This window comes from Rhodococcus sp. MS13 (genome assembly GCF_013277835.1).
Classification (GTDB): Bacteria; Actinomycetota; Actinomycetes; order Mycobacteriales; family Mycobacteriaceae; genus Rhodococcus_F; species Rhodococcus_F erythropolis.
This window is the reverse complement of record NZ_VBTL01000011.1, coordinates 226,687-282,719: the sequence shown is the minus strand read 5'-3', so window position 1 is coordinate 282,719 and position 56,033 is coordinate 226,687. Positions and strand designations below refer to the sequence as shown.

The 56,033-nt window shown below is 62.5% G+C and carries 60 protein-coding genes and 2 riboswitches (2 of these 62 only partly in view); of the genes, 23 read left to right on the top strand and 37 right to left on the bottom strand.

Features of this window, described 5'->3' with window-relative positions:
• The 3 genes in view from FEZ59_RS23030 to FEZ59_RS23020 are tightly spaced (each overlapping or abutting the next) and all read right to left on the bottom strand, a layout consistent with a single transcriptional unit that may run on beyond the window.
• Nucleotides 1–233, bottom strand: partial view of a DUF202 domain-containing protein gene (locus FEZ59_RS23030; protein ID WP_019749510.1) — the 5' portion only. The gene continues 115 nt to the left of window position 1, outside the view; the window shows 233 of its 348 coding nt (coding positions 1–233); it begins with the start codon at nt 231–233; its stop codon lies off the left edge, out of view.
• A complete protein-coding gene (locus FEZ59_RS23025) occupies nt 230–703 on the bottom strand; it encodes an RDD family protein (RefSeq protein WP_019749509.1) in 474 nt (157 codons plus the stop codon). The genes FEZ59_RS23030 and FEZ59_RS23025 overlap by 4 nt, the downstream gene beginning before the upstream one ends.
• Nucleotides 703–1,410 (bottom strand): hypothetical protein, encoded by a 708-nt coding sequence (locus FEZ59_RS23020; RefSeq protein ID WP_020968844.1) that lies wholly within the window; start codon nt 1,408–1,410, stop codon nt 703–705. The genes FEZ59_RS23025 and FEZ59_RS23020 overlap by 1 nt, the downstream gene beginning before the upstream one ends.
• Nucleotides 1,411–1,525: 115 nt before the next feature.
• On the opposite strand from FEZ59_RS23020, the gene FEZ59_RS23015 reads away from it, so the two are divergent.
• A complete protein-coding gene (locus FEZ59_RS23015) occupies nt 1,526–2,467 on the top strand; it encodes an alpha/beta hydrolase family protein (protein WP_134998277.1) in 942 nt (313 codons plus the stop codon).
• Between the two features lie 30 nt (nt 2,468–2,497).
• Here the strand turns inward: FEZ59_RS23015 and FEZ59_RS23010 are convergent, their stop codons facing one another.
• From FEZ59_RS23010 to FEZ59_RS22945, 15 genes are all read right to left on the bottom strand, one after another.
• Nucleotides 2,498–2,995: a deaminase gene (locus tag FEZ59_RS23010; RefSeq protein ID WP_167343319.1), complete on the bottom strand. Its 498-nt coding sequence runs from the start codon at nt 2,993–2,995 to the stop codon at nt 2,498–2,500.
• A gap of 28 nt (nt 2,996–3,023) precedes the next feature.
• Entirely contained in the window at nt 3,024–4,166 is a 1,143-nt protein-coding gene (locus FEZ59_RS23005; protein WP_047888733.1) for an LLM class flavin-dependent oxidoreductase, read from the bottom strand.
• Entirely contained in the window at nt 4,163–4,987 is an 825-nt protein-coding gene (locus FEZ59_RS23000; protein WP_172933266.1) for a DUF1684 domain-containing protein, read from the bottom strand. Before FEZ59_RS23000 ends, FEZ59_RS23005 begins: the two co-directional genes overlap by 4 nt.
• The gene (locus FEZ59_RS22995) at nt 4,984–6,354 is read right to left on the bottom strand and encodes an NtaA/DmoA family FMN-dependent monooxygenase (RefSeq protein WP_092765801.1); all 1,371 of its coding nucleotides are present in this window, start codon (nt 6,352–6,354) and stop codon (nt 4,984–4,986) included. Before FEZ59_RS22995 ends, FEZ59_RS23000 begins: the two co-directional genes overlap by 4 nt.
• Nucleotides 6,355–6,378: 24 nt before the next feature.
• Nucleotides 6,379–7,497, bottom strand: a complete 1,119-nt coding sequence (locus FEZ59_RS22990) for an LLM class flavin-dependent oxidoreductase (RefSeq protein WP_019749502.1) — start codon at nt 7,495–7,497, stop codon at nt 6,379–6,381.
• Nucleotides 7,484–9,106, bottom strand: coding sequence for an ABC transporter ATP-binding protein (locus FEZ59_RS22985; RefSeq protein WP_092765802.1), 1,623 nt, complete (start codon nt 9,104–9,106; stop codon nt 7,484–7,486). The genes FEZ59_RS22990 and FEZ59_RS22985 overlap by 14 nt, the downstream gene beginning before the upstream one ends.
• Nucleotides 9,103–9,993 carry an ABC transporter permease gene (locus tag FEZ59_RS22980; protein ID WP_007726838.1) on the bottom strand — a complete coding sequence of 297 codons (891 nt, stop codon included), beginning with the start codon at nt 9,991–9,993 and terminating at the stop codon, nt 9,103–9,105. The genes FEZ59_RS22985 and FEZ59_RS22980 overlap by 4 nt, the downstream gene beginning before the upstream one ends.
• Nucleotides 9,986–10,984: an ABC transporter permease gene (locus FEZ59_RS22975; RefSeq protein ID WP_070386603.1), complete on the bottom strand. Its 999-nt coding sequence runs from the start codon at nt 10,982–10,984 to the stop codon at nt 9,986–9,988. Before FEZ59_RS22975 ends, FEZ59_RS22980 begins: the two co-directional genes overlap by 8 nt.
• Nucleotides 10,985–10,986: 2 nt before the next feature.
• Nucleotides 10,987–12,624, bottom strand: a complete 1,638-nt coding sequence (locus tag FEZ59_RS22970; RefSeq protein WP_019749499.1) for an ABC transporter substrate-binding protein — start codon at nt 12,622–12,624, stop codon at nt 10,987–10,989.
• Between the two features lie 137 nt (nt 12,625–12,761).
• A complete protein-coding gene (locus tag FEZ59_RS30470) occupies nt 12,762–12,851 on the bottom strand; it encodes a putative leader peptide (RefSeq protein WP_310504006.1) in 90 nt (29 codons plus the stop codon).
• Between the two features lie 8 nt (nt 12,852–12,859).
• Nucleotides 12,860–12,954, bottom strand: a riboswitch (SAM riboswitch).
• A gap of 17 nt (nt 12,955–12,971) precedes the next feature.
• Complete coding sequence (locus FEZ59_RS22965; protein ID WP_019749497.1) at nt 12,972–13,562, bottom strand: GNAT family N-acetyltransferase; 591 nt, start codon at nt 13,560–13,562, stop codon at nt 12,972–12,974.
• An 8-nt stretch (nt 13,563–13,570) separates the two neighbouring features.
• Nucleotides 13,571–14,680: an FAD-dependent oxidoreductase gene (locus FEZ59_RS22960; RefSeq protein ID WP_172933265.1), complete on the bottom strand. Its 1,110-nt coding sequence runs from the start codon at nt 14,678–14,680 to the stop codon at nt 13,571–13,573.
• Between the two features lie 10 nt (nt 14,681–14,690).
• The gene (locus FEZ59_RS22955; RefSeq protein ID WP_172933264.1) at nt 14,691–15,662 is read right to left on the bottom strand and encodes an ABC transporter substrate-binding protein; all 972 of its coding nucleotides are present in this window, start codon (nt 15,660–15,662) and stop codon (nt 14,691–14,693) included.
• Nucleotides 15,663–15,696: 34 nt separating this feature from the next.
• On the bottom strand, nt 15,697–16,455 hold the full coding sequence (locus FEZ59_RS22950) for an amino acid ABC transporter ATP-binding protein (RefSeq protein WP_269456395.1): 759 nt from the start codon (nt 16,453–16,455) through the stop codon (nt 15,697–15,699).
• 23 nt (nt 16,456–16,478) lie between these two features.
• Entirely contained in the window at nt 16,479–17,360 is an 882-nt protein-coding gene (locus FEZ59_RS22945) for an amino acid ABC transporter permease (protein ID WP_153210940.1), read from the bottom strand.
• Between the two features lie 284 nt (nt 17,361–17,644).
• A riboswitch (SAM riboswitch) is annotated at nt 17,645–17,739 on the bottom strand.
• A 199-nt stretch (nt 17,740–17,938) separates the two neighbouring features.
• Here FEZ59_RS22945 and FEZ59_RS22940 point away from each other — a divergent pair.
• The 8 genes from FEZ59_RS22940 (at nt 17,939) to FEZ59_RS22905 (ending at nt 24,390) form a co-directional block, all read left to right on the top strand.
• Nucleotides 17,939–18,706: a sulfite exporter TauE/SafE family protein gene (locus FEZ59_RS22940; RefSeq protein ID WP_003944404.1), complete on the top strand. Its 768-nt coding sequence runs from the start codon at nt 17,939–17,941 to the stop codon at nt 18,704–18,706.
• A gap of 37 nt (nt 18,707–18,743) precedes the next feature.
• Complete coding sequence (locus tag FEZ59_RS22935; protein ID WP_029254768.1) at nt 18,744–19,559, top strand: HAD-IIA family hydrolase; 816 nt, start codon at nt 18,744–18,746, stop codon at nt 19,557–19,559.
• A 287-nt stretch (nt 19,560–19,846) separates the two neighbouring features.
• Nucleotides 19,847–20,404, top strand: a complete 558-nt coding sequence (locus FEZ59_RS22930) for an alternate-type signal peptide domain-containing protein (protein ID WP_020906667.1) — start codon at nt 19,847–19,849, stop codon at nt 20,402–20,404.
• A 4-nt stretch (nt 20,405–20,408) separates the two neighbouring features.
• Nucleotides 20,409–20,975, top strand: a complete 567-nt coding sequence (locus tag FEZ59_RS22925) for a hypothetical protein (protein WP_020906666.1) — start codon at nt 20,409–20,411, stop codon at nt 20,973–20,975.
• On the top strand, nt 20,972–21,616 hold the full coding sequence (locus tag FEZ59_RS22920; RefSeq protein WP_172933262.1) for a signal peptidase I: 645 nt from the start codon (nt 20,972–20,974) through the stop codon (nt 21,614–21,616). The genes FEZ59_RS22925 and FEZ59_RS22920 overlap by 4 nt, the downstream gene beginning before the upstream one ends.
• Complete coding sequence (locus tag FEZ59_RS22915; RefSeq protein WP_133728344.1) at nt 21,600–22,202, top strand: SipW-dependent-type signal peptide-containing protein; 603 nt, start codon at nt 21,600–21,602, stop codon at nt 22,200–22,202. Before FEZ59_RS22920 ends, FEZ59_RS22915 begins: the two co-directional genes overlap by 17 nt.
• A 5-nt stretch (nt 22,203–22,207) precedes the next feature.
• Nucleotides 22,208–23,794 (top strand): signal peptidase I, encoded by a 1,587-nt coding sequence (locus FEZ59_RS22910; protein WP_172933261.1) that lies wholly within the window; start codon nt 22,208–22,210, stop codon nt 23,792–23,794.
• Nucleotides 23,794–24,390 carry an alternate-type signal peptide domain-containing protein gene (locus tag FEZ59_RS22905; protein ID WP_113682312.1) on the top strand — a complete coding sequence of 199 codons (597 nt, stop codon included), beginning with the start codon at nt 23,794–23,796 and terminating at the stop codon, nt 24,388–24,390. The genes FEZ59_RS22910 and FEZ59_RS22905 overlap by 1 nt, the downstream gene beginning before the upstream one ends.
• Before the next feature lie 44 nt (nt 24,391–24,434).
• Here FEZ59_RS22905 and FEZ59_RS22900 read toward each other — a convergent pair whose 3' ends face one another.
• From FEZ59_RS22900 to FEZ59_RS22890, 3 genes are read right to left on the bottom strand one after another with little or no spacing between them, the layout of a single operon-like run.
• The gene (locus tag FEZ59_RS22900) at nt 24,435–25,658 is read right to left on the bottom strand and encodes an O-succinylhomoserine sulfhydrylase (protein WP_029538600.1); all 1,224 of its coding nucleotides are present in this window, start codon (nt 25,656–25,658) and stop codon (nt 24,435–24,437) included.
• The gene (locus FEZ59_RS22895) at nt 25,655–26,083 is read right to left on the bottom strand and encodes a rhodanese-like domain-containing protein (RefSeq protein ID WP_007726822.1); all 429 of its coding nucleotides are present in this window, start codon (nt 26,081–26,083) and stop codon (nt 25,655–25,657) included. Before FEZ59_RS22895 ends, FEZ59_RS22900 begins: the two co-directional genes overlap by 4 nt.
• Before the next feature lie 46 nt (nt 26,084–26,129).
• Nucleotides 26,130–26,555, bottom strand: a complete 426-nt coding sequence (locus tag FEZ59_RS22890) for a hypothetical protein (protein ID WP_019749485.1) — start codon at nt 26,553–26,555, stop codon at nt 26,130–26,132.
• A gap of 230 nt (nt 26,556–26,785) precedes the next feature.
• Here FEZ59_RS22890 and FEZ59_RS22885 point away from each other — a divergent pair, with 230 nt between their 5' ends.
• Both FEZ59_RS22885 and FEZ59_RS22880 read left to right on the top strand, forming a co-directional pair.
• Entirely contained in the window at nt 26,786–28,183 is a 1,398-nt protein-coding gene (locus FEZ59_RS22885; protein ID WP_172933260.1) for an FAD-dependent oxidoreductase, read from the top strand.
• Nucleotides 28,184–28,292: 109 nt separating this feature from the next.
• On the top strand, nt 28,293–29,132 hold the full coding sequence (locus FEZ59_RS22880) for an amidohydrolase family protein (RefSeq protein ID WP_024487914.1): 840 nt from the start codon (nt 28,293–28,295) through the stop codon (nt 29,130–29,132).
• On the opposite strand, the gene FEZ59_RS22875 is transcribed toward FEZ59_RS22880, so the two are convergent.
• The 6 genes from FEZ59_RS22875 to FEZ59_RS30310 all read right to left on the bottom strand — a co-directional run bounded on the left by FEZ59_RS22875 (nt 29,036) and on the right by FEZ59_RS30310 (nt 33,501).
• Nucleotides 29,036–29,518 carry a DUF456 domain-containing protein gene (locus tag FEZ59_RS22875; protein WP_172933259.1) on the bottom strand — a complete coding sequence of 161 codons (483 nt, stop codon included), beginning with the start codon at nt 29,516–29,518 and terminating at the stop codon, nt 29,036–29,038. The two genes, FEZ59_RS22880 and FEZ59_RS22875, sit on opposite strands and share 97 nt — an antisense overlap.
• Nucleotides 29,515–30,750 (bottom strand): formate-dependent phosphoribosylglycinamide formyltransferase, encoded by a 1,236-nt coding sequence (gene purT / locus FEZ59_RS22870; RefSeq protein ID WP_021343268.1) that lies wholly within the window; start codon nt 30,748–30,750, stop codon nt 29,515–29,517. Before purT ends, FEZ59_RS22875 begins: the two co-directional genes overlap by 4 nt.
• 40 nt (nt 30,751–30,790) lie before the next feature.
• Complete coding sequence (locus FEZ59_RS22865) at nt 30,791–32,296, bottom strand: GGDEF domain-containing protein (RefSeq protein WP_202023089.1); 1,506 nt, start codon at nt 32,294–32,296, stop codon at nt 30,791–30,793.
• Nucleotides 32,297–32,536: 240 nt separating this feature from the next.
• Entirely contained in the window at nt 32,537–32,683 is a 147-nt protein-coding gene (locus FEZ59_RS22860; RefSeq protein ID WP_003944356.1) for a hypothetical protein, read from the bottom strand.
• A gap of 362 nt (nt 32,684–33,045) precedes the next feature.
• Nucleotides 33,046–33,168 (bottom strand): hypothetical protein, encoded by a 123-nt coding sequence (locus FEZ59_RS30315; RefSeq protein ID WP_019749478.1) that lies wholly within the window; start codon nt 33,166–33,168, stop codon nt 33,046–33,048.
• Nucleotides 33,169–33,378: 210 nt separating this feature from the next.
• A complete protein-coding gene (locus tag FEZ59_RS30310; protein ID WP_003944443.1) occupies nt 33,379–33,501 on the bottom strand; it encodes a hypothetical protein in 123 nt (40 codons plus the stop codon).
• 320 nt (nt 33,502–33,821) lie between these two features.
• Here FEZ59_RS30310 and FEZ59_RS22855 point away from each other — a divergent pair, with 320 nt between their 5' ends.
• The 3 genes from FEZ59_RS22855 to FEZ59_RS22845 all read left to right on the top strand — a co-directional run bounded on the left by FEZ59_RS22855 (nt 33,822) and on the right by FEZ59_RS22845 (nt 38,826).
• Nucleotides 33,822–35,555: an ABC transporter transmembrane domain-containing protein gene (locus FEZ59_RS22855; RefSeq protein ID WP_172933258.1), complete on the top strand. Its 1,734-nt coding sequence runs from the start codon at nt 33,822–33,824 to the stop codon at nt 35,553–35,555.
• Nucleotides 35,552–37,618, top strand: a complete 2,067-nt coding sequence (locus FEZ59_RS22850) for an ABC transporter ATP-binding protein (protein WP_019749474.1) — start codon at nt 35,552–35,554, stop codon at nt 37,616–37,618. The genes FEZ59_RS22855 and FEZ59_RS22850 overlap by 4 nt, the downstream gene beginning before the upstream one ends.
• Nucleotides 37,619–37,725: 107 nt before the next feature.
• Nucleotides 37,726–38,826, top strand: coding sequence for a CaiB/BaiF CoA-transferase family protein (locus FEZ59_RS22845; RefSeq protein WP_020968820.1), 1,101 nt, complete (start codon nt 37,726–37,728; stop codon nt 38,824–38,826).
• A 59-nt stretch (nt 38,827–38,885) separates the two neighbouring features.
• Here FEZ59_RS22845 and FEZ59_RS22840 read toward each other — a convergent pair whose 3' ends face one another.
• Both FEZ59_RS22840 and FEZ59_RS22835 read right to left on the bottom strand, forming a co-directional pair.
• Complete coding sequence (locus FEZ59_RS22840; RefSeq protein WP_133728349.1) at nt 38,886–39,989, bottom strand: class I SAM-dependent methyltransferase; 1,104 nt, start codon at nt 39,987–39,989, stop codon at nt 38,886–38,888.
• 47 nt (nt 39,990–40,036) lie between these two features.
• Complete coding sequence (locus tag FEZ59_RS22835) at nt 40,037–41,512, bottom strand: PLP-dependent aminotransferase family protein (RefSeq protein WP_019749471.1); 1,476 nt, start codon at nt 41,510–41,512, stop codon at nt 40,037–40,039.
• A 61-nt stretch (nt 41,513–41,573) separates the two neighbouring features.
• Between FEZ59_RS22835 and FEZ59_RS22830 the strand changes: the two genes are divergently transcribed.
• Together FEZ59_RS22830 and FEZ59_RS22825 are read left to right on the top strand one after the other, a co-directional pair.
• Nucleotides 41,574–41,804, top strand: a complete 231-nt coding sequence (locus tag FEZ59_RS22830) for a hypothetical protein (RefSeq protein WP_172933257.1) — start codon at nt 41,574–41,576, stop codon at nt 41,802–41,804.
• A 45-nt stretch (nt 41,805–41,849) separates the two neighbouring features.
• Nucleotides 41,850–42,320: a 5'-3'-deoxyribonucleotidase gene (locus FEZ59_RS22825; protein WP_030535984.1), complete on the top strand. Its 471-nt coding sequence runs from the start codon at nt 41,850–41,852 to the stop codon at nt 42,318–42,320.
• Between the two features lie 52 nt (nt 42,321–42,372).
• Here FEZ59_RS22825 and FEZ59_RS22820 read toward each other — a convergent pair whose 3' ends face one another.
• On the bottom strand, nt 42,373–43,662 hold the full coding sequence (locus tag FEZ59_RS22820) for an adenylosuccinate synthase (RefSeq protein WP_003944351.1): 1,290 nt from the start codon (nt 43,660–43,662) through the stop codon (nt 42,373–42,375).
• A 283-nt stretch (nt 43,663–43,945) separates the two neighbouring features.
• On the opposite strand from FEZ59_RS22820, the gene FEZ59_RS22815 reads away from it, so the two are divergent.
• From FEZ59_RS22815 to FEZ59_RS22805, 3 genes are all read left to right on the top strand, one after another.
• Nucleotides 43,946–44,620 (top strand): hypothetical protein, encoded by a 675-nt coding sequence (locus tag FEZ59_RS22815; protein WP_095972425.1) that lies wholly within the window; start codon nt 43,946–43,948, stop codon nt 44,618–44,620.
• Complete coding sequence (locus FEZ59_RS22810) at nt 44,617–45,387, top strand: site-2 protease family protein (RefSeq protein WP_019749468.1); 771 nt, start codon at nt 44,617–44,619, stop codon at nt 45,385–45,387. The genes FEZ59_RS22815 and FEZ59_RS22810 overlap by 4 nt, the downstream gene beginning before the upstream one ends.
• A 70-nt stretch (nt 45,388–45,457) precedes the next feature.
• Complete coding sequence (locus FEZ59_RS22805) at nt 45,458–45,946, top strand: GNAT family N-acetyltransferase (protein WP_007726792.1); 489 nt, start codon at nt 45,458–45,460, stop codon at nt 45,944–45,946.
• A 97-nt stretch (nt 45,947–46,043) separates the two neighbouring features.
• Here the strand turns inward: FEZ59_RS22805 and FEZ59_RS22800 are convergent, their stop codons facing one another.
• On the bottom strand, nt 46,044–47,282 hold the full coding sequence (locus FEZ59_RS22800; protein WP_172933256.1) for an HNH endonuclease signature motif containing protein: 1,239 nt from the start codon (nt 47,280–47,282) through the stop codon (nt 46,044–46,046).
• A gap of 92 nt (nt 47,283–47,374) precedes the next feature.
• Nucleotides 47,375–47,872, bottom strand: a complete 498-nt coding sequence (locus FEZ59_RS22795) for a helix-turn-helix domain-containing protein (RefSeq protein ID WP_003944415.1) — start codon at nt 47,870–47,872, stop codon at nt 47,375–47,377.
• A gap of 58 nt (nt 47,873–47,930) precedes the next feature.
• Between FEZ59_RS22795 and FEZ59_RS22790 the strand changes: the two genes are divergently transcribed.
• Nucleotides 47,931–49,346 (top strand): MFS transporter, encoded by a 1,416-nt coding sequence (locus tag FEZ59_RS22790; RefSeq protein ID WP_080910195.1) that lies wholly within the window; start codon nt 47,931–47,933, stop codon nt 49,344–49,346.
• Nucleotides 49,343–50,512, top strand: a complete 1,170-nt coding sequence (locus tag FEZ59_RS22785) for a thiolase family protein (RefSeq protein WP_172933255.1) — start codon at nt 49,343–49,345, stop codon at nt 50,510–50,512. Before FEZ59_RS22790 ends, FEZ59_RS22785 begins: the two co-directional genes overlap by 4 nt.
• A gap of 28 nt (nt 50,513–50,540) precedes the next feature.
• Here the strand turns inward: FEZ59_RS22785 and FEZ59_RS22780 are convergent, their stop codons facing one another.
• Nucleotides 50,541–51,197, bottom strand: coding sequence for a methyltransferase domain-containing protein (locus tag FEZ59_RS22780; protein ID WP_003944335.1), 657 nt, complete (start codon nt 51,195–51,197; stop codon nt 50,541–50,543).
• A 240-nt stretch (nt 51,198–51,437) separates the two neighbouring features.
• Here FEZ59_RS22780 and FEZ59_RS22775 point away from each other — a divergent pair, with 240 nt between their 5' ends.
• Entirely contained in the window at nt 51,438–52,379 is a 942-nt protein-coding gene (locus FEZ59_RS22775; protein ID WP_020968812.1) for a DUF808 domain-containing protein, read from the top strand.
• Here the strand turns inward: FEZ59_RS22775 and FEZ59_RS22770 are convergent, their stop codons facing one another.
• The gene (locus FEZ59_RS22770; protein ID WP_020968811.1) at nt 52,380–53,330 is read right to left on the bottom strand and encodes a WYL domain-containing protein; all 951 of its coding nucleotides are present in this window, start codon (nt 53,328–53,330) and stop codon (nt 52,380–52,382) included.
• 64 nt (nt 53,331–53,394) lie between these two features.
• Here FEZ59_RS22770 and FEZ59_RS22765 point away from each other — a divergent pair, with 64 nt between their 5' ends.
• Nucleotides 53,395–53,859 carry a pyridoxamine 5'-phosphate oxidase family protein gene (locus tag FEZ59_RS22765; protein WP_029254754.1) on the top strand — a complete coding sequence of 155 codons (465 nt, stop codon included), beginning with the start codon at nt 53,395–53,397 and terminating at the stop codon, nt 53,857–53,859.
• Here FEZ59_RS22765 and FEZ59_RS22760 read toward each other — a convergent pair.
• The 3 genes from FEZ59_RS22760 to FEZ59_RS22750 all read right to left on the bottom strand — a co-directional run.
• Nucleotides 53,849–54,778 (bottom strand): cation diffusion facilitator family transporter, encoded by a 930-nt coding sequence (locus FEZ59_RS22760; RefSeq protein ID WP_019749454.1) that lies wholly within the window; start codon nt 54,776–54,778, stop codon nt 53,849–53,851. The genes FEZ59_RS22765 and FEZ59_RS22760 overlap by 11 nt on opposite strands.
• Before the next feature lie 91 nt (nt 54,779–54,869).
• The gene (locus FEZ59_RS22755; protein ID WP_099697970.1) at nt 54,870–56,015 is read right to left on the bottom strand and encodes an FUSC family protein; all 1,146 of its coding nucleotides are present in this window, start codon (nt 56,013–56,015) and stop codon (nt 54,870–54,872) included.
• On the bottom strand, nt 56,002–56,033 hold the end of the coding sequence (locus tag FEZ59_RS22750; RefSeq protein WP_003944361.1) for a DUF3151 domain-containing protein. Its footprint extends 385 nt past the window's final position; 32 of the gene's 417 nt are visible here — the last part of the coding sequence; the start codon falls outside the window, past its right edge; its stop codon occupies nt 56,002–56,004. The genes FEZ59_RS22755 and FEZ59_RS22750 overlap by 14 nt, the downstream gene beginning before the upstream one ends.

The following is a 56,033-nucleotide window of genomic DNA, read 5'->3' as shown; positions in this document are numbered from 1 at the left end:
AGCGCCTTCTTCACCTGTAGCCAGCGTCGCATACCGACGAGGGCGGCTGCTGCCGAGAGTGCGATCAACGTCAGGCCGAGCGCCGTGCGAACCCACCCTGTACTCCACTCGGGGACCAACTGGACGACGGCGATGCCGCCCGCCAGCAGGGCAAGCGAGCTACGCATCCACGCGAGGAAGGTGCGCTCGCTGGCAAGGGTGAATCGCTCGTCCGGGCGGTTCGGTTCACTCATGCGTGCTCGCCTCCGTGGGGTGCCACCAGATCCGGGTCCTGACGCCAGTCGTAGACGACCTCGGTGCGCAGAACGATGTCCTGCAACGATCGTCGCCGTCGATCGACCGCCGACCACAGCAATCCGAAGGCGAAGAGCACACAGAGCACCGCACGGATGAAGGCGAGCGGCCAACGGACCAACCGGTGACCCGACGTGATCACCCGCAACCCCATCACGAGGGAACCGACAGTTCGGCCGGTGGTCGCCCAGCAGGCAGTCAGGTAGGCCACCGAGACGCCGAGAAATGCCGTCGTGGACAGGAAGATTCCCGGTTCCGAGAACGTGAAACTCTGCGGCGAGAAGAGCAATCGAACAAAGGCCAAGGCCACGTACACGGAACCCATCAGGATCAGCACGACGCCCAGGTCGATCAGTCCGGCGAGGCCGCGGGTGACGATTCCGGCCGGGCCGGAATTCTCCTGGGCCACTAGCGTTCACCTGCGTTCGTGTCCGGATGCGGCTCGTGTGAGGGTGGTGCGTTGTCGCGGCCGAACAATCGTCCGACGAACCCGGCGACAGCGTCGTCCGCCTGCATCCCCTGCACGCGCGCCCCGTGCACGGCTTCGGTGGAGAGTGAACCGGTCGATTCACGAATCATCTGTGGGAGGTCGACACCCTCGATGACCTGGTCGGCGATCTTGAGGAGGTCGACGCGGTCGATCTGGCGCTCGAGGTCGACGCTGTCGACGATGCCGTCGAGGTCGAGGCGATCGATCACTGCTTTGACGTCGAGTCGGCTTGCGATCGCATCGATGTCGACGCGATCGATGATCGGTTCGAGCGAGACCCGTTCGGCAATCTTGTCCACGTCGATGTTCTCGGCGATCTTGTCGATGTCCACGTGGTCCACGACGATCTTCGTGATGTCGACTTCGGCAAGAGCAGCGTCGACGACAGCTTTGATCACCGTTCTCAACGTGGAATCGGCAAACTCCGCTGTCGAGCGAATCGCTTCCGTGCCGCGGGTGGCGACCTGGGTGATCGCATCGTCGAGTGCGTCACCGACAACGGGGATCCGCTGCACCGAATCAATGGCGAGACCAGCGGTTCTGCGCGCCGCACCAGCCGTGATCGCGGCCAGCCCGAAGGCCAGCCGAATCACGTCGGATTCGGGGTGATGCGACTGCGATCCCACGCAATTGTCTCCATCTTCTTACCGGACTGTTATCCGGACATTCGTCACTCTCCTTCGCATTGTGCCACTGTTGGTAGGCACAAATACGCTGTCCGGCTTGCGCCAGGGGGAAATAATGAAGGCACGTCGATTCACGGTCCGATTGACGATGGCGGTGGCCATGGTTGCCGGCTTTCTCGGCCTCAGCGCGCCGACCGCGAGCGCGGATTCAGTGGTCAGCCGCATCGATGTCTACTCCCCCTCCATGGACCGCTGGATCGCCAACGACGTGATTTCCCCGGCCGGCGATGGCCCCGCCCCGACCTTCTACCTTTTGACCGGCGTCGGCGGCGGTGAGGACGGGATCTCTTGGTTCAACAACACCGGAGTTCGTGACTTCTTCGACGACAAGCACGTCAACGTGGTCATGCCGGTCGGCGGCAAGTTCAGCATGTACACCGACTGGAACGCCGACGATCCGGTGCTCGGCCGCAACAAATGGCAGACGTACCTCACCAAGGAACTACCGGCAGCGGTCAACGCTCGATACAACACGACCGGCGTAAACGCACTCGGCGGCGTGTCGATGGCCGGTGGACCGGTTCTGGACCTCGCGATCCAGTCGCCTGGCACCTACCGCGCCGTCGGCTCGTACAGCGGCTGCCCGCGCGCCGGCGACCCGCTCGGCCAGGCTGCGGTGCGCTCGATGGTCGAGATACTCGGCGGAGGAAACGCGGCCAACATGTGGGGGCCGTGGGGTAGCCCGCAGTGGGCTGCTCACGACCCGCTGATCAATGCCGAGAAACTGCGCGGCACAGCGCTGTTCATCTCCACCGGCAACGGCCTTCCCGGTCCGGTGGACGGAATCAACTCATTGGCGATGGCTGCCGGCGTCGTTCCCGGTGCTGTCCTCGAAGGCATCACCAACATGTGCACCGCTGCCCTACAGGGTCGATTCGGTCAGCTCGGCATTCCCGCGACGTTCAGCTTCCGACCTGAAGGCACCCATACCTGGGGACTCTTCGAAGCCGACATGCGTGCGTCGTGGCCGATGATCGCGGGCGCGATCGGGGCGTAAGCCTCACGGCCCGCCTTTCAAGCCATGGCGTCAGGTGAGACTGCGCGCCCAGTCCCGCATCCCGGCGGGTCCAGTGCCAGTGGCGTATTCAGCGAACAGATTTCGCGATTCGTCACGGCGAATGCCGCCGAGGACTTCACGCGGCTTACGGAAAAACGGAAGTTCCTCAGGCGGCGCCCACAGCTGCACGAGTTCCCTTGCACCGTCGTTCGGGGATTCGAGAGCGAACCACACCCGGGACACACCGAGTGTGATCGCGGCACCCATGCACATCAGGCATGGTTCGAGATTGACCGCCAATGTCAATTCTCCTGACGCTCGAGTGAACCCGAGAGCCTCGTCGGCCTGCAAGAGCGCTTGAAGGTCCGCATGCACTACCCGTCGGCCGAGTGCCCGTTCTTGCGTATACGCCCGCCCGAGCACACGGTCGTCGTCGAACACGACTGCCCCGATCGGCATCTCCCCGAGTTCCATGCCCTCACGCGCTACGTCAAGAGCAAGCGAAAGCGCATCTCGGGGCGAAAACATCACTCGACACTAATGGACAAAGGCAAGCTCATGCTGCCAGTAGTGCGGGTAGTCCCCATTCCTTGGCAAGCAGCTCGTACGAGCGCAGGCGATCCTCGTGCCGATGGGTCACCCCGGTGATCACCAATTCGTCCGCTCCGGTGAGCTTCTGCAAACTGTCGAGCCTGTCGGCGACGGTGGTGGGTGAACCGACGAACTGCGTGATCAGCCGATCCTCCACTACTGCTTTGTCGGCATCGGAAAGTGGGAGCGCTGTGGCCGGATCGGGGTACGGGATGGCGCCGTGCCCGCTGCGAATGCTGTGCGTCCAGTGCGCGAACGTCGACGCCAACTCTCTCGCCGTCGCATCGTCCTCTGCGGCAACAACATCCGCGGAGACGACGACATACGGCTCCGACAGAACTGCCGACGGCCGGAATGCTGCACGGTATGCCTCGACGGCATCAAGCGTACTCGAGGGCGCCACATGGTAATTCGCGCCGAACGGCAATCCGAGTCGTCCGGCGAGTTCGGCACTGGGGCCTGCGCTGCTTCCGAAAACCCACAATTCGACGTCGGCGTCCTCACCGGGACTGGCGTGCAATTCGATGCCGTCGCGGGTGCGGTGGGTGCCGTTCAGGAGCGAGAGTATGTCGTCGACCTGCTGCTCGAAATCGGGCGCCTGTGCGCCCGGAAACGCCAATGCCTCGAACGACGCCTGCAATCTCGGTGACGTGAGAAGACCGGTTGGATCGAAGGGCGCCGGGATCACGACGCCGTCGCGTACGACGGTCTCCCGCTTCGATTCTGCCGGGGCAGGCGTTCCGGCAGCGACGGCACGAAGTGCCTCCACCCGACGCTGCCCGCTGCGCCCGATACCGAGATCGATACGACCCGGATACAACGCTTCGACGGTACCGAAGGCCTCGACCACCTGAGCTGCCGTGTTGTTGCCCAGCAGCACTGCGGCCGAGCCGACGCGAATGGTGTTGGTCGCGGCCGCAATCAGTCCGACCAGAACGGCCGGTGACGAGCTGGCTACGCCGACGAAGTGGTGTTCGGCGACCCAGTACCTCTTGTATCCCCACGCTTCGGCAGAACGAGCGAGGTCCAGCGAGTTCCGCAAGGCCTGGCGGGCCGTTTCACCCTCACTGATCGGCGAGAGGTCGAGTACGGACAGGGGCGCGCTCACCTCGGTGCGCTTCCGTCGCGGGTATTCGGGGTCTTCTCGCCGGCTTCCACCGCGAACGGCAAACGATTCTCGGCGGGGGCGACGGGGCACGTCGCGTAATCGGTGAAGGCGCAGGGCAGGTTCGACGCCCGATTGAAATCGAGGACTACCGCGCCACCGGGCTCCGGTGCACTAACGTGCAGCGAGCGTGCGGCCGGGTACGTGGACACACCACTGGTCGCGTCGGTGAACAGGATGTGAAAGCCGTTGTCCTTGCCCGCGAACGCAATCAGAGTCTGGGTTTCTCCGTCGTGTTCGAAGCTGATGGTTCCGCGGGCGTCGTGATGATGCTCGAGGCGCTCGACGACCGCACCCGTCGTCACCGTGCGAGCCTCCTCGAAAGCGGTGAAAACACCGTCGATGCGCCACTGCGGGTTCGGCTCGAAGGTCGGGATACCACTGAACTGCGCCAATGCCGGGGCCGACGAATCGTGGATCCGCAGAGCTACCTCGCCGGTGCGGCGGATGACCTCCACCAACCGCGCGCCCTGCTTGACGATCAGTCCCGGCGCCCCCTCGATCGGATTCAGAGTGAGTGAACCGTCCACTGCGACGCCGTCGATCGAGAGGTCGTCGGCCGGCGTCGCTGTGACGACAACGGCATTCGCGTCGGCGCGCCACGCACCGGGCAGGTCTGTGAAGGTGGAATCGGTGTCAACCAGCCAATGCAACGCAGTCAGGCTCAGCCAGCCGAGTGGTTCACTGAAGGTGGCGTCGCGCGAGGCATGCCAAGCATTCCACTCGCCGGTGAAGGTGCTGGTGGAAGTGTCGGTAACGGTCATGATGCGCGGACTCCTTCAGCCTGCTCGTACGGGTGGCGCAGCCCGAGATGGCTGCGCAGGGTGGTTCCTGAGTATTCGGTCCGGAAACTGCCGCGGTCCTGTAGTTCTGGTACGACGGTATCGATGAACTCGTCGAGGCCCGCGGGGGTGATGTGGGGAACGAGGATGAATCCGTCGCTCGCGTCGCCCTGGACGTAGGTGTCGATCTCGGCAGCCACCTCCGCTGCACTACCCACGAACTGTTGGCGGGCAGTCACTTCGATGATGAGTTCACGGATGCTGAGGTTTTCGGCCTCGGCCTTGGCGCGCCACTGATCTGCGACCGCTCGCGGATCCTTGACGTGGCGGACGCGTCCGCGGGTGATGTTGACGTCGTCCGACGGATCTTCCTTCGGCAACGGGCCGTCGGCGTCGTACTGGGAAAGGTCTCTGCCCCAGACTTGTTCGAGAAAAGCGATGGCAGTCTGGGGTCCGACCTGCTGCCGCCGGATGTGATACGCCTTCTCCTGTGCGTCCGCGGCGTTGTCACCGAGCACGAAGGTGGCGGCGGGGAGAATCTTGAGGTCTGCGTGCGTGCGTCCGTACTTGGCCAAGCGTCCCTTTACGTCGGCGTAGAACGTCTTGCCTGCTTCGAGCGTTCCGTGCCCGGTGAAGATGGCGTCTGCCTTGGCGGCGCCGAACTCGCGTCCTTCGTCGGAGTCACCTGCCTGCAGCAGGACTGGGTGTCCTTGGGGACTCCGAGGTACTTCGAAGCGTCCGGAGATGTCGAACTGCTTACCGGAGTGTTGGAACTGACCGACCTGCTGGTCGGTGGCAAAAACGCCGCGCTCACGGTCGACGATCGGACGATCGATGCTCCAACTGTCCCACAGAGTCCGTACTGCGTCGACCAACTCGTTTGCGCGTGCGTACCGCTCGGAATGCTCCAGATACCCACCGCGGCGAAAGTTCTCACCGGTAAAGGCATCCGAAGAGGTGACCAGGTTCCACGCGGCGCGGCCGTCGGAGAGATGATCGAGCGTCGAGAACTGCTTGGCCAACTCGTATGGCTCGTTGAACGTGGTGTTGATCGTCCCGGCCAGGCCGAGATGCGTTGTCACACCGGCAACCGCGTTGAGGATACTGAAGGTGTCCGGGCGACCGACCACGTCGAGGTCGTGAATCTTGCCCTGATGCTCGCGCAGGCGCAAACCCTCTGCGAGGAAGAAGAAGTCGAACAATCCGCGTTCGGCACTGCGTGCGAGATGCTCGAACGAGCTGAACTCGATCTGGCTCTTGGACGCCGGATCGGTCCACACCGTGGTGTTGTTCACGCCGGGGAAGTGAGCGCCCAGGTGAACTTGCTTGCGAATCCTGTTCTGTGTCATCGGTGTTCCTGTTCTTTGCTCGCGTTACGCGAACTGATTGACGGGCAACTCGAAACCCAACCGCTCGCGCAGCGTCGGGCCGGTAGTCGGTCGCGGATTGAGAGTCGGCACCACGTCCGCCGCGATCTTCTCCACTGCGGCAGCCAAAGCCAAGGGACGCAGGACAACACCGTCGACCCCGGCCAGCCCACCGATCTCGCGAAGGAGGACAGTCAGGCCGGCGCTGTCACCGCGATAGAACAGCGAGTGCGGGGCGTACGGCGCTCCCGCCCATTCCTCGAGTTCGGCCAGAGCGTCGTCGGCGGCTCCGCGATCAGCGCCGAGAAGCACGTCGACGTCGAGGAGAACCCTGACGCTGCGCCCGAGGGCAGCGGCATTCGCGTGGACCAACTTGGCCGTGGCGTTGGCCTCGCCGAGGTCGGTTGCCGAGATCCGAATCAGATCTCCGCGCGCAACAGCGAGCTCGCGTGCCTCCGGCCTGCTCGCGTCGACGGCGATCAGCGGCTGCCCCTGCGGGGAGCGCGGCGTGATGGACGGCCCTTTGACGGAAAAGTTCTTTCCCTCGAAGTCGATGTAGTGCAGCTTGTCTCGATCAATGAATCGCCCGCTCGCAGCGTCCCGTATCTCGGCGTCGTCCTCCCAGCTGTCCCACAGCCGACTGACCACCTCGACAGCCTCGGACGCTTCCTCCCACGCGGACTCGGGGCCCTGCACTGCCTTTCGGCCGAACAACGACGCCTGCTCAGCGGTGTCGGACACCGCGACCTGCCAGCCGGCCCGCCCCGCTGAGGAGTAGTCGATACTCGCGACGGCCTTGGAGATGTGGAACGGCTCGGTGTGCGTGACTGTCGCAGTGGGGATCAGGCCGATACGCGAGGTCACAGCACTCAGCCGCGCCGCAGTTGCAACCGCCTCCAATCTGCCCCGCACTGCGTGCTGGCCCTCGGATTGCAGTCCGAACGAGTCAGGGAGGAACGCCAGATCCACCCCACCCCGATCCGCGGCGGTCACCAGGTCCACCCAGTACGAGGGCGTGAACAGATCTTCGGCGCGCGAATCCTCGCGTCGCCAGGAGTACGGATGAGCTCCGGTTCCCTCGAATTCGAGGCCGACCAGGAATGCTCCGGAACTACGCTCGGACATGTTCGGCCTTTCGTGTCGAATGATCCCGCCCGGGGATCGCGTCGAGAAGTGTGCGTGTGTACTCGTTTCGGGGATTGTCGAAAATCTCGGTGGTAGTACCGATTTCGAGCAATCGCCCGGCCTGCATGACGCCGACCACGTCGCTGATCTGGCGAACAACCGCAAGATCGTGGGAGATGAAGAGATAGGTCAGGCCCAGTTCGCGCTGCAACTCGTCGAGTAGCGCCAGAATCTGCGCTTGCACCGAGACGTCGAGAGCGGACACAGGTTCGTCGAGAACGAGCAGGTCCGGCTTCAAAGCGAGCGCACGAGCGATCGCCACCCGTTGACGCTGGCCGCCCGAGAGTTCGGCCGGTTTGCGGCTCAGGAACTGCTCGGGAAGTGCAACCTGATCGAGCAACTCTGCTGCACGACTCTGCTGCTGGCTGCGTCCACCAACCTTGAAGGCCCGCAGCGGCTCCGCAACGATGTCCTGGACGGACAATTTCGGGTCGAGTGATGCATAGGGGTTCTGGTACACGAGCTGGATCTTTCGGCGCAGCTCGCGCAGATCGCTGCCCTTGACCTTCGTGATGTCGTGTCCGTCGAAGGAGATGGTGCCGGCATCCGCCTGCTCCAACCGCACGGCGATGCGCGCCGTGGTCGACTTGCCGGAGCCGGACTCCCCCACCAATGACACCGTCTGACCACGCGGAACAGTCAGCGATACCTCGTTCACCGCGGTGATCGAACTCCCGCGTCCGACGTTGAAACGCTTGGTGATTCCGGTCAACGTCAGCAGCGGGCTCGTATCCTGACGGACCGGCCGATCGACCGGTCCCGAGGACAGGCTCGGAGCCGAGTCGAGCAGCTTCTTCGTGTACTCGTGTCGCGGGTTGTCCAGAATATCTGCGGTGCGGCCGGATTCGACGATCCTGCCGCCCTGCATCACCAGGATCCGGTCCGCGCGGTCTGCGGCCACTCCCAGGTCGTGCGTGATCAGGAGCACGGCGGCACCGGATTCGGCGATTCGCTCGTCCAAGTGGTCGAGGATGCGTCGTTGAACCGTGACGTCCAGAGCACTGGTCGGCTCGTCGGCGATGATGAGGGCGGGGTTCGCGACAAGCGCGATACCGATCAGAACTCGTTGCCGCATACCGCCGGAGAGCTCGTGTGGGTACTGGCGTGCTCGGATTTCCGGCCGGTCGATACCCGCGCGCTCGAGCACCTCGACGGCGTCCAACCGGGCTTTGCGACGGTCCGCGAGGCCGTGGATCCGGAGGACTTCTGCAACCTGGTCGCCGATCCGCGTCACCGGGTTGAGCGAGGTCGTCGGATCCTGCGGCACCAAACCGATACGCGCGCCGCGGATTCGCTGCCACGCACGGTCGGAATACGAGTCGATCTGTTCACCCTCGAACTCGACGGTCCCGCCGGTGACGTGGCCACTGCCGGCGAGCAGACCCAATATCGCGTGTGCCGTGGTCGACTTACCGGAACCCGATTCCCCGACCACCGCAACTACTTCGCCCCGACCGACGGTGAAGCTCACGCCGGCTACCGCGGGTTCGGCGCCGTAGGCGATCTGTAAGTCGGTGACGGAAAGCAACTGTTCCTCGGTCGTGCTCATCGCCGGTTGTTCCTTTCGATCTCGTGGCCGATACGGTGTGCCGAGATGACCACGGCGACAATCGCGAGACCGGGAAGTGTTGTCATCCACCAGGCATTGGCGAGGAAATTGCGTCCCTCGGATACCAGCGATCCCCATTCCGGGGTAGGCGGAACGGCGCCGAATCCCAAGAAGCTCAGAGCCGACACGGCCAGTACTGCCTGCCCGAACTCGACAGCGGACAGCGCGACCACCGGCGCGTAGGAGTTGGGAAGCACGTGCCGACGCAGGACACCGAGCCACTGCACACCTGAACTGAACGCAGCCTCGACGTACTGAGCTCCGCGCACCCGCATCACTTCGGCACGCATCACTCGCGCGAAATTGGCGACCATACTGACGCCGACAGCAATGGCGACGTTGATGGTGCCGAAGCCGAGTGCGGTGACAAGGGCCAACGAGAGCAGCAGTGCCGGAATGGACAGCAGCACGTCGACGATGCGCATCAGCACGGCGTCGACGACGCCACCGACAAAGCCCGCGAGCAATCCGATTATCGATCCCGCCACCAATGCGATTCCGACCGCCACCAAGGTTGCGGTCAGGGACAGCGCGGCGCCGTGCACGAACCGTGTGTACAGGTCACGTCCGAGATTGTCGGTTCCGAACCAGTGAGCCAGGCTCGGGCCCTGCAGTTTGTCCGCCGGGACACCGGACAACGGATCGCCGCTGGCAAAGAATCCGGGTGCGACGGCAAAGCCGATGGCAAGCAACACGATCAACACCGGAATCACCAAGCCGGGCTTTCGGATCCAGCCGATGGCCGTGGACTTTCGGCGCGAAACAACAGGTGCCTTCGCCTCGACGCTCGGATCGAGGAGTAGGGGTTCGATCAATGTGTCAGACATGAGCCGGCTCCAGATCGGTCGAGCTTTCGGTATTCGACTTTTCGGTGTGACTCTTCTTCGTCTGGATGATCCGTGGATCTATCAAGGGGTAGAAGAGGTCGACCGCGAGGTTGACGAGCACGAACACGAGAGAGGCGAACACAACGACTCCCTGCACCACCGGGATGTCCTGCGCCATCACCGACGTCTGTGTCAGACGGCCGACGCCCGCGCGAGAGAACACCGTTTCCACAACCACCGAGCCCGCCAGCAGCGTACCGACCAGCACACCGGCAATGGTGAATGCCGGAATGCTCGCCAGTCGCAACGCGTGACGGGTCTGCACGCGCCAACGGCTTGCGCCCTTGGCGTACGCAGTCTCCACATGCGGCGAACGTAGCGTCGACTGCAGGCTGGTCGTGAGCACCTGCGCGATCACCGCGCCGGTCGGGATCGCCAAGGTGATCGCCGGAAGAATCACCGTTGCGAATCCCTTGTCTCCGAATGCCGGGAAGATGTGCAGGCGGAACGAGAAGAGTTGCAGAAGAATCAGGCCCACCCAGAAAGTAGGCACTGCCACACCCAGCGGCGGCAAAGAGAACAACAGGTTCGCGAGCCACCGCTTGCGGGTGTAGGTAGCGAAGAACGCGATCGCCACTCCGAACAACACGGCCAGAACCAAAGCGGTGGTTGCCAGCACCAGAGTGCTGGGCAGCGCCGAGAAGATGGCATCCGTCACCGGCTGACCGGTGGAGATCGATGTACCGAAATCGCCGCGAAGAGCATTCGTCAGCGACGTCCAGTACTGCACCCACACCGACTGGTCCAAGCCGTACCGCGCCCGAAGCTGATCGAGCGCAGCCTGATCCACTGCGACACCCTGACCGGACGAGTCGGCAGCCATGCTGACGGGATCACTCGGCAGGAGGAACAGAATCACGAACGAGATGGTGAAGGCGGCCCACAGGACCACTGCGGCCTGACCCAGTCGGGTGAGTACGTATCGAGTCATGATTACTTACCCGACAACCATGCGTCGTAGAACTGCAGGCGTGAGGAGGCTTCGAAGTTCAGGTCCTGCACACTCGATCCGGCGCCGATGGCCTGTGAGAGCTCGATGGTGGGGATGGAGAGTCCACGGTCGAGGATCAATTCCTGTGCAGTGGATACCAGTTCGCCGCGTTGGCCGTTGTCCGTGGCTGCAAGCTGGTCTGTGAGTACCTTGTCGAGCTCCGGATCTGCGCCGCGACGGTTCAGGTTGCGGCCCTCGGTGCTGAACGATGCCCGCAGGATGTCGGCGTCCGCGCGAGTGCTGTTGTAATACAGCGAATCGTAATCACCCGATACTCCCTTCTCGGTCCATTCACCGTTCGAGACCAGGTTGAGCTGCAAGTCGACGCCGACCTTCTTGAGCTGCTGCTGTACGAGCTCGAGGATGGCCTGGTTACCCGAGAACACCGGACTGAAGGTGACGCTGAAAGTGAGCTTCTGCCCGTCCTTCTCGCGGATACCGTCGCTGCCGGCCTTCCAACCAGCCGCGTCGAGAAGCTTCGCCGACTTGTCGGCGTCGTACGTCACGACACTGGATTCGTCGCTGTAGAGCGGAGTGGTGTGAGCCAACGGGCTCGTGGCCGGGAAGAACGACGGATCCAGAACAGTGTCGACGAGTTCTTGGCGGTTGATCGCGGGAATGATGGCCTGGCGAACAGCCTGATCGGCGAGAACGCCGCGACTGACGTTTGGCTGGAAGAAGAAGCTCACACCCGGGTTCGGCCTTGTGAGGATTCGTCCGCCTGCGCCCTCGATCTGCGGCGCATCCTGCGGAAGCGCATCGCTGACCGCATCGAGCTGGCCGGAGGCCACGCTGCCTGCCCGCACACCGGATTCGGGGACCACCGTGAAGTCGACGCCGTCGAGGTAGGCCTCACCCTGATGCGCGACCGCGTCCGACGCCCAGTTGTATCCCGCACGCTTGGCGATCTTGACGCTCTTGTCCTGCTGCCAGTCGGTGTACACGAACGGTCCGGAGGCGATCACCGCTGCACCGGGGCAGCGCTGCTCGGATGCCAGCGCGGTGGTGGAATCGGCGAGGATTCCGAGCTGTGGCGTCGAAGTTGCCTGCAGGAACTGAACATTGGGTCCGGAGAAATTGATCTTCGCCGTGTGAGCATCTACGACGTCGGTACCGGTGTACGAGGACAGGTAACTCTTCGCCAACGACGCGTTCGGTCCGAGGTTCTTGACCGAGTCGAAGGTCTTCTTCACCGAATCCGCCGTCACCGGTGTGCCGTCGCTGAAGGTGGCGTCGTCGCGAAGGACGAACGTGAAGCTAGCGGCGTCGGGGCTGATCTCCCAGCTCTTGGCGAGCCACGGGGTGATCTCTCCGGTGTCAGGATTTTGATCGGTCAGCGAATCCACCACGGTCCGAGTGACATACACGGTCTGGTTACTGCCGGCCTGGGCCGGATCGGCGCACGTCGGCGCCTGCGACAGACCGTAGCGAAGGGTTCCGCCGGACTGGGCGGGGCCTGCGTCGGCAGCACTGTCACTCCCGCTGCTGCAGCCGGCGAGGACGGTGCCGAGAACCGAGACAGCACCGATACCGGCGATTACGGTCGCGCGTTTGCGGGCACCGAATGAGGGCGAAGACACCAAGAACTCCTAAAGAGGCATGCCGAAGAGCGCACCCGTCGCCTGAGACGAGAAAGGCGATCGAGCACGAATCACTTGTGAGAGAAGAGAAAACAGACTTGTCGACGACTCGCCTGAGTGTGAATGACTGACCGAGGTCAGTTGGTACAGAAAGATCCCGCGGTGCGGCACAGGTCTACGTGACGACGCGACCAGGCGGTATCGAAACCGCCTTCGACTGCCTTCATTTCGTGTTCCTCCATCGGTCCTGGCGGTAGCACCCGCACCCGATCACTCGGGGGGTTGCTGCGACTTCAATGAGCCAGGTCTCTCGGTCGCTCTGGATGGTCGTTCGCAAGTGTACGAGGTTAAACCCGGGTGTTGTCAACCCGGTCGGTAGGAATTGCTGCTCGAGTCACATTTTCGAGGACCCGAAGTTGTTTCTCGAACGGGTGGATGCCCACCTCTTCGGGCGAGAGTGACGCGTCGTAAAGCGGTGTGTATCCACTGGACAGATACAGCGCGACGGCCTCGGGTTGCCGAGGACCCGTCGTGAGAAACACCCGGTTGTATCCACGAAGTTCGATCTCTCGTTCCAACTCGCGAACGACGGCCTTGCCGAGGCCGCGCTTCCGATAGTCGACCGATGTCCAGATTCTCTTCAGTTCGGCAGTGGTGGAATCGAATTGACGAAACGCACCACCGGCGATCGGCAGACCGTCGTGGGTGAGCACCAGAAGTGCACCCTGCGGGTAGGCAAATTCTTCTGCCGGATACGTCGTGAGATCCTCGAGCATCGCTTCGCGAGTCCCGCCGTAACGCGAACTGTATTCGAGTGCCAACTCCGCGATCAGTGGAGCTGCCAAGGGATCGTCCTGCGATACCGAATAGACCTCTACCGCTCCGACACCCTCGAGCTGTCGAGTTCCGAGCTCCAGTGCCACAACACTTTCCTCCATGAATCTGGTCAACGCTCCCCCAGCCTGAAAACTTCCGGAGCGAGGGTGGTTCCGTCGACGAGATCCGCCACAAGTTCACCCAAGGCCGGACCGAACTTGAACCCATGCCCCGAGAACCCCGCCGCCACTGTGACGGCGCCGACTCGGTCGATGACGAAGTTACTGTCCGGCGTGCTCGTGTACAGGCAGGTGAGCGACTCGACACGGATGGAATCGACACCGGGCAACCACGACTCGGCGTACTCCACCAATCGCTGCTCTCCGTCGACACCAGGGGTGTAGTCACGGGTCTGCGGAGTCACCACCGGCCCGGTCGCGTGTTCGCCGATCTTGATCCCGTCCTCGGAACCGAGCCCGTAGATCCCCGCGGTCTCCAATTCTGCGCCGGTGTGGTGAACGAAACTCGGCCACTCGACTCCGGGATCGAGCGGTGCGAAGTGTGCCGGTTGTTCCTGTGTCGTGCGCAGTGTCGGCAGTACGATCTCGGAGCCGAGACCGCTGTCTGCGATCAGATCTGCAGTCCACGCACCGGCCGCGATCACTACCTGACGAGCTGCGAGCGTTCCACTGTCCGTCACCACGTCCACGCCGTAGGACGCCCGCGCGAGTGCCAACACCCGAACGTCGTGACGGACCTCGGCGCCGGCAAACACCGCTCCCGCCTTCAGAGCGGTCACGGCGCGGTCCGCGTGCAACCGGCCTGCATCGGGATGATGGAGCACCGTGGTGTCGAATCGCAGCCCCGGCCAACGGGCGGACGCCTCGGCAGGGGTGAGGATCTCGCCCTTGATGCCCGCCTCGAGAAGTATCTTCGCCTTGGACTGCACTGCCTGCGGCAGGCCGTGATCAACGGCACCGGTGAGTTCCAGGAACCCGATGTCCGTCGTGGTCTCCAACTCTCGCCACAGCGGCAGCGCGTCGGCCGCCAACCCGGTGTACAGGTGATTGTCGTACGCCTGACGGTAGATGCGCGAAGTACCGTGCGACGCACCGTGCTTGTGCCCCGGCCCGAACTGTTCCAGCTGAACGACGCTACGTCCGCGCGCCGCGAGCCGCCAGGCGGCGGAGGACCCGACGAGTCCTCCGCCGATGACGATCACATCGAGAATCTCACTCATGGACGAGAGCTCACTTGGTCTTCGGAAGGCCGGGCGGGTTGATCAGGGACGTGTCGACGGCTTCATTCGTGATGTTCCAGCGCTCGAGGATCTGCTGGTACGTGCCGTTCTCGATCGTGTGGTTGATCGCGTCGTTGATTGCCTTGATCAGGCCATTGTCCTTCTTCACCAGAACCGCGATCTGACCCTGCAGCGTGTCGCCTGCACCGGAGAACTCACCGACAACTTCGGTTTCACCCGACTGCTTGGCATGGAACTGCGACGACGGGTTCGGTCCGAAGTAGGCGTCGATCCGGCCGGACTGCAGCGGCAGGTAGTAGTCGGTGGTGTTCTGGTAGTAGGAGATGTCGGTGGGGGCGAGGCCGGCCGCGACGTTCTGCTCACTCCATTTGACCAGCAGCGCTTCCTGATTGGTGCCGGAACCTACCGCGATCTTCTTGCCTGCGACATCCTTGGGTTCCTTGATGGAGATCCCGGAGCCCTTCTTGGCTTCGAAGGCCAGGGTGTCGAGTCGGTAGGTGGCGAAGTCGTACTTCTCTTTACGCTCTTCCGTCACAGTCACATTGGACAGGAATGCATCAGCCTCGCCGGAGTCGACGCGAACGAAGTTCTGTGCCCAGTCTGCGGTCTGCAGGTCGACCTTCAAACCGAGAACGTCACCGATCAAGTAGGCGAAGTCGGTCTCGGAACCGATGAGAGTGGTGTCGTCGTCGGCGTAGAAGCGGAGCGGCGGAGCGGCACCGGCACTACCGGTGACGCGCAGCGTGCCACGATCGCGAATGTCCTGAGGTAGCTCGGCGGCAATGGAATCGACTTTGTCGGTGGTGATGCGGTTCTGATCGGCAGTGAGGTTGTAACCCGCAGCAGCGGTGACCTGGGCGCCGTCGGACTCCGCGTCCGCGCTGCTGCACGCAGCGCTGAGCAATCCGACTGTGGCAAGAGCCGAGATCAGAAAAGTCGCGCGACGGGATGGGGAGAACATCAATTTTTCCTTCCGGGAATGAGTCTGGGTCGCGTCAGAGGACGCGGGAGAGAAAAGCTTTGGTCCGTTCGTGGACCGGATTGTCGATCACCTGCGAAGGTGGGCCCTGTTCGACGATGACGCCGCCGTCCATGAAGACCGCAGTGTCCGCCACTTCCCGAGCAAATCCGACCTCGTGTGTGACGATCACCAAGGTGGCGCCGTCACGGGCCAGCTGAGCGAGGACCTCGAGAACCTCGCCGACCAGTTCCGGGTCGAGCGCCGACGTCGGCTCGTCGAAGAGAATGACCGCCGGCCGCAGTGCCAGCGCTCGCGCTATCGCGACGCGCTGTTGCTGGCCACCGGAGAGTTGGCGGGGATACTCGTCCGCCTTGTCCCCCACTCCCACTCGCTCGAGCAGTGCGCGGGCCTCGCGGTACACCTCGTCACGATCACGCTTCTGGGCCGAGAGCGGCGCTTCCACCACGTTTTCCAGCGCGGTCAGGTGCGGAAACAGATTGAAGTTCTGGAACACGAATCCGATGTGCGAACGCTGTTTCAGGATCTCGCGGTCACGCAGTTCGTGGAGCCGATTTCCCTTGCGCCGGTACCCGATCAGTTCTCCGTCGATCCGCACGGTCCCGCGGTCGACCTTCTCGAGGTGATTGAGGGTGCGCAGCAAGGTGGACTTACCGGAACCAGACGGACCGAGAATGACGGTCACTTCACCCTTGCGGACCAGGAGATCAACGCCTGCAAGTACTTCCAGCGTGCCGAACGACTTGTGAATTCCGCGCGCTTCGACGGCATACACCGTCTCTTCGGTCAGTTCTACGGTCATCGGGTCGCACCTCTCGGAATATCGAGACGCGCATCGCGAATCTCTTCGAACTTCTTGCGCGCCTTCTGTACCGGAGTCAACGGAAGCGCACGGGCGGATCCTCGTGCATAGTGGCGCTCCACGTAGTACTGACCGATCGAGAGCAACGTCGTGAGGATGATGTACCAGATCGTGGCGACCATCAACAGGGGCACGACTCGTCCGTTGCGGCCGAAGATGACCTGCACCTGGTAGAACAGTTCGGCGATTGCCATGGTGGAGACGATCGACGTTCCCTTGAAGAGTCCGATGACCTCGTTGGCGGCATTGGGGAGGATCGCTCGCATTGCCTGCGGGAGAACGATCTTGAAGAACTGGCGACTGCGCGGAATACCGAGCGAGTGAGCAGCTTCGATCTGGCCGTGATCCACCGAAATGATTCCGGAGCGAATGATCTCGGCCGAGTATGCAGCCTGGTGCAGCGCCAAACCGATGACTGCCGCGGTGAATCCGCCGATCACACCGCTGACCTGGAAGGTGAAGAACTCGGGCCCGAAAGGTATTCCGAGAGAAAGCGTCTGGTACAGGTATGTGATGTTGAACCAGAAGAGCAGCTGCACGATGAGTGGAATCGAGCGGAAGGCCCAGATGTAGGTCCAAGCGATCACCTGCAGGACCGGGTTTTTCGACAACCGACCGAGTGCCAGGAAAACACCGAGACCGAATCCGAGGATCGTCCCCCACAGCGTCAGTTTGATCGTCATCCACAGCGCGGCGAGCACTGATTTCGCGGTGAAGTATTGCGCGAAGGTCGGCCAGTCCCAGCCGGGGTTGACGACGAGTCCGTGGATGAACTGAGCAAGCAGTACCAGCACGACCGCACTGATCACCCAGCGCAGCGGGTGCCAGGTGCGAGCAACGACAAGCTCCGAGTCCGGAAGTTGCGGCTCGGACACCGACTTTTCGGGGCGGACATCGGTGGGCGCGCTCACGGCGCGCTACCTGACGGAGTGGACATGACGAATAGACCTTTCGGGGAATGGGAACGCAGCTGTGGTCTCGAGTTGGTGAGCTCGAGTTGCGAAGACGACGGTTCGGTCAGCGACAGTGACACGAAGCGGTGCGGCACAGATCGATGTGGCGGCGCCTGTGCGGAGCGTGCGAAGTGGAACCCATGTGATGCCTTCCATCGGTCCTGGCGGTAGCACCCGCTCCCGATCGCTCGGGGGGTTGCTGCGACGTCGACGAGCCAGGTCTCTCGGTCGCTCTGGATGGTGAGCAAAGACTAGACCCGAAATGTCTAGTCGTCAAATGTTGTATTTCCCTGCACTGCAAGGGAAATGAAAGATCAACCAGGTTGAAATCGCACTGATTTCAACGGTGTCAGAAGCCGCGTTCGACGTGTTCAATAGAGTGTTCGAACGAAGACCGGGACCGCCGTCTGGACCGACTTTTCCTCTGCCGTACCGTCTGCGGAGTGAGTGGACTCGACGCTTTCTTCATATTGCTGGCCGGCATCGGTGCGGGCGCGATCAACGCCGTGGTCGGCAGTGGAACGCTGATCACGTTCCCGACGCTGGTCGCCTTCGGCATGCCGCCCGTGACCGCGACCATGTCCAACGCGGTCGGGCTCGTCGCCGGCGGAGTTTCCGGCACCTGGGGCTACCGACGCGAGCTGTCCGGACAGTGGGATCGACTGAAGTGGCAGATTCCGGCGTCACTCGCCGGGGCACTACTCGGTTCCTGGTTGCTCATGCATCTACCCGAGAAACTGTTCGAAACCATCGTTCCGGTGCTGTTGGTCCTCGCTCTCGCGCTCGTCCTCCTCCAACCACGCATCCAGGCGTGGGCCAAGAAGCGTTCAACCGAAGAAACGACGCTGTCCACCAAGAGGCTGATGCTCCTGACCGCCGGCACCTTTGCGGTCGGCATCTACGGCGGATACTTCACTGCCGCGCAGGGCATCCTTCTCATCGGTGTGATGGGTGCCATCCTCCCTGAAACCCTCCAACGCATGAACGGCGCGAAGAACCTGCTCTCACTGCTCGTCAACATCGTTGCAGCGGGCATGTACATCACTCTGGCGTTCGATCAGATCAATTGGGCAGCAGCCGGTTTGATCGCTGTCGGCTCGCTCGGCGGTGGCGTCCTGGGCGCCCGCTACGGACGGCGCCTGTCCCCCACTGCATTGCGCTACACGATTGTCGTCGTCGGCCTGATCGGGCTGTGGCGCCTTCTCGCTTGATCGCCCACATCGGGCGGCACCCGCACATACTGGAGTCATGACCAGTACAGAAGATCAGACCGGTTGGACCTACCTCATGGACATGGACGGGGTTCTCGTCCACGAGGAGCACTTGATACCTGGAGCGGACACGTTCCTGGCAGAGCTGGCGTCGAACGACATCCCGTACATGGTGCTCACCAACAACTCCATCCGAACCCCGCGTGACCTGCGAGCACGCCTGCTCAATTCGGGACTCGACATCCCGGAGAAGTCGATCTGGACGTCAGCGCTCGCTACCGCGACGTTCCTGGCCAACCAGCGGCCAGGCGGCAGCGCCTACGTGGTCGGCGAATCGGGCCTGACCACTGCCCTGCACGACATCGGTTACGTCCTGACGGACAGTGACCCCGACTACGTCGTACTCGGCGAGACGCGCACGTACTCGTTCGAGGCGATCACCACCGCCATTCGCCTGGTCGAGCGTGGTTCGCGGTTCATCGCCACCAACCCCGACGCCACTGGGCCGTCGCGTGACGGCTCGCTGCCGGCCACCGGCTCGGTCGCCGCTCTCATCACCAAGGCAACCGGACGCGATCCCTACTACGTCGGCAAGCCCAACGCCTTGATGATGCGCTCTGCCCTGCGGTCCATCGGCGCTCATTCGGCCAACACATTGATGATCGGCGACCGGATGGACACCGACATCGTCTGTGGCCTCGAAGCCGGACTGCAGACGATTCTGGTGATGACCGGGATCTCGACCCGCGCGTCGGTGGAGCTCTTCCCGTACCGACCCACAGTCGTTCTCGAGTCGGTCGCCGATCTTGTAGGAATGACAACCGATCCATTCCGTAGCACCGCAAACAATTGATTCAATTGCAAAACAAAACCGCGAGTCGGTAATTAACTGGTAAAAAACACTAGATTTGCCAGGATCCGACTCGTCCACTTTGTCCAGCTGGACAAACAAGCGGTTTCTTTCGAAGGAAGATTGCGTACTGATAGTTATTCGCAGGTCAGAGGCGAATACACCCCCGACAATAGGTGGATCACAGTCCAAAAAGAAATTTGAGAAGAAGTAGTAACGAATCGTTTGCCGTGGCTGATACTCATGTCTGAACGACCCATTTCGGGTCCCAGACATGAAATGAGATTTTCATGAAGAAGCAGACCAAGGGCGCGATCGCTGCTGCGGCGGCCGGCGCCCTCCTCCTCGGCGGTGCGGGCTCGCTCGCTGTGTGGAGCGACTCGGCCGACGTCAGTGGCGGCGGACCCGTCACTTCCGGTGCACTCGACCTGAGCGCCTGCGCACCGGTCGGCGGCGGTTGGAACTCCCTCAACCCGACGAAGACCGCGATCACCAACATCTCGGCTTACCGCATCGTCACGACCGAGAGCATCGAATACACCTGCGACGTCACAGTGACCGCAGTGGGCGATCGTCTCGCGGCTGTTCTGACCGCTGATACGGCCGGCATCGTTCCAGGTGCCAACAGCGCCGAACTTGCCGCCGCTGTACAGCCGGTTACGACCATCAAGGACGCTGGTGGCAACCCGATTTCACAGATCACCAAGGTACAGAACGGCACGATCGTGCACGTCGGAGTCCGTCTGAACTTCACCGAGGTGGCCAACCAGGTCGCGCAGAATCAGTCGCTGAACTTGGCGGCGATGAAGCTGGTCGTCACTCAGACAGCGCTGACTCCGGCTCCGTAATTTCATGAGGAAAAAGGTCTGGGGAGCGATCGCAGTCGCGGTGGCTGCTGTAGCGGTGTTCGCATCGTCACAGCAGTCGCTCGCGCTGTGGTCCGATTCGGCGAGCGCGAGTGGTGGGACCGCAACCGCTGCCAGCGTCAACCTCACCGTTGGTACATCGGCCGGAACCAGTGCGGCGTACACCCTGGCGAATTTGACGACGGCCACGACGCCTGTGGTCCCGGGAAACACGGTGCAAGCTCCGCTCACCGTCAAGAATTCGGGGTCTGATCCTCTGCAGTGGCGAATGCAGTCGACGAGCGCACTTCCGGGATTCACGTTGACCACGTACGGAGTCGACAACGAAGGCGCCTGCCCGACCGGCGTCAACACCGCGGCTCCGGCAGTGACCCCAGTGACGTCCGGATCGATGAATGCATCGCTGCAGTACCCGGTTTCCCCCGCGTACATGCCGACTCCGCTCGCAGCCGGTGGCACCTACATCCTGTGTCTGCGGCTCACGGTGGGTGTTGGTGCGGTTTCCGGTCAGACGACCAACGCCACCTTCACGTTCCAGGCAGGGGCGGCATGACGAAACACTCGACCAAACGCGGTGAACGTACCGGCCCTCTGTGGTGGGTCACCTCTATCGTCAGTTGGACACTGCTGCTGGCGATTTCGGCAGTCATCGTCGCAACCATTGTCATCCCCTTCTTCGCGGGAGCGCAGCGCTTCACGATTCTGACCGGTTCGATGCGCCCGACGTACAACCCTGGATCACTGGTCGTCGTCAAACCTGTCGATCCGTCCGAACTGGGGATCGGTACACCTATTACGTACCAGCTGGAATCGGGTCAGCCGACCGTCGTCACGCACCGGATCATCGCCACAAGTGAAAACCAAAAGGGTGAACGAACTTTCATCACTCAGGGCGACGCGAATGGTGAACGCGACGAGAAAGAAGTACGGCCAGTACAGATCCGGGGAAAGGTCTGGTACAGCCTTCCGTATCTCGGCTACGTCAACACTTGGCTCACCGGAGAGCAGCGCACCGTGATCGTGGTGATAGTCGTGACAGCACTACTGCTGTACGCGGCCTACATGATGATCAGCGGCATCCGTGACGACCGGAAGGAGCGAGCTCGAGCACGATTGGCTCCTGACCCTTCAGCTTCCAACCTCCCCAACTCCGACCAGAACGAGAAAGGCCAGCACGATGCCCTCGCGCCCTGACCGTCCGGTCCACCGGATTCGTCACCTGTTGACCAGCACGCGTTTTCGCGCGCTGCTCGCACTGGGGATGGTGCTTGGCGTCGGCGGTGTGACCACGCTCGCGGCCTGGACGTCTTCCGCGACTGCGACTTCGGGAAACATCACGACCGGGTCGATCAATCTGCAGTTGAATACCACAATCCAACCCACGCTGACCACGACACTGAACTTCAGCCAACTCGGCAAAACCGGGATGATTCCCGGCGACTCGAACTCCGCCATCGTCAAAGTCAACAACGTGGGGGCAGGCGTGAATCTTCCTCTGAAATACACGATTACTTCCACCAGCGGCGGCGCGCTGACGACCTACTTGCGGATGACTGTGTCGTTGAACGGAACTGTGGCCAACAAATGCACAGATGGCAGCAATGTGGTGTTGTCCTTACCGCTGACACTCACCACAAATCAGGCGGTCGGTGCGCCCGACCGTTCTCTGGCTATCGGGGCAACCGACAATCTTTGTGTCTCGGTGACGCTTCCGACGAGTCCGACCCCACCGACGAGCAGCTCGTCGAGCATCGTCCTGAACTTCTCGGCAAAGGTGTGAGCGCCGTGTCACGACACACGAAGATGTCACCGAAAGCCTCGACGCCACGTCGGATTCACGAACTTCTGCTCACCCTCGGTGCCCTCGCCGGTCTGGCATCCATCGGATTGTTCATTGCCGGCTTCGCTTTCGGTATCACTCCGCTGATCTTCAAGAGCGGATCGATGTCTCCCACGATCGAGACCGGTGCTCTGGCATTCGCGCGCACCGTGCCTGCTTCGGAAGTTCAGGTCGGTGACATCGTCAGTGTCTACGACAACCAAGGCGTTCGAATCACCCATCGTGTCGAGACGGTCGAGCAGCAAGGCAACAATCTTGCAATTGCACAGCTGCGCGGCGACGCGAATCCCGTCACAGACCCAGATCCTTACGTCATCACCGAAGCGGATCGAGTTTTCTTCAGCATCAACCGCCTCGGCTACGTGGCCGTCTGGCTGTCCGGACCGAGTGGGCTTGTGCTTGGTGCGATTGCTGTCGGAGGACTGCTGTACATCGCATTTCGCCCACGGAAAAGACCGGATGAAGGGGAACCCAGGCTGGATCGTCAGGACGCGCACGGCGATTCCCACGCCTTCAAGGCAATCATCGCATTGACAACGGTCGGTCTCAGCGTGGCGGGCATTGCGAACATCGGCGGAACCCAGGCCGCCTTCACGGGCATGGCGACAGCGGGAAGCATTTCGTTCACCACTGCTGCGAGCTTTCCGAAACCTCCCGCGTCAATGACCTGCTCGGACAAGGGAACTTCCGTCGTGCTCGCTTGGCCTGGCGTTGCCACGGATACATTTCGAATCATCGTCCGAAACGCAACCAACACCACCCAACCTCCGCTGATCAGAGACGTGACCGGCCTCTCGACGACCCTGACGTTGTCCGATCTGCCGAGCGGCGGGATTCTCCTGTCGAACACGAACTACGACGTCGAATTACACGGACTCGTTGGAACTTACGTGACACCGGAATACACCGGGTACCGCATCAGCAGTTCGACACTGCTCATCATCCTCAATGACATGGCGTGTGTATCCGGACCCACGAGCGGAACCACGGCAGCCTCAGCTCCGGCCGCTCGTTCGGCGCTGGTTGCACAAGCTCCGAGTGCGACGACCACCACCTCCACCGCAGCGGTCAGTTCGACCATACCTTCACCCACGACTACTCCGAGCGCATCAACAACCTCGCAGGCCCCGACGTCCACCAGCACAACTACACCTTCGACAACCACCTCGTCACCGGCTACAACTACTCCGTCCACAACGACAACAACAACGACCATGACAACGGCGCCCACAACAACTACGACCACCCCGAGCGAGGTTCCCATCGACGCCCCGGTGACCACGACCGGTCTCAGCGCCCAGAAGCTCTCGACTGCCAGTGGACCCGTTGTGTCCGTGTCGAATTCATCAGGAACTGAGGTGTATCGAGGTACCGTCGACGCCGACGCTGTCCTCCACTGGCTCACCGGAACCGATCAGTTGTATGTGATCACCAGTGGCGGCGTCACCGTCATCGACACGTCAGCGGGAGTCTGGGCCGAATCTCCTGCCCCGAGCGAACTTCCGGACGAGATCAAGGCCCTGGTGCCGTGATGAAAAAGACGACGAAAGCCGCCATGGCAGTCGCCGCGGCCGGAGCTGTATTGCTCGGCGGCTCGGGCACATTGGCGAAATGGACGGACAGTACGACCCTGACGAGCGCCGCTGTCCAGTCCGGGACCCTGGATCTGGGAGCATGCGTGACCACGAGCGGCGGGGGCTGGTATTCGCAGGTCTACGTCAACGCGCCCACCAATCCGAATCCACTCGTATATATCCCGGACATCACTACCTACCGACTCAAGCCCGGATTCAACTACACGTATTTCTGCGATTCGAAGGTGATGTCCACCGGCCCTCGTCTGAAAGCGAACGTGACAGTCGACAAGACCAAGTTGAGCGGCGGGCTCGCAGCCGCCAACATCGACCTTCGCACGTACGTCACGGATCAGAGCAACAATCTGCTGTACGACAGCACGGCACCGACGCCGAACCTCATCCCGGTCACATCGGCGTTGAACAACACCAACCTGACCGCGCAGGTGCTGTTCACGATCTACCCCGCCGACACGACAAGCTCAGGCCTCACACTGAATACGACGGCGTTGACGATCGACGTCAAACAACTGGGTCTGACACCTGCGCCGTAGAACGCCTCGCCAAACGAAGTTCGAGGGCAAGGCGTTCTACCGGATCAGCCGAGGGCTCGCTTCAGATCAGCCAAGAGATCGGCGGTATCTTCCAGCCCCACCGACAAACGCACAACGCCGTCTGTAAGACCCACCGCTGCACGGCCTTCCGGACCCATCGCCCGGTGCGTTGTGGTTGCGGGGTGGGTGATCAAAGACTTGGAATCTCCCAAGTTGTTGGAGATGTCAATGACGCGCAGGCCGTTGAGAACCTCGAACGCCCGCTTCTTGCCCTCGCCGTCAGGCGCATTGAGCTCGAATGTGACTACAGTTCCGCCGCCGCTCATTTGAGACTTCGCGAGTTCGTGCTGCGGGTGCGAAGTCAGGTACGGATACTTGACCCACTTGACGCCGGAGTGCCCTTCGAGGAATTCGGCGATCTCGAGTGCCGAAGCCACGGAATGCCGAATTCGGACCGGCATGGTCTCGAGACCCTTGAGCAGAGTCCACGCATTGAACGGGCTGAGCGCAGGACCGGTGTGCCGCATCAGTTCTCGGACGGGACCGCTGATGTATTCCTCGGTTCCGAGGATCGCGCCGCCGAGCACGCGGCCCTGACCGTCGATGTGCTTGGTACCGGAGTACACCACGACGTCGGCACCCAGATCGAGGCTGCGCTGCAGAAGCGGCGTCGCGAAGACGTTGTCCAGCACTACCTTTGCACCGGCAGCATGAGCAAGCTCCGACACCCGCCGAACGTCGACGAGGGACTGCATCGGGTTGGACGGCGTCTCGAAGAACACCGCAGTGGTCGGCACCGACAGCGCTTCTTCCCACTGCGCGTTGTCTTCACCGTCGACGAAGACGACCTCGACTCCCCAGCGCGGAAGGATCTCGTTGCACACGACAAAGCAGGATCCGAACAGGCTGCGCGCAGCCACCAATCGGTCGCCGTTGCCCAACAGCGCGCCCAACGCGGTGAAGACAGCCGACATTCCGCTGGCAGTCGCAAAGCAGGCTTCCGCGCCTTCGATGAGACGCAGACGCTCTTCGAACATCTTGACCGTCGGATTGCCGTAGCGGGAGTAGACAAAATGATCCACCTCGCCGGTGAAGGCTTGTTCGGCGGCTTCTGCACTCTCGTAGACGAATCCGGAGTTGAGGAACAACGCTTCGGAAGTCTCCTCGAACCCGGTACGCATCAGTCCACCGCGAACACCGAGAGTGCCGAGACCGACGTCGTCCGGCAGCGCTCGTTGAAATGCGCCACCCTGGGGAATTCCGCTCACTGCTGCCTCCATGGCAAGCCGATGGCCCGCCAACCTACAAGTCCGCGATGTCCGTCGGCACCCAATGCGCCTTCGAACCCGTCGAGCACGTTGTACGACGGGCCGATGCCCGCCGCAGTCGCAGCTTCCGCCGCACCGATGGAACGTTGTCCGGATCGACACAGGAAGATCACCGGACGCTCCGACCCGGAGGAATCGGCGGTGATGCCGGCTTCCTTCAACTGGTCGACGAAGTTGTCATTGCGCGCGCCGGTCGGGTGGCTCACCCATTCGATCAGTGCGGCCTGCTTGCCGAGGGAGGAAACATCGGGGACACCGACGTACTTCCACTCCGCATCGGTCCGCACGTCGACCAGCACGGCGTCGGGGTTTTCGCGGAGCAGCTCCCAGGCTTGCTCCGGCGTCAGATCGCCTGCGTAACTCACGTAGTCCATGTTTTCACAAGACTGCCGTGAGCGCCTGAGCGGGCCGTCAGTTACAGACGACCCAACGGTTGCCGTCGCGGGTCAGGGCCCAGGTCGAGACCCGCTCGCCCGCTCCGCCGCCGGTGATCGTCACGTCGGCCCTGGCGCGATCCCCGTTGACCACGACCCCGTCCACACCCTTCAGTTCGACCGTCCCGTCGACTCCGGCCATCGGACCAGTGCTCGAATTGAAGCTCGCGCAGGTCAGGGTCTTGACCGTCTCCGCGTCATTTCGATTCTCGGCATCGACGTAGTCGGTGACGGAGCGGCTCACGCGGTCCGACTCGGTGACGTTCTCCTCGGCCGGCGAGATCCACGACGCGACGAAGATTCCACCCAGAATCAAGGCGACGATGGCAACAGCCAAGAGGAACGGCCCCGCAGACGCCTTCTTGCCATCGATGTTGTCGGATTCGCGAAGCTCGTCACTCATAACGCCAATACTCCCCCACAACTTGAAATTGTGGCCCGTCAAGGACCAGGCCCCTACCCCGAATACCCGAGACAACGGGAGAATGGGAAGAAAGAATAGGTTTACCCACAACCGATCGAGTGAGAGTGTGGATCCGTTCGGCCGCAACCGAGGCACTGTGCTTAGGTTCGGCTAAATTGGATACTTGTCGATATGTTGTCCGAACTTCGAAGAAGGTAGCTGTCCTCACGATGACTGACTCCAACCGCCCACTCCGGGTCGCGATCGTCGGCGCCGGCCCCGCCGGCATCTACGCCGCCGACGCCCTCATGAAATCCGACACCGCAGTCTCCGGCCGCGGCGTCAGCATCGACCTCTTCGAGCGCATGCCCGCGCCCTTCGGCCTGATTCGTTACGGCGTCGCGCCTGATCATCCGCGCATCAAGGGCATCATCACCGCTCTGCACAAGGTGCTCGACAAGCCTCAGGTCCGCCTGCTCGGCAACATCGACTACGGCACCGACATCACCCTCGACGACCTGCAGTCGTTCTACGACGCGGTCATCTTCTCGACCGGCGCCAACGCCGACCGCGCGCTCGGCATCCCGGGTATCGAACTCGACGGCAGCTACGGCGCGGCCGACTTCGTCTCCTGGTACGACGGCCACCCCGACGTACCGCGTACGTGGCCGCTCGAAGCCGAGAAGGTCGCCGTCCTCGGCGTGGGCAACGTTGCGCTCGACATCGCCCGCGTCCTCGCCAAGACCGGCGACGAACTGCTGCCGACCGAGATCCCCGCCAACGTCTACGAGGGCCTCAAGAACAACAAGGCCGTCGAGGTTCACGTCTTCGGACGCCGTGGCCCGGCCCAGGCCAAGTTCACGCCTCTCGAACTGCGTGAGCTCGACCATTCCCCGACCATCGAGGTCATCGTCGACCCCGAGGACATCGACTACGACGAGGGCTCGGAGCAGGCTCGCCGCAACTCCAAGCAGGTCGACATGGTCGCGAATACGCTGCAGGACTGGGCAATTCGCGACGTCGGAGCCCGCCCCCACAAGCTGTTCCTGCACTTCTTCGAATCTCCCACGGAGATCCTCGGTGAAGACGGCAAGGTCGTCGGCCTGCGCACCGAGCGCACTCAGCTCGACGGCACCGGCAACGTCAAGGGCACCGGCACGTACAAGGACTGGGATGTCCAGGCCGTGTACCGCGCCGTCGGTTACCTCTCGCAGAACGTCACGCAGCTGCCGTTCGACGACCAGGCGGGCACCGTCCCCAACGACGCCGGACGTGTCGTCGCCGACGACAACGCCGAGGGCGCAGCCCGGTTCATGCCGGCCACCTACGTCACCGGCTGGATCAAGCGCGGCCCCGTCGGCCTCATCGGCCACACGAAGGGTGACGCCAACGAAACCGTCGCGAATCTTCTCGAGGATTCCGTCGGCTTCGCCGGCGCCGCGAACCCCGACGAGAACGCCGTCATCGAGTTCCTCGAAGGCAAGCAGGTGCCGTACACGACCTGGCAGGGCTGGTACCGCCTCGACGCGCACGAGCGCAGCCTGGGCGAGCCCGAAGGCCGTGAGCGCATCAAGGTCGTCGAGCGTCACGACATGCTGAAGGCGTCCGAGCCCGACCGCACGAACTGAGTGCGCAGAAGTAACTGAACAGAAGCCCTCCACCGGCCCGACGCGACCCAGGTCACATCGGGCCGGTGGTGTGTGCGGGGACCCAGGGCAACAGGGCAAAATAGACCCCGTGTTTGACGCCCACGTGCATATCATCGACCCGCGCTTCCCGCTGGTCGAGAATCACGGGTACCTGCCTGAGCCCTTCACCGTGGCCGATTACCGGGCCCGGCTTGCCTCACTGAAGGGCCTGAGTGTTGACGGCGGCGCTGTGGTGACCGCGTCGTACCAGGGCAATGACCAGGAATACCTGAAAGCCGCCTTGTCCGAGCTCGGCGAAGGCTGGGTGGGCGTCACTGCTTTGCCGCTCGATGCGACGGATGAAGACATCGTTGCGCTGGACGCGCTGGGAGTGCGCGCCGTCCGATTCAATCTGCGCCGAGGCGCCACCGACCTGCGTCTACTCGCCGATCTCGCCAACCGCGCATTCGATCTGGTCGGCTGGCACGCCGAGTTCTACGTCGATGCCACGCTGTTGCTGTCGTTGGAACCCGTCTTCGCCAAATTGCCGGCGGTGAGCATCGACCACTTGGGAATGTCCACCCGCGGACTGCCGTATCTCCTGAACCTCGTCGACCGCGGGGTACGCGTCAAAGCCACCGGGTTCGGCCGCACCACCATCTCCGACGTCGGCGACGTGCTTCGCCAGATCCACGCGGTCAACCCCGCTGCGCTGATGTTCGGCACCGATCTACCCGGCACACGGGCACGTCGAGCGTTCGAGGTCCACGACCTGGACGTGATCGCCGAAGCTGTCGGCGACGACCTGTCCGCGGTCATGTGCGACAACGCCCGCTCCTGGTACCGCTGCGCTCAAGTGAACGCGACGGCTCCCAGCCACAGCCCCGCCGCGATCAGCGCTCCGAACAGTTCCACCAGCATGGACAATCCGACTGCCTTCACCGCGTGAAGCGTCGACGACCAGGCGATGTCGTAACGGCGCAGCCGCGCTAGTTCGGCGAAATACGTTCCGACGATGAATCCGAGGAACAAGCCCACGACCGGAATCACGAAGAACCCGATGATGCCGACGACGCCGCCGACCACCACCGACAGGTTGGGCACTCCCCCGGACTTCATCCGCTTGCCTGGCCAGGTGTACTTCACGATCCCGGTGACCACCAGTGACAGCGTGGACAGCGCGAACACCGTCCACGCCGTCGCGCCGCCGGTCATGATCGCCCACACCAGAATTGCACCGAAAACGAGAAGTGTCCCCGGGAGAATCGGAACGACGACACCGATCAGACCGACGAGGATGACCAGCCCGACGAGGACCTCGGCCACAGGACTCATCCGACGGGACGCACCTTCGACGCGGCCTCGCGAGCACGGGCGCGTGCAGTCGGCACATCGGCGGCCGTCGACACTGCAACACCCATGCGACGACGCGTGAAGCTCTCGGGCTTGCCGAAGAGCCGCAGGTCCGTCTCGGGAACCGAGAGTGCCTCGGCGACGCCGTCGAATCCGATCCCCTTAGCCTCCACTCCGCCGTAGATCACCGCCGATGCTCCCGGAACCGTGAGCGTCGTGTCGACCGGCAATCCCAGGATCGCGCGGGCATGCAGCTCGAACTCCGAAAGTCGCTGCGTCCGCAGAGTCACCAATCCGGTGTCGTGCGGCCGTGGGCTCACTTCGGAGAAGAAGACGTCGTCACCCTTCACGAATAGCTCGACGCCGAAGATGCCTCGCCCGCCCAGAGCCGTGGTCACCTTCTCGGCGACGTCTCGGGCCGAGGCGAGGGCAACTGCGGACATCTGCTGCGGCTGCCACGATTCGATGTAGTCACCGGCTTCCTGCAGGTGCCCGATCGGCTCGCAGAACGACGTCTCGACCTGACCGCTCTCACCGACGGCGCGAACCGTCAATTGTGTTATCTCGTAATCGAAATCGACAAAACCCTCGACGATCACCCGGCCGTGATTCACACGACCTCCGGCCATCGCGTAATCCCATGCGGCGTCGAGATCTTCGGCGGATCGAACCGTCGACTGTCCCTTCCCCGACGAGGACATGACGGGCTTGATGACGCACGGGAAACCGATTCGGTCTGTCGCTGCCTGCACTTCGGCAAGCGAGTCCGCGAAAGCGTACGGCGAAGTGGGCAGGCCCAACTCCTCGGCCGCGAGCCGACGGATCCCCTCACGGTTCATCGTGAGCTGGGTGGCGCGGGCGGTGGGAATGACCACCGCGGCCCCGCGTTCTTCAACGAGTGCAAGCGCATCCGTCGCAATGGCCTCGATCTCGGGAACCACGAAGTGAGGCTTTTCCAACTCGATGACGGCAAGCAGCGCTTCCGGATCGGTCATGTCGACGGTATGCGCACGATGAGCCACCTGGTGTCCAGGGGCATCGGGATACCGATCCACCGCAATCACTTCGACGCCCAGACGCTGCAACGCGATGACAACTTCCTTACCCAACTCGCCTGATCCCAACATCATCACGCGGATGGAGTTCTCGGTCAGGGGAGTTCCGAATCGGAGCGGAAGCGTCGGCAGGGGCGAAGGCGTCGAATCAAGCTGCATGGGTGCGACTATATGCCAATCCCGATGCAGGTCAGCGCAGTTATCGGCCGTCCACCACACCTTCGCGGCCAAATCCTCGCCTGATCGTTCGTGGTATGTCAGGTTTGCGATAGGTGCGGGTGGCCATATCCGGCTCGGAATTCCGTTGCGGCAATGCATCGTTGCCGAGCCGGCGCACTTTCACGAGGTTGCGCCCGGCGCGCTTGGCTTCGTACAGAGCCTCGTCCGCGACGCTCATGAGGGTGGTCAACGTCGGCGTCGCATGATCGACCCACGCGACGCCGACACTGACGGTGCTCGTCACTTCTGATTCGGCCGAGCACTCGACTTGCGCGCCGCGGACCGCCTCGGCCACATCGACTGCTCGCGCGTAGCTGCAGTCCGGAAGCAGAATGGCGAACTCCTCGCCGCCGAGCCTTCCGATCAAATCGCCGTCCGACAATCGGTCAGCGGCCCGTTCGGCGAAGTTCGCGAGAACGCTGTCACCGGTCATATGTCCATGCGTGTCGTTGATGCTCTTGAAGTGGTCCAGGTCGAGCATCAGCAGGCCGACCGGGGATTGTGTGCGGGCCGCGGCGGCAAGCTCCGATTCCGCATGCCCGAGAAACGCACCACGCGAGAGGACCCCGGTCAGATGGTCGAATTCGACAGCAAGGAAGAGCTCACGCTCGGCAGCGCGACGTTCCTCGGTCGCACAGGCAACCGCGATCGGCCCCAACGCGATCAGCGTGACGGCAATGGACGTGATGACGTCCTCGTTCCACGTCGAGGCGGCTTGATCCCCGATATCGAGTCGACCGCTACCCGCCATCATGAGCGACCACACCGACCAGACCACGGAAACGAAGGCAGTGCTCGGAACCGAGATGCGAGTGGCGCACCAGAGGAGAGCCGGAATCGGAAGGACCAGCGCGATCGGCCCTTCGATACTCAGGGCGATCGGCACGCAGGCTGCAGTGGCGAGTAGCGGAACGCTCATAGCGGCGACAGTTTTGGCAGTCAGTTTGCTGCGGAACTCGGCAAGGCTCGACGGGATGGTGAGAGTGAGAATGAGAGGAAGGACGAGCAGGTACGCCATGACCTCGGTGGCACCCCAGTGGAAAAACGTGTCGGTAAATGACTGACCGCGTAAGAGCCGGTCCAAGGCGCCGGCAGTGGCCGCGGTACCAGTCGCCGCGACGAACGAGACGAAGACCATCCACACCAGCGACTGCGAATCGACCAATCGGAACGGTGTGCGCTTCAAGTAGTACAGAACAAGAACACCGACTGTGACTCCGGCGAGGTTCGCCCCGTTCAACTGCACCGCAAGCGAGAGCGAGTTGCCGGTGATCAGGTCAGCGCAGACGTATCCGACAGCCGCAGCGATCCACGTCGGCCACTCGATCAGGACCGGCCATCTGACCATCATTCCCAGCAGAATGGCGTTGGCACACCAGAATGTCGCGAGCAAACCTGGTGGGCGCGTGAGGATGCCGATCAACGAAGCCGCAAGTACAACGGCCAGCACTAGGAGAAGGCGCAGAAAGCGACTCGTCCCTACCATGCGTCACCTCGCGGTCGGCTACCTCTGAATTCGGGAGCACCGGACGTCGCGGTGACCGTATGCCGATGTCGTCGAACCATCGTACGCAGGTGCTGCCACTCACAGTTCTGTGTTCACTTGCCAAAACGGCAACTACGAAAATCTCCGCAAACGCGGGTGCCCTCCGGCCACGGCAGTGGACAGAGGGCACCTGCATGCAATCCGATTGGCAGAGCCGAATGGACCTGCCGGAAGGGATGCCTACTCGGCGGATCCGCTGGACAGACCCGAGAGTGAACCGGTGGACGAGCCCTCGCCCTCGCCGGACAGCGATTCGGTGGGAACGGACTTGAGGAAAGCTCCGAGCGCGGTGAGCAGGGGTCCGAGGGTGCTGAGTGATCCGAACATAGGAGGTTCTCCTGTTTGTGAGGTGGTGTGATGTTCCAGCGCCATTCCGGCCGCAGGCGGTGGCCGAGATGGTTCGGGAACTTCTGCCGCGCGGATGGCTGAACCGCCCCCCGAACAACATCCCGAGCTGTGATGTAGCGCACTACCTTGGCGCTGCCTGCATTTATAGACCGACTGCTCACACTTGTCTAGCTACCGAATAGCTACCAACGTGAACTGTCGGTAACACCTTCTGGCATAATTGCAGTTCAGAGCCCAAATAGACAGTTAGAAATATCCGACAATGTGATTTAGCTCACAATTGAAAGGCAGAAAGTGTGGCCCGCAGACAACCGCGAGCCACACTTTCGGACAAACGGGACTTACTTGTCAGCCGCCGATCCGGTACCCGGGGTGAGCGAGCCACCACCGAGTGCCGTGAACAGGTCCTTGAGTACCGGAATGAACGTCTTGACGACGCCGCTGAAGTCTTCGAACGAACCCATGTCGGGCCTCCTTATGTCGGGATGCAGTTGAAATGAATTGGGGACCGAGAACTACTCGGCAGTGGAACCGGCCGAACCCGAGCCGTCTGCCGATCCCGCGTTCAACTTGGTCACGAATGCGAGAACGCTCTTGAGGAAGGCGTCGAGATTCTGAATCGAGGTCATGCGACTACTCCTGTGTTGTTTCGGAAGAATTGTTGTGGTCGAACGTCAGGAGTTCGAGCTCGCGGTGTCCAGCCCCTGAAGGGTCTTGAGCATGTTGACCAGGGGAAGAAGCTGGAGAATGCCCCAGCCCATGCCGTTGGCCTTGAGAAGGTTTCCGAGGGATCCCATGTGTGACTCCTTGCATGAATATCTATGACGCGGCGCACGTTTTGTTCGCTCCGCCCCTTTGTAGCCAAGCTAAATACGTACGTCCAGTTTGTTTCGATCCAAGTAAAACCGTGACATATTGGAGCAATGTGTAAACCGGCAGTTCAGGCCCTGTGACCTGAAACCAATATCGAATTCAAGTGTGTTGGACATCACATTCGATTTGGACAAATGGTTGCAATCGTCAGAGTCGGTGCCAACCTCGACCACGATCTGTCATACCGTGTGCTTGTGATCAATCGCGAACGAGCGGCAACCGAAGCAACTCACCGGGAACCGTCGTGCTAGCAAAACTCCTCAAGGCGTACCTGCCGCCGTACCGCTGGTTGCTTGCCGGGGTCCTCGCACTTCAACTCTTCGGGGCCATCGCGTCGTTAGTCCTCCCCACGCTCAACGCTCGGATCATCGACGACGGTGTAGCCCGAGGCGACACCGGATTCATCATGTCCACCGGCGGGATCATGCTGCTGGTCTCGCTTGCGTCGATCATCGCGTCGGTCGCATCGACCTATCTCGCGGCAAAATCGTCGATGGGCTTCGGCCACGACGTTCGAGGCGCCTTTTACAAGGCCGTCGGCAGCTTCTCTGATCGCGAATTCAACAGTTTCGGTGCGCCGACGCTGATCACACGGAACACCAACGACGTCCTGCAGATCCAGGCCCTGGTCATGCTGACCTCCTCGATGCTCGTCAGCGCCCCACTGATGTGTATCGGCGGCATCATCATGGCGCTGCGCGAGAACCTGCAGATGTCCTGGCTCCTGACGATTTCGGTACCACTGCTCGGCATCACCGTCTCGGTCGTGGTGGCCAAGCTGATCCCGCATTTCCGGACGATGCAGACGCGGATCGACAACATCAATCGATCACTGCGCGAACAGCTCACCGGTATGCGTGTCATCCGCGCCTTCGTTCGAGAACCCGACGAGACGATCCGCTTCGACAAAGCCAACAAGGAACTGACCGACACCTCGCTCCTCATCGGTCGCTACCAGGCGGTTCTGCTGCCCACCGTCATGTTGATCGCCAACCTGTCGAGCGTCGCGGTGCTGTGGTTCGGTGCGCATCTGGTCGATACCGGAGACATGCAGATCGGCCAGATCAGCGCCTTCCTCGCCTACGTCATGCAGATCCTGATGTCCGTGGTCATGGCGACCATGTTGGCCGTCGTGATCCCCCGCGCGGCCGTGTGTGCCGACCGCATCACCGAGGTACTCGACACCGAGCCGACCGTGCCCGCACCGGCCCAGCCCCTTCGCCCGACCAGCCCCTACGGCGTTGTCGAGTTCGGTGGAGCCGGATTCACGTATCCGGGAGCAGAAACGCCGGTCCTGTCGAATGTCTCGATGCGATGCATGCCAGGAACGGTCACCGCGATCGTGGGCAGTACCGGTAGTGGCAAATCGACCCTCGTCTCACTCATCCCCCGACTCTTCGACGTCACGGCCGGCGCCGTCCTGGTCGACGGCTTGGACGTCCGTGGCTGGGATCAGGACGAACTCTTCGCCAACTTCGGATACGTGCCCCAGAAGGCCTACCTGTTCGCCGGCACGATCGCGAGCAATATCCGCTACGGAAACCCGACCGCCACCGACGACGACATCTGGGCAGCCCTCACCATCGCCCAGGCTGACAACTTCGTCCGTGAACTCTCCGACGGTCTCGAGTCTCCGATCGCCCAGGGCGGCGGCAATCTCTCGGGCGGACAGAAACAACGTCTCGCCATCGCCAGAGCTGTGGTCCGCAGACCCAGGATCTTCGTCTTCGACGATTCGTTCTCCGCACTCGACATGCACACCGACGCCGCAGTCCGACGCGAACTCAGCACGGTCTCGACTCATTCGACGGTCATCATCGTCGCGCAGCGCGTCGCGTCCATCATCGATGCCGACCAGATCATGGTCCTCGAAGACGGCGCTCCGGTCGGTCTCGGCGACCATCAGTTCCTCCTGGCCAACTGTCCTACGTACCAAGAGATCGTGGCTTCCCAGATTCCCGCGGAGATGAGCGCATGACCAGCCCGCAGGACCCGACGTGGGGCAGCCCCAACAGCCAGTACTTCGACGATGCCCCGACGGTGGTGTTCGCCAAGATCCCGAGCGAACCTGAATCCGCGGACGGGGATGCGAAGTCGAGTAACCCCGAGAACCCCGACAAAGAGCCGAAGCCCGCGCTGACCGCGACGGACACCAAACCTCGCCACTTCAAGGCGACGATGAAGCGGCTTCTCTCGCTTCTGCAGCCACACAAGTTTGCGGTCGTCTGTGTCGTCGTTGCGACGATCGCCAGCATCGCGCTCTCCGTCGCGGTGCCGAAGATCCTCGGTCACGCGACAGACCTCATCTTCGCCGGGTTCATCGGCAAGAGCCTGCCCGCCGGACTGACCCGCGATCAGGCAGCAGAGGCGATCCGCGCATCAGGAAATTCGACGTTCGCCGACCTCGTCGCCAACTCGACCGACGTCGTTCCCGGTGTAGGTCTGAACTTCGACGCCATCGGCAAAGTCGTCATGCTCGCGATCGTCGTGTACTTGCTCTCGTCGCTACTTGCCTGGTTGGAAGCATTCCTCCTCAACATCATCGTCCAGAAGACCATCTACAACCTGCGTGCATCGGTCGAGGCGAAGCTTCACCGTCTCCCCCTTCCATACTTCGACAAGACGCCGCGCGGCGAGATCCTCAGCCGCGTCACCAACGACATCGACAACATCTCGTCGACGTTGTCGTCGACGTTGACCTCGCTCCTGACGTCGGTGCTCACCGTCCTCGGCGTCCTGACGATGATGTTCGTCATCTCTCCGATGCTCGCCCTGATCGCACTGATCGCGGTGCCGGTATCGGTGCTCCTCGTTGCCAGGGTCGCCAAGCGTGCACAGGTGTTGTACAAGGCTCAGTGGACCGAGACGGGCAAGATCAACGCACAGATCGAGGAGAACTACAGCGGGCGCGACCTGGTACGCGTGTACGGGCATCAGGCCGAAGCCGAGCGTGAATTCGCCGAGCAGAACAAGAAACTCCTCGACGCGTCCTTCGGCGCACAGTTCCTCTCCAGCCTGATCATGCCGGTCATGAACTTCGTCGGAAACATCACCTACGTGCTGCTCGCTGTGGTCGGCGCACTCAAGGTCGCCAGCGGCAACATGTCACTCGGTGACGTTCAGGCGTTCATCGTCTATTCGCGCCAGTTCAGCCAACCACTCACGCAGATCGCGTCCATGTCGACGAGCCTGCAGTCCGGAGCAGCGTCGGCCGAGCGGGTCTTCGAGCTTCTCGACGAACCCGAGCAGTCGCCCGACATCGACGTGCCACTAATGCCCGAGCCTGCCGGACGCCATCGCAACGTCGGACACATCGAGTTCGAGAACGTCTCGTTCCGCTACGAGCCGGACAAGCCGTTGATCGAGAACGTGTACCTGACGGCTCGGCCCGGGCAGATGGTCGCCATCGTCGGACCCACCGGTGCCGGCAAGACCACCTTGGTCAACCTGCTCATGCGCTTCTACGAAGTCGACTCGGGCCGAATCACTCTCGACGACGTCGACATCTCGCAGATGCGCCGCTCCGACTTGCGCAAGCACGTCGGCATGGTCCTGCAGGACACCTGGCTCTTCGGCGGAACGATCCGCGACAACATCGCGTACGGCCGGCTCGACGCCAGTGAATACGAGATCCACGAAGCCGCACGCGCTGCCTTCGTCGACCGCTTCATCCACACGCTCCCGGACGGGTACGACACCGTGCTGGACGAGGAGGCATCGAACATCAGCTCCGGCGAGAAGCAGCTCATCACGATTGCCCGAGCATTCCTGTCGGAGCCGTCGCTGCTGATTCTCGACGAGGCGACCAGCTCGGTCGACACACGTACGGAACAGCTTGTGCAGCAAGCAATGTCCGCGTTGCGCGTCGGGCGCACCAGCTTCATCATCGCGCACCGGCTCTCCACCATCCGTAACGCCGATCTGATCGTCGTGATGGAGGCGGGCAAGATCGTCGAGCAGGGCACACACGACGAACTCATCGCAGCTGCGGGCGCGTACTTCCGTCTCTACAACGCTCAGTTCGAGGGTGCCGCCGTCTAGTGATCGGCGCCTCCCTCGGCGGACACAGTGCCCCGGAGCACACCTGACCGATTCGACACGTTACCGTCGAGTCAGGAGTGTTGTCACCGTCTGAATTGGGAGTGCGTGTGTCTGCAGAAGCTGTGGAGAAGAAGGGCCCGCTCGCGGGCATTCGGATCGTGGAATTCGCTGGATTGGGACCGGGCCCGCACGCCGCGACGCTTTTGGCGGACATGGGCGCCGACATCGTCATCGTGCAGCGCGCAGGGCAGATTCCGCAGGACTCGAACGCAACCGACCAGATCAAGCGCGGCCGCCGCATCGTCGAGGCCAACCTGAAGGATCCGGCCGACGTCGCCAAGGTTCTCGATCTCCTGGGCCGCGCCGACGTCCTCATCGAGGGCTTCCGCCCCGGCGTCATGGAACGAATGGGACTCGGACCCGACGTGGTGTCGGAGCGCAATCCGCGCCTCGTTTACGCCCGTATGACGGGCTGGGGACAGGAAGGACCGCTCGCCAACGCCGCCGGTCACGACATCAACTACATCTCACTGACCGGTGTCCTCAACGCCATCGGACGCAAGGGTGAACGCCCCGTCCCGCCGCTCAACATGGTCGGCGATTTCGGCGGCGGTTCCATGTTCCTGATCTTCGGCATTCTGTCGGCTCTCGTCGAGCGCTCGACGTCCGGTAAGGGCCAGGTCGTCGACGCGGCGATGGTCGACGGAACCCTCGCGCTCTCGCACATGATGTGGGCATTCCGCGGTCGCGGCGTCTGGTCCGACGAGCGCGGCGTCAACCTCCTCGACACCGGCGCTCCGTTCTACGACACCTACGAGACCTCCGACGGCAAGTACATGGCCGTCGGATCCATCGAACCGCAGTTCTACGCATTGTTGCTCGAGGGCCTCGAACTCGATCCCGCGACGCTCCCTCACCAGATGGACACGTCCAAGTGGGACGACATGAAGACGCTCTTCACCGAAAAGTTCTTGTCCAAGACTCGCGACGAGTGGGCCAAGATCTTCCTCGGCACCGACGCCTGCGTCTCCCCTGTCCTGACTTTCGCCGAGGCTCCGTCCAACGAACACATCGCGGCCCGCGGTTCGCTCATCGAACTCGACGGCGTCACTCAGCATGCTCCCGCACCGCGCTTCTCGCGCACGCCCACCGCGACGCCCGCTGCGCCGGCGCGTGAGGCGACGGATATCGACACGGTCTGGACCTAGGGCCTTCGGCCCTGTGCGCGGTTAAGGAGCCTCGGGACTCTCTAACCACGCACGGGGCGTCAGCCCAACCTGTAGAACCTGAACATCTCGTGCTCGATCGGCAGCACGTCCACCCGCTCGAAACCGGCCGCCTTGGCATAGCTTTCGAGTGTCGAGTGCCTCATCACCGTCCCGGTGGCAACGCTCCCCGGATGCGACAGGCTGTCGGGCAGGCAGCACGTCAGCGAAAATCCGTACAGCAATTGCTCGATCGGACCCGCCTCGGGATCGAACGCATCTGCCGTTCGTTCGTCCATGACGATCACCGGAGCGCCCGGCTGGGCAATCGCCCGAGCCGTGGACAGAAATCCCACCGGATCCGGAACGTCGTGAAGGCATTCGAAAGCGAAGACGGCATCGTAGGTCCCGGCATCGACTCGCCCGGCCTCAGGAGCCTGTCCGGCGACGTCGACCAACGAGAAATGTACTCGGTCGTCCACCCCACGATCGTGGGCGTTACGACGGGCAGCGTTCACCGATGCCGCGTCGACGTCGAAGCCGTGCACTTCGATCTTCGGGTATCCGAGGGCGAGCGCGATCGACGACCAGCCCTCCCCCATCCCGAGATCAGCGACCTGCCCGCCGCCGACAAGTATGGCGTGCAGGTCGGTGACTACCGGCAGGAACTGCTGACAGAGCTGCTGGAGATACATCGGCCGGTTCAGCAGCGCCTGGCCCTCGCGAGCATCGGGGCCCATCGATTCCCACGTGACTCCCCCGCCGTGACGATAAGCGTCGAGTAGACGCGGCATCGACGACGTTGTCGCGACGAACAGCCTCGCCAACGGCGCCAGGAAAAGCAGGTTCTCGTCGTCGACCAGAACATCGGCGTGGGCCTGCGGCAGGCTGTACCGGCGATCGGCATCCGAATTGACCTCCACATAACCGGCGACGGCCTGCTGCTCGAGCCACTCCCGCGCATACCTTTCGACGGTCCCGGTCCGGTCCGCCAGCTCCGTCGACGTGAGCGGGCCGTGATCGCTCAGCGCGCGGTACCAGCCCAGCCGGTCGCCCAGATACACAGCCTGCAGCTCCGACGCCCCGAGCGTGGCCGCGAACAATCGTTCTGCGAGCGCGTCCGCCGCACTTGTTCCCGCTGCGCCTGTACCGTCTACCGCCGTCATGCCCTACCTCCCGGTTTCACACCACTTTCAGGGTGTGTACCCAGTTCTCAGACGACGACCATTCGTTGGTCTGCCGTGTCGCGATCCGTCGCGAGGGTGTCGTACGCAGCGGCGATGGACGCGACGCCGCGAATGAGGTCCTCGGGAGAACGTGCGTACGGCACGCGGATGAATCGTTCGAACGCACCTTCGACGCCGAAACGGGGGCCGGCGGCAAGGAGTACGCCGAAGTTGGGTGCCACCGCCGCCAACGCCGTCGAGACTGGCGCGGACATTCGCATCCAGACCGACATTCCGCCGGAGCCGATGGTGGGACGCCAGTCGGGCAGATGCTCTGCCACTGCGCCGAGGAGTACCGCACGCTGTTCTCGCAGAACTTCGCGACGCTGTTCGAGCAACGAGCGGTCGTCGGCGAGCAAGTACGCGGCTGCCAACTGATCCATGACGGGAGTACCGAGGTCGACCGCGGCGCGCGCCCCCACCAACTGGGTGATGAGCGCGGCATCGGCGCGAATCCAACCGACACGTAGCCCGCCCCACAGCGACTTCGCGGTCGAACCGAGCGTCACCACTTCGGTTTTCGCCGCGCCTCGCCCATGTGAAGCGACCGGTGCCGGCGGCGGTGCGTCGAGCCACAGGTCCACCATCGTCTCGTCGACGACCAGAGTCATTCGCGTTTCGTGCGCAATCTTCGCAAGCTCGGCGCGGCCGGAAGAGTCCATGCAGAGGCCGGTCGGGTTGTGAAAGTCGGGAATCAGGTATGCCATTCTGGCAGCGGTTTGCCTTGCTGCACTTCGAATCCCGTCGAGATCCCAGGCTCCGGCCGCCGCGAACTCCGGTCGGACCGGAACCGGTACGGGCCGAGCGCCGTTTCGCCGAATCGCTTCCAGCGCATTGGGGTACGTCGGATGATCGACCAGCACTCGCTCGCCGGGTGAGGTGAGCACCGACAGCAACAATCGAAGCGCGTGCTGCGCACCCGAGGTCACCATGATCTGTTCGGCGGTGGTGGGAAGACCCCGCGCCGTGTAGCGCTGCGCGATCACGTCACGCAAGTCGGCGATCCCGACCGGTTCCATCCCGTGCGTGGGCAGGAAGTTCGGAAGTTCCTGCAGCGCAGACGCATACGCCAGTTCGACCTGAGCGGCGGGAGCTGCCATCGCCGCGTAACTGAGGTCGACGACGGGCCCACTCGGCCCCGGTTGATGGGAGCGGAACATCAACCCGTTCGGCCGCGCGCCGGCGGGCAAAGCCACGGTGCTTCGCGAACCCTGCCGGCTGATCAGATACCCCTCGTCTCGCAGCACCGAGTACGACGACGTGATCGTGGTCCGACTGAGTTCGAGCACCGCCGCGAGTTCACGCTCACTCGGCAGTGCGACCCCCAGCGGAACGCGACCGTCGTGCACGAGCAGGCGGATACCGTCGGCAAGCGCACGGTACGCGGGCCTGCGCCCAGACTCTTCCTGCCAGGACCCCAGATCGCGCGCAAGCGAACGGGCACCGAGAACTCGAGTCATCATGCAGTCCAGTATCGACAACTTGGCTATGTAACTCAATACCAGTCGAGTTGATCATATGTCCATGACTACCTTCGCAACCCTGATCGGCATCGGACTCTTCGTGGCGCTCGTCTACTTCTTCGCGCCCGCTGAAGGTGAAGGTACATACATTCGTTTGGAGCAGTTTCGCCTGGCAGCACCCCTCGGCGGCAACTTCCACGACAAGACTTCAGGCCGCGAAAACGACGCTGTCAGACCTCCGTGCGATTGTGATCAGGGGGAAGAATTCACTGATCTCAGTCCAGTTGCGTAAAACTGGACTCTTTTCGCACTCAGAAAGTCTCCAGAGAGGGATTGCATGCCGGCTTCCAAAAAGATTCTCTACATCGATCTCGACAACACCTTGGTCAACTTCCAGTCGGGCATCGATCGCCTGACCGACGGCGTCCGGGAGAAGTACAAGAACGACCTCGACGAAGCGCCGCACATCTTCTCTCGCATGGATCCTCTCGACGGTGCTATCGACGCCTACCACCAACTGGCGCAGCAGTTCGACACCTACATCCTCTCGACAGCGCCGTGGAAGAACGCCACAGCCTGGCACGACAAGGTTCTGTGGGTCCAAGAGCACCTCGGCATGGAGGAGGGCAGCGTCGCGTACAAACGTCTGATCCTCTCGCACCACAAGCACCTCAATCGAGGCGAGTACCTCGTCGACGACCGCGGAGCAAACGGCGCAGATCGATTCGAGGGCGAGTGGATCAAGTTCGGCAGCACCGAGTTTCCCGACTGGAAGACCGTCACCGCGCACTTGTCGAAGCTGGCTTGAAACACGAAGTCCCCGCTCCTGCTTGCAGGAGCGGGGATTTCGAGGGAACGAACTAGCGGACGATCTCGCGCCGGACGATCGTCTCGTCGCGGCCGGGACCGACACCGATGCAGGAGATGAACGCACCCGAAAGCTCTTCGAGCCGAAGCACGTAGTTCTGCGCATTCTGCGGCAGTTCCTCGAAGGTGCGAGCCTCCGAGATGTCTTCCCACCAGCCTGGCATCTCTTCGTAGATGGGCTTGGCGTGGTGAATGTCGCTCTGCGACATCGGCATTTCGTCGTGGCGGACACCGTCCACCTCGTACGCGACACAGATCGGCACGGTGTCGAGACTGCTCAGCACGTCCAGCTTGGTGAGGAAGTAGTCGGTGATGCCGTTGACGCGCGTCGCGTAACGCGCGATGACAGCGTCGAACCATCCCGTACGACGAGCGCGTCCGGTGGTGACACCGACCTCGCCGCCCTGCTTCGCCAGGTATGCGCCGTGATCGTCGAACAGCTCCGTCGGGAACGGACCGGAACCGACACGCGTCGTGTACGCCTTAAGGATTCCGAGCACCGTGGTGATCTTGGTGGGACCGATGCCCGAACCGACCGCCGCACCACCTGAGGTGGGGTTGGACGAGGTCACGTACGGGTACGTGCCGTGGTCGACGTCCAGCAGAGTGCCCTGCGAACCTTCGAGCAAGACGGTCTCGCCGCGCTCGAGGGCGAGGTTGAGCTCCAGGCGCGTGTCCGAGATGCGGTGCTTGAAACCCTCGGCCTGCGTCAGTACCTCTTCGACGACCTGCTGCGGGTCGAGTGCCTTGCGGTTGTAGATCTTGACCAGCACCTGGTTCTTGAATTCGAGTGCCGCTTCGACCTTCTGGGTCAGGATCTTCTCGTCCAGGACGTCCGCAGCACGGACACCGACACGGGCGATCTTGTCCTGGTAGCACGGGCCGATACCGCGGCCGGTCGTGCCGATCTTCTTCGCTCCCAGGAAGCGTTCGGTGACCTTGTCGATGGCCACGTGGTACGGCATGATCAGGTGCGCATCAGCAGAGAGCAGCAGGCGGGACGTGTCCACACCGCGCTCTTCCAAGCCTGCCAATTCGGTCAGCAACACACCCGGGTCGACGACGACACCGTTACCGATGACGTTGTTGACGGCGGGGGTGAGGATTCCGGACGGGATGAGGTGCAGTGCGAACTTGTCACCGTTCGGCAGAACCACGGTGTGTCCGGCGTTGTTACCGCCCTGGTATCGCACGACCCACTGAAGCTGCTCGCCCAGTAGATCTGTAGCTTTGCCCTTACCTTCGTCGCCCCACTGGGCGCCGATCAGGACGATTGCCGGCATGACGTTGTCTCCTACGGTCGACGTGCAGCAGTTGTCCCGCCGCATTGGTACTGCCTGGCTTCCGCGCACATGATGCAGCGCCGAACTGTTGCAGTGACCGAAGGAGCAGTCTAGCCCAGAGCACCAGACCAGACCTGACGGTCCAGAATTTGGCCGGTGACCATCACGATTGCGAGTCGACACAGAGACTCGCACTAAGATCGTCGGCAGTGATTCGGACGGCCATTTCGGGGAAGGGTGGCGAGGTCCCACTACCCGAGAAGAAGTCTTGATCGAGCTAGGAGTGGCTTTGACCCCTGTGGTGCTCAAATGTGGCGATTCGCCGGTTCCACTCCCCCTGGGTGAACTCACGTCGTTCACTGTCCCTGAACTTCCGGAGAAGCAGGACTTCGACGAGGCCCTGTCCCAACTGCAGGTCGTCACGGAGCCTCGCTTGATCGTCGTGGGTAACGACGGCGCGTTTGCCGCGGCATTGACACGGTTGATGCGGCTGGAGCGACTCAACGTCGAACTCGCCTACGTCACCGAGAACAGGTCCGACGCAACCGACGCGTACAAACTCGCAACGGGTGCCCGGGCTGCGCGCACGGCGTTGAAGGGCACAGTCCACACCGTGCCGCTCATTCGCGACGACGCCGGAATCGCGCTGGTCGGTGCGGCAACTGTCACGGGTCCGGCCGATGCCGCCGAATTGATCGGCGAGGCGTACGTCGACGACAACAAGCTGTTCTCCGGCACAGTCCCCGGCATCCGGATAGTGCCGAGCCCCAAGCTCCCCGGGATCAAGGCATCGGTCGACCGCAAGAGCCGCTGGGGCGGGCGACGCTGGCTGGAAGGCCGAGCCATTCAGCTGGGCTCGCCGGCAGCGCGTCTGGTTCGCGACGGGGTGGCCAACCCACGCGATCTCAAGCGTTCGACCTTCTACCGGCACGACAAGACTTGGTTGTTGGTCAGGTGAGAACCGGAGCAGCACGGTCGGCGGTTCGTCCGAGCCCTGTCTTCCTGGGCGTCGTTGCGATCACCGTCATCGCCGGAGTTGTCGCCTGGAACTCGACGTGGGGTTCCATCGCGGGCCGTGCGGGTGTTTTTGTCCTCGTGGTCGCCGGCTGGGTGGTCACGCTGTGCTTGCACGAGTTCGCCCATGCATATCTGGCGTGGCGTCACGGAGACACCGACGTCGAGGCTCGTGGTTATCTGACGCTCAACCCGCTCAAGTACAGCCATCCGATGCTCTCGATCGGTCTGCCGGTGCTGTTCATCGCCTTGGGCGGCATCGGGCTTCCCGGCGGCGCCGTGTACCTGCGAACCGGGATGTTCCCGCCCAAGGTGCAGGCGCGAATATCGCTCGCCGGTCCGTTCACGAACGCCGTCGCCGCGGTGATCCTCCTCGTCGTCATACGTACGTACGGCTCATCGGCCGAGCATCTGACGTTCTGGGCCGGCCTCAGTTTCCTGGCCTTCTTGCAGGTCATGGCAACAGTTTTGAACCTGCTCCCAGTCCCCGGTCTGGACGGATACAACGCGCTGGAGCCCTACCTCGCGCCCAACACACGACACCAACTCGACCAGTTCAAGCCGTACGGACTGCTCCTGCTGGTTGCGCTCCTGTTCGTCCCGCAGATCAATGTCGTCTTCTTCGATGCGATCTACTGGATCTTCGAATTGAGCGGTGTGTCCGACTACTACGCCATGCTCGGTAACGCCCTCATGCGTTTTTGGACGTGATCGAGTGCACTGGAGGAGACTCGTGAGAGTCTGACATTTCAGACATTCATTCTTCTTCAGGAGAGCATCGATGATTGCGACGTCATTTCAGTCCGGCGGAGTGGAGTACACCCTCACGCGGGCCGAGATTCGACACGTGGAAGCACTGATCGACTTGCTCGCCGACGACCCGATCGGGAGCACCCGGGAGACGACCAACCCCGAGGCCCGAACGATCTACGAGGACGCATTCAAGCGAATCGACGAGGATCCGGCGCAACTACTCGTCACCGTTCTGGTCGGTGACGCAGTGATCGGCACCATGCAATTGACCTTCATTCCGGGTATGAGCCGAATGGGGGCGACACGACTGCAGATCGAAGCTGTTCGCGTCCACGAGGATTACCGGAGCAAGGGCATCGGCAGTTCGATGATCCGTTGGGCCTGCGAAGAAGGTGCCCGGCGCGGCGCGTTCCTGGCGCAGCTCACCTCGGATCAAACTCGCAAGGAAGCTCACGACTTCTACGAGCGACTCGGATTTGTCGCCTCCCACGTCGGGTTCAAGAAGTCGCTGAGCTGACACACAGCCACCCAGCCAACCACCCAGACTCCCAAACGCGGGCTCGAGCGCCGGGGCATGGTTGTGCCCCGGTGCTCGCGTCTCGAGTTGTTTCACTTCAGGCTGCTGTGGGTGGGCTGTTCCCGCCGATGGGATGCTGGTGCGGATCAACCGACATCGGCGGATAGAACACCGTCCTCCGATCCGGGCCGATCTCCACCCGCCACTCCGTGTGGTGCATCGTCCGATGGTGATGACCGCACAACAAGATCAGATTGTCGAGATCCGTTGGGCCACCGTCATTCCAATGAACAATATGGTGAGCATCGCACCACCCCGACGGCGTCCCGCACCCCGGAAATGCGCACCCGCCATCCCGAACCGCAAGAGCACTTCGCTGCGGAACTGTCGCCGTTCTTACTTCCTTGCCGCAATCGAGCGGAACACCATTCTCATCCAACAAAATTCGCGTCACGGTGCAGTCGCAGGCCAACATCCGGGCGGTATCGAGACTGATCGGCCCCACCCAATCCGTCCACGCGAACCCGAGTTCCTCCGTCGACGGCAGGAGGTCTTTCAACGCTTGCAGGTCCGTCATGTCCTTGGCCGATGCTGTGACCGTGATGTGCGGTTTCACTCCACCCTCGATCGGACCCAACCCCGCCCGCTCATACCGGCGCAACAACTCGCAAAACCCGTCCGCACGCCGTAATGCAGGAGTACGCGTGTCTTTCACGCCGTCCTTCTCCGGTGTCGGAGCGGACAGGCTCGACAACAACGTGATCAACCGCGCCCCGTTGACCGCATCCAGATCACCCTTCACCGTGACCCTCCCGTACAAGCCTTTCGAAGCGTAGAACTCGTTGCGCTCCGAATCCTCGCCGACCGGAACACCGTCCTCACGCTTGCCGTACTGCTTCTCGATCCGCCGGATCGCCGCCCGCACCGCATCACAATCGGCAATGTTCTTCGACGCCAACCGAAGCAGAATCCCGCGAGCCTTGTCCACATCCGCCAGGGTCATGTTCTTCGGCGGATGCTGACAAAACGACGCCACCTGACGCGCCTTCAACGCATCAACATCACCCCGGTGAAACGCATCGCCCACCACAGGTTCGAGCATCAACAACCGCGCCAACCCGACCAGCAGACTGCACTCACCGATCTCCAAATTCGTCGAACCATGCAACCACTGCGCGATCGACCGAAAACCCTTCCCACCGAGAACCTCACGGGAAAACATCTCCACGATCAACAACACCATCCGCGACTGCAACTCGTGCCGGACACGCACCAGATCCAGAACCTCACCCTTGAGGTCCTCACCATCCAGCTGCCACGCTTCCCGACTGTTCATACCGAAAGCTTAATCGAACATACTTTCGATAACCAGAGACAAAACGGACAACTTCAAGAAGACCTACACTCGAGAGCTGTTGAGATGCATTGCTATTCGCGCAACCGCCGACGCGATTCATTGACAGAGACTCGCAACTCCCCCAAAGGCACTTCACGGCCCGACTCACTGCGCACCTCGACGCGAACACGCTCGCCAGTGGCGTCGTCCGCCACCTCCAACGGTCCGCCTTTTCCGCCGTGCAGATACTTGTCTCCCCACTGCATCAGCGCAAGAACCGCCGGCAGCAGGTCACGACCCTTCTCGGTGAGCACGTACTCGTGCCGCGTCCGCTTTCCAGGCTCCTTGTACGGCACACGCTCGAACAGTCCCGCCTCAGTGAGCTCTTTCAGCCTTGCCGACGCAACCGCCTCGGTGATGCCGACTCGCGACGCGAAGTCGTCGAAACGCGTTGTGCCGTAATAGGCCTCTCGCAGAATGAGCATCGCGGACCGGGTGCCGACCACTTCCATCGCCCGCCCGATCGAACAGTGTGTGGCCCGCCAGGCGTCGCGATCTTCGAGCACTCCGGTCAGTCGTACAGCGTCCATGCAATTCACCATACCCCCTGGCTTGCCATAACCATAGCCAGAGTCTACATTGCTGACTATGGAACTTCATAGCCAGCCGGTGCGGACTGGGCCGCTCCTCGCAATTCTGTCGGGAGCACCGTTTGTCGCCAGCCTCGATCTTTTTGTGGTCAACGTGGCCTTCGGCGACATCGCCAAGAGCTACCCGGGCCACTCACTCGGCGAGTTCAGTTGGATCCTCAACAGCTACGCGATCGTCTACGCCGCGCTTTTGATCCCCCTCGGACGCTGGGCGGACCGGATCGGGCACAAGCGCGCCTTCATCGCCGGCCTCGCACTGTTCACCCTCGCCAGCGCCGCCTGCGCTTTCAGTCCGTCATTGTGGGCACTGGTGGCATTCCGCATCGTTCAGGCAGTCGGCGCCGCAGCGCTCACCCCGGCCAGCCTCGGCCTCCTGATCAGTGCACTCCCGGCTGCGAAACGTCAATCCGGCGTACGCATCTGGGCGGCAGCCGGCGCGGCCGCTGCGGCATTCGGCCCCGTTGTAGGCGGCATTCTCGTCGAGGCGTCGTGGCGCTGGGTCTTCCTGATCAATGTGCCAGTCGGGATCGTATTGCTCTACTTCGCAATCCGACTCGTCCCGGATACAACACACAAGGACTCCGATGCCGGGATCGACTTCGTCGGCGCCGCCCTCCTCACCGTCGGAATCGGCTCTCTCGCGCTGGCACTCGTCCAGGGACCTGATTGGGGATGGACCGACAACCGCGTTCTGATCGCCTTCGCCGTCGCCGTCGCGACGCTACTTTCGTTCTGGTGGAGCAACTCTCGCCATCGCACTCCGTTGATTGCTCCCGACCTTCTGAAGATCCGCTCCTTTGCCTGGTCCAACGTCACCGCCATCCTGTTCAGCGCGGCATTTGCTGCCGGACTGCTCTCGAACATCCTCTGGCTGCAAGAAGTTTGGGGATACTCGGCATTGCGCACCGGCTTCGCCGTCTCGCCGGGTCCGCTTCTGGTTCCGCTGTTCGCGATCGCCGGTGGATCGCTTTCGCGCAAGTACTCGGCGGGACGCGTCGCCGCACTCGGCAGCCTTCTGTGGGCCGTCGGAACGGTATTGGTCCTCGTCTCGGTTGATTCGACGCCCAACTACGCGACCGGGCTCCTGCCGGGCTGGATCATCGCCGGAATCGGTGTCGGCCTTGCCCTGCCGACCATTCTGTCGCAGGCCACGGCGGATCTTGCACCTGCCAGATCGGCCACCGGTAGCGCAATCGTCAGCATGAGCCGACAGATCGGAACCGTTCTCGGCGTGAGTGTTCTGATCGCGGTTCTCGGCTCCTCCGTCGACCCCGACACCTTCCGCCAGGCCTGGTGGGTGATCTTTGCCGTCGCGCTTGTGTCTGCCCTGGCATCGCTGGGAATGACGCCTGCGACCACACCCACCCCAGTTGTCCCTGCTGAATCCGCCATCCCTGAAAGGAATTTGTCATGAGAGACGCAGTTATCGTCGAAGCCGTTCGCACTCCGATCGGCAAGGGAAAGGCGAACGGCGCCCTGCACGGCATCAACGCCGTCGACCTCCTCGCCCACAGCCTCAAAGCGGTAGTCGAGCGCACCGGGATCGATGCCGCGCTGATCGACGACGTCATCGGCGGCGCGGTCAGTCAAGTCGGTGAACAGAGCCAGAATGTCACTCGCACTGCCCTTCTCGCCGCCGGCTACCCCGAGTCGGTACCGGGAACCACCGTCGACCGACAGTGTGGAAGTAGCCAACAAGCAGTTCATTTTGCTGCTCAGGGCGTTATTGCCGGTGCGTACGACATCGTTGTTGCTGCCGGAGTCGAGTCGATGAGCCGAGTGCCGATGGGCTCGAGTAGCGTCGGGCGCGAGTCACTCGGTGTAGGTTTCGAAGAGCGCTATCCAGACGGTCTGGTACCGCAGGGCATCAGCGCCGAATTGATCGCTGCCAAGTGGGGACTGAGCCGCACCCAACTCGACGAATTCTCGGCGTCGAGTCATCGGAAAGCCGCGCTGGCAACCGAGAGTGGTTACTTCACCAAGGAACTCGCCACGCTCCCGCAGCTGTCGGTCGACGAGGCCATCCGCCCCGGTACCACGGTCGAGACCCTTGCCGGCCTACGGACCGCCTTCGAATCCGACTACTACGCCCAGCGATTCCCACAGATCGACTGGTCCATCACCGCGGGCAACAGCAGCCCGCTTTCGGACGGCAGTTCGGCGGTGATGATCACGACCAGTGAGATCGCCGCGAAACTCGGCCTCACCCCGAAGGCACGGCTGCACAGCTTCGCTGTCGCCGGCGACGATCCGCTGTACATGCTCACGGCGGTCACCCCGGCCACCGAGAAGGTCTTGGCCCGTGCGGGTTTGACGATCTCGGACATCGATCTGTTCGAGGTCAACGAGGCCTTTGCCCCCGTCGTCCTCTCGTGGGCAGCGGACACCGGCGTCGACCTGTCCAAGGTGAACGTCCACGGCGGCGCCATCGCGCTCGGCCACCCACTAGGTGGCAGCGGAACGCGGATCATGACCACCCTGGTCAACGCGATGGAGCAGCGCGGCGCGCGCTACGGACTCCAAACCATGTGTGAGGCAGGTGGGCTGGCCAACGCAACCATCCTGGAGCGCTTGGGCTGAGCAATCACCGCTGGACGGCACTCGGACACTAGTGACCGAGTGCCGTCCATTCGGGATCCGGCTTGCGCGCAACGACCCGGAACACGATTCCACCCCGTCCACTGCGCTGCACCTCGTCGATCAGGAAGCCTGCGTTTTCGAGGTATCCGACCGGTTCGCGGGTGAGGTGATCGGCACCGAACCGTACAGAAAGCGGTTCGACGGCCTTCATCAGCGCCCGTACAACCGTGTTGGTGCTCGGCCCGTGCTCAGCGAGCACGAATCGACCACCAGGCACCAGCACTCGAAATGCTTCGCTGGCAACTCGGTCCGGATCGGGGATCGTGCAGAACGCGTAGGTGGAGACCAATGTGTCCACGCATTCGTCAGGAACATCGAGTGCTTGCACGTCTCCGAGTCGTAGGTCGACTTCGGTCTTCACTCCCTCGGAGACCTTGACCCTGGCCTGATCGAGCATCGCAGTCGAGATGTCCACGCCGATGACGTAGTCGACGTCGTCCCCGTAGAGCGGCAGGTTCAGCCCGGTGCCCACGGCAATTTCGACCACGCGCCCATGCGCCTGATCTACTGCCCATTTCCGGGCGTCACCGAGCACAAAGCGCTCGAAGCGCCCGATCTGTCGGTCGTAGTGCGCCGCCATTGCGTCGAAAGTCTTGGCGACCTGTGCAGTGTCTGGTTCACGCATAGTGCCCCGTTTCGATCGATCTTCTGTGCAGTCTTACACGCGAGCACCGGGTCGGGAAGACCTTTCGTGACGAAGAGCGACCGGCCGCGCGACGCAGTCCCTGACGGATGACCCCGGTATCGTTCCAGGTGACCTGACCTCACCAACGACCATCATGGATAGAGACCTCGTGCGATCAAGTAACTGCGTCACCGGATCGGTCCGGCCACCTTTTTCCACTGATTCCACTGGAGGTCTGTGATGGCCGGAGGACTCTTCGCCCTGCTCGACGACGTCGCAGCCCTGGCTCGTATGGCTGCCGCCTCGATCGACGACGTTGCCGCCGCAACCGGTAAGGCGACCGCCAAAGCTGCAGGCGTCGTCATCGACGACGCAGCCGTCACGCCGCAGTACGTCCGTGGGCTCGCGGCCGAACGCGAGTTGCCCATCATCAAGCGCATCGCCATCGGGTCGCTGCGCAACAAGCTGCTGATCATTCTTCCGATCGCTCTGCTGCTGAGTCAGTTCCTCCCCTGGCTGCTGACGCCACTGTTGATGGTCGGCGGCTGTTACCTCAGCTACGAAGCGGTTCACAAGATCTGGGGTGCAATTTTCGGCCACGGTGACCACCACGAGGCCGCTGACGAGCATCCTCGCGACGAAGAAGCAGTGGTTTCCGGCGCCGTCCGCACCGACCTGATCCTGTCCGCCGAGATCATGGTGATCGCACTCAACACCATCGCGGGCGAAGGTTTCTGGAGCCGGTTGGTGATCCTTGCCGTCGTGGCGGTCGTCATCACCGTGGTCGTCTACGGCGTCGTCGGACTGATCGTGAAGATGGACGACATCGGATTGAAGATCGCCGAGACGTCGTCTGGCTTCACCCACAAGGTCGGCCGAGGCCTCGTTCGCGGCATGCCTCACGTGATGTCGGTGCTCTCGGTCGTGGGTACCGCCGCGATGCTGTGGGTCGGTGGCCACATCCTGTTGGTCGGCATCGACGAACTGGGCTTCCACCCGCTCTACGACGCCGTTCATCACGGCGAAGAAGCAGTCAGTGACATCGCCGGAGTCGGCGGGGTACTGGCGTGGATCGTCAACACCCTTGCGTCGGCGGCACTGGGTCTGGTGGTCGGCGCCATCATCGTCGCAGCTCAACTGGGTATCACCCGCCTGCTCGCAAAGCGTTCTGCAACGGCCTAGTCACTGCGAGTTGTGGCGGAGCACCATCTGCTCCGCCACGGCGCGCAGTCCTTCACGCAACGACCGTGGCTCGAGCGCTTCGACGTCCGCTCCCAGACCGATCAACTGCGAGAGCGCGACAGCTTCGCTCTCGAGTTTCAGCTCCGCACTCACCCATCCGTCGTTGTCCTCCGGCCCCACTTCGACGGCAGCGGCAAGCTCGCCCACCACATCGGGGAGCCGGCGCCTGCCCTCTGGTGACAACCGCACGCGACACTCGAAGCGAAGCAGCGAACGGTCGAACTCGGCCATCGACGCCGCCCACCACGACGGCAGATCGAAATCCACCGGCCGAGTGAACGAATCATCTTCTACCACGGCATTTTTGATGCGCCCGACTCGAAACGACAGCGTTCGACCGTTCATCCCCGCCACCAGATACCAAACACCGGCTTTGATGACCAGACCCAGCGGATCGACCGTCCGATCGCGATCGCGATAGACGAAGCGCAGTCGACGCGAGTCCAGCACAGCGGATGTGACGATCGGAAGCGCAGAGATGTCATCGACGCCGCCGAACCAACCCGGAACGTCCACGAGAATGCGGGCCTGCCACAGTCGTGCACTCTCGCGCAGGGGACCGGGCAGGGAGCGGAGCAGTTTTGCCCCCGCCGAACCGACGGCGTCGGATCGCCCGAGATCTGCAGCGATGGACGGCACGCCCAACAGCATGAGTGCGGACGTCTCGTCGTCCGTCATGCCGGACAGCTTGGACTGCCAACCGTCGAGCAGACGGATGCCACCACCGGGGCCGCTCTCGGTCCAGATCGGCACGCCGGCAGCCGACAACGAGGCCACGTCGCGGTAGATCGTCCGCACCGAAACGCCGAACTCTTCGGCCAACTGATCGGCGATAACGCCGCGACTCCCCTGCAAACGCAGCATGAGTTGGAGCAACCGCGCGGATCTCATGGACCGAACATTACCGAGAATAACTGACAGAAGTTGTCAGGAATAGGGGTGCACAATGACCGTCATGGTCACTTGGAAGCAGTTCTCCGAAGAAGTACCCGCTCTTGCCGACGCGGTCCAAGCACGATTCAAAGCCCACAAGCATCACGTCCTCGCAACGCTGCGCAAGGACGGTTCACCGCGCGTGAGCGGCACCGAAGTCGAAATCCTCGACGGGCGTCTGGTGCTCGGTTCGATGTTCGGCGCACTCAAGGCGAAGGATCTCATCCGTGACGGGCGCTACGCCCTACACAGCAATCCCGGTGAGCACACCATGGAGGGCGGCGATGCGAAGATCGCCGGAATCGCACGCGAGGTGACCGGCGACGAGTTCGAAGCCGTGCTCGCAAGCTACACCTACGAGGTTCCGAAACCCCTGCACCTCTTTGTCCTCGACATCGACGAGGTGGTGCACACGACGGTCGACGACGAGCACATGTACGTCGATCTCTGGAAGCCGGGCAAGGAGATCACCCGCTTCACCAAGTGACGTTCTTCTCGCAATGCTCGCCGTTGGCACACGATTCCACCTGAACGGTGGCGTGGGAAAGACCGTGACTCTCGAGGACGGTGCGCGCGGATTCCAGAACGTTCGACGAATTCGCGTCACTGGTCAGGTGGACCGTCGCGACATCCATGCCGGTGGTGAGCGTCCAGACGTGTAGGTCGTGAACACCCATCACGCTCGGCAGCGCCGCCAGGTCGGCCTCGACCGCTTCGACGTCGACGTCGGCCGGCGACGCCTGCGTCAGAATGCGCAGCGATGCTGCGGCCAGTTTGATCGCACGCGGCACCACCCACAGCGAGATGAGAACACCGACGACGACGTCCGCCCACGTCCAGTTGAACAGCAGGACAAGGCCACCGGCAATCAGAACTCCGACGCTACCGACGGCGTCTGCAAGCACTTCGAGGTAGGCGCCACGCACCGCGAGGCTGTCCTTGGAATCGCCGCGCAGCATCAGCATCACGACGATGTTCGCGGCCAGACCGGCGGCCGCAGTGATGATCAGGGCGCCGCCCGGGATCTCGGGTTCGTTACCGATGCGGCCGATTGCCTCGTAGAAGACCCAGGCGGCGACGGCCAGCAGCATCACGGCGTTGGCCATGGCGGTCAGCACTTCGGCGCGGTGCCAACCGAAGGTCCTGGCCGCGGTGGTGCTGCCCTTCTTCGCGAGCAGCAAAGCCGTCAATCCCATGGCCATGCCCACCACGTCGGTGAGCATGTGGCCGGCGTCGGCAAGCAACGCCAGCGAGTTGATCAGAATGCCGACCGTGGCTTCGAGTACGAGAAATGCAACGAGGATCGCAAGCGCGATCGCCATTTTCTTGATGCGTTGCGGTGACGGCCCTACTCCGACCGAATCTGCTGCCGAGTGGCCGTGTGAATGGCCGTGCCCTGCTCCCATTTGTCCTGTTCCCTCCCAAGTCCTTCTCAGAGCATATGCATACATTCGCATACATACAATGAGTTGCTCAGTGAGCGGGAAAAGGCAGAGGTCAGCGATCCGGCTCGTACGCCGGGTGCGGCACAGTGGGCGGCAGAGTGGCGATCGACGAGATGCGCTTCATGCCTGCTACCTGCAAGAGGTCGACTACCAGCGATCGAATCTGGGCAAACACCACCGTCGAGGACAGGCCCGCGTTCTCGACTATCGCCGGTTTCAGTTCCTTCGCCACCGAGCGCAGGACGCGCGCTGCCTCGGCCTGATCAGGCTGCTCCCCCGGCTCCGCCAGGATCATGTCCTTGAGAACTTCGACGGCTTTCGACAAGCGCTCGACCTGAGCCACCAGACGAGGATCGAGGATCTCGTCGTCCCTGACCAACGTCAACGAACGACGCGCGAGCACTCGAATGTTGCGCATCGCGTTGTCGATGGGATCGGCTGTCGCCATGAGCCTTTCGAGGCGCGGTCGACTGTTCCAGTACAGCGGGGAGATTCGGCTGATCTCGCGCCCGCCGAGGAGGTTGCTGCGCAATCCGTCGATGGCACCCTGAGTTGCGCGCGCCTTCTGCAGCGCCTTCACGATCGGGTCCGGGTCGTTCGCGACGAGGCCGTCTGCCACCAATTGCAGTACCTCTGACGCTGTTCCGAGAATCGATGCAGCGTCCTTGCGTGCGCGTCGTACCGGGTGCGTGGGGATGATCGCGACCACCGCGATGCCCACCAAACCACCGACAAGGGCGTCGATCATGCGATCGGGCCCGCCGCTGCCGCCCGGTGGGATCAGCGTCGCCACCAGCACGGCCGAGTTTCCGGCCTGCATGGAGAAGATCGGCCCGCTGTTCAGTAGTACCGCGACGGACATCGCCAGCACGACAACCAAACTGATCTGCCAAGGTCCGCTCCCGATGCCGGAGATGATCAGGTCACCGATTCCGATACCGACCGTGACACCCGCAACCAACTCGAACGAACGTCGTAGTCGGGCGCCCAACGACAGACCGAGCGAGACCACGGCGGCAATCGGCGCGAAGAACGGCGCATGGTGCCCGATCACCGTGGTGGCAACCCACCACGCCAATCCGGCCGCCAAGGCACATTGAATGATCGGTAGCGCCGACGTCTGAAGCCGACGCACCGATTTGCGAGCACGGTCCTTGATACCGGCCCGGCTCGGACGGAAACTGCTAACCGAGGCCAAGCGCTTCGGCGGCGTTGG

Coding starts and splice junctions, on each gene's coding strand:
- FEZ59_RS22795 (WP_003944415.1), bottom strand. CDS start 47,872: ATGGACGCTGTACGACTGACCGGAGTGCTCGAAGATCGCGACGCCTGG.
- FEZ59_RS22860 (WP_003944356.1), bottom strand. CDS start 32,683: ATGTTCGGATCACTCAGCACCCTCGGACCCCTGCTCACCGCGCTCGGA.
- FEZ59_RS22920 (WP_172933262.1), top strand. CDS start 20,972: ATGACGAAACACTCGACCAAACGCGGTGAACGTACCGGCCCTCTGTGG.
- FEZ59_RS30315 (WP_019749478.1), bottom strand. CDS start 33,168: ATGGGTTCGTTCGAAGACTTCAGCGGCGTCGTCAAGACGTTCATTCCG.
- FEZ59_RS22905 (WP_113682312.1), top strand. CDS start 23,794: ATGAAAAAGACGACGAAAGCCGCCATGGCAGTCGCCGCGGCCGGAGCT.
- FEZ59_RS22935 (WP_029254768.1), top strand. CDS start 18,744: ATGACCAGTACAGAAGATCAGACCGGTTGGACCTACCTCATGGACATG.
- FEZ59_RS22805 (WP_007726792.1), top strand. CDS start 45,458: ATGATTGCGACGTCATTTCAGTCCGGCGGAGTGGAGTACACCCTCACG.
- FEZ59_RS22980 (WP_007726838.1), bottom strand. CDS start 9,993: ATGTCTGACACATTGATCGAACCCCTACTCCTCGATCCGAGCGTCGAG.
- FEZ59_RS22825 (WP_030535984.1), top strand. CDS start 41,850: ATGCCGGCTTCCAAAAAGATTCTCTACATCGATCTCGACAACACCTTG.
- FEZ59_RS22985 (WP_092765802.1), bottom strand. CDS start 9,106: ATGAGCACGACCGAGGAACAGTTGCTTTCCGTCACCGACTTACAGATC.
- FEZ59_RS22865 (WP_202023089.1), bottom strand. CDS start 32,296: ATGGTAGGGACGAGTCGCTTTCTGCGCCTTCTCCTAGTGCTGGCCGTT.
- FEZ59_RS22885 (WP_172933260.1), top strand. CDS start 26,786: ATGACTGACTCCAACCGCCCACTCCGGGTCGCGATCGTCGGCGCCGGC.
- FEZ59_RS30310 (WP_003944443.1), bottom strand. CDS start 33,501: ATGGGATCCCTCGGAAACCTTCTCAAGGCCAACGGCATGGGCTGGGGC.
- FEZ59_RS23010 (WP_167343319.1), bottom strand. CDS start 2,995: ATGTTTTCGCCCCGAGATGCGCTTTCGCTTGCTCTTGACGTAGCGCGT.
- FEZ59_RS22830 (WP_172933257.1), top strand. CDS start 41,574: ATGACTACCTTCGCAACCCTGATCGGCATCGGACTCTTCGTGGCGCTC.
- FEZ59_RS22765 (WP_029254754.1), top strand. CDS start 53,395: ATGGTCACTTGGAAGCAGTTCTCCGAAGAAGTACCCGCTCTTGCCGAC.
- FEZ59_RS22890 (WP_019749485.1), bottom strand. CDS start 26,555: ATGAGTGACGAGCTTCGCGAATCCGACAACATCGATGGCAAGAAGGCG.
- FEZ59_RS22995 (WP_092765801.1), bottom strand. CDS start 6,354: ATGACACAGAACAGGATTCGCAAGCAAGTTCACCTGGGCGCTCACTTC.
- FEZ59_RS22960 (WP_172933265.1), bottom strand. CDS start 14,680: ATGAGTGAGATTCTCGATGTGATCGTCATCGGCGGAGGACTCGTCGGG.
- FEZ59_RS22965 (WP_019749497.1), bottom strand. CDS start 13,562: ATGGAGGAAAGTGTTGTGGCACTGGAGCTCGGAACTCGACAGCTCGAG.
- FEZ59_RS22990 (WP_019749502.1), bottom strand. CDS start 7,497: ATGTCCGAGCGTAGTTCCGGAGCATTCCTGGTCGGCCTCGAATTCGAG.
- FEZ59_RS22820 (WP_003944351.1), bottom strand. CDS start 43,662: ATGCCGGCAATCGTCCTGATCGGCGCCCAGTGGGGCGACGAAGGTAAG.
- FEZ59_RS22930 (WP_020906667.1), top strand. CDS start 19,847: ATGAAGAAGCAGACCAAGGGCGCGATCGCTGCTGCGGCGGCCGGCGCC.
- FEZ59_RS22955 (WP_172933264.1), bottom strand. CDS start 15,662: ATGTTCTCCCCATCCCGTCGCGCGACTTTTCTGATCTCGGCTCTTGCC.
- FEZ59_RS23015 (WP_134998277.1), top strand. CDS start 1,526: ATGAAGGCACGTCGATTCACGGTCCGATTGACGATGGCGGTGGCCATG.
- FEZ59_RS22775 (WP_020968812.1), top strand. CDS start 51,438: ATGGCCGGAGGACTCTTCGCCCTGCTCGACGACGTCGCAGCCCTGGCT.
- FEZ59_RS22875 (WP_172933259.1), bottom strand. CDS start 29,518: ATGAGTCCTGTGGCCGAGGTCCTCGTCGGGCTGGTCATCCTCGTCGGT.
- FEZ59_RS22780 (WP_003944335.1), bottom strand. CDS start 51,197: ATGCGTGAACCAGACACTGCACAGGTCGCCAAGACTTTCGACGCAATG.
- FEZ59_RS30470 (WP_310504006.1), bottom strand. CDS start 12,851: ATGAAGGCAGTCGAAGGCGGTTTCGATACCGCCTGGTCGCGTCGTCAC.
- FEZ59_RS22925 (WP_020906666.1), top strand. CDS start 20,409: ATGAGGAAAAAGGTCTGGGGAGCGATCGCAGTCGCGGTGGCTGCTGTA.
- FEZ59_RS22770 (WP_020968811.1), bottom strand. CDS start 53,330: ATGAGATCCGCGCGGTTGCTCCAACTCATGCTGCGTTTGCAGGGGAGT.
- purT (WP_021343268.1), bottom strand. CDS start 30,750: ATGCAGCTTGATTCGACGCCTTCGCCCCTGCCGACGCTTCCGCTCCGA.
- FEZ59_RS22790 (WP_080910195.1), top strand. CDS start 47,931: ATGGAACTTCATAGCCAGCCGGTGCGGACTGGGCCGCTCCTCGCAATT.
- FEZ59_RS22800 (WP_172933256.1), bottom strand. CDS start 47,282: ATGAACAGTCGGGAAGCGTGGCAGCTGGATGGTGAGGACCTCAAGGGT.
- FEZ59_RS22785 (WP_172933255.1), top strand. CDS start 49,343: ATGAGAGACGCAGTTATCGTCGAAGCCGTTCGCACTCCGATCGGCAAG.
- FEZ59_RS22975 (WP_070386603.1), bottom strand. CDS start 10,984: ATGACTCGATACGTACTCACCCGACTGGGTCAGGCCGCAGTGGTCCTG.
- FEZ59_RS23000 (WP_172933266.1), bottom strand. CDS start 4,987: ATGACCGTTACCGACACTTCCACCAGCACCTTCACCGGCGAGTGGAAT.
- FEZ59_RS22840 (WP_133728349.1), bottom strand. CDS start 39,989: ATGACGGCGGTAGACGGTACAGGCGCAGCGGGAACAAGTGCGGCGGAC.
- FEZ59_RS22835 (WP_019749471.1), bottom strand. CDS start 41,512: ATGATGACTCGAGTTCTCGGTGCCCGTTCGCTTGCGCGCGATCTGGGG.
- FEZ59_RS22915 (WP_133728344.1), top strand. CDS start 21,600: ATGCCCTCGCGCCCTGACCGTCCGGTCCACCGGATTCGTCACCTGTTG.
- FEZ59_RS22850 (WP_019749474.1), top strand. CDS start 35,552: ATGACCAGCCCGCAGGACCCGACGTGGGGCAGCCCCAACAGCCAGTAC.
- FEZ59_RS22760 (WP_019749454.1), bottom strand. CDS start 54,778: ATGGGAGCAGGGCACGGCCATTCACACGGCCACTCGGCAGCAGATTCG.